37 protein-coding genes and 1 pseudogene (1 of these 38 running past the window's edge) are annotated in these 44,821 nt (G+C 64.0%); 12 read left to right on the top strand and 26 right to left on the bottom strand.

The genetic code is table 11. From position 1 onward, the window contains the following. Nucleotides 1-198: 198 nt before the first annotated feature. The 4 genes from QZ497_RS13335 to QZ497_RS13320 all read right to left on the bottom strand — a co-directional run bounded on the left by QZ497_RS13335 (nt 199) and on the right by QZ497_RS13320 (nt 5,253). On the bottom strand, nt 199-1,302 hold the full coding sequence (locus tag QZ497_RS13335; protein ID WP_295475595.1) for a polyamine ABC transporter substrate-binding protein: 1,104 nt from the start codon (nt 1,300-1,302) through the stop codon (nt 199-201). Further along, nucleotides 1,302-2,345 carry a histone deacetylase family protein gene (locus tag QZ497_RS13330; protein WP_295475581.1) on the bottom strand — a complete coding sequence of 348 codons (1,044 nt, stop codon included), beginning with the start codon at nt 2,343-2,345 and terminating at the stop codon, nt 1,302-1,304. Before QZ497_RS13330 ends, QZ497_RS13335 begins: the two co-directional genes overlap by 1 nt. A gap of 142 nt (nt 2,346-2,487) precedes the next feature. Further along, nucleotides 2,488-3,480 carry an AraC family transcriptional regulator gene (locus QZ497_RS13325; protein ID WP_295475579.1) on the bottom strand — a complete coding sequence of 331 codons (993 nt, stop codon included), beginning with the start codon at nt 3,478-3,480 and terminating at the stop codon, nt 2,488-2,490. Nucleotides 3,481-3,549: 69 nt separating this feature from the next. After that, nucleotides 3,550-5,253: an ABC transporter ATP-binding protein/permease gene (locus QZ497_RS13320; protein WP_295475576.1), complete on the bottom strand. Its 1,704-nt coding sequence runs from the start codon at nt 5,251-5,253 to the stop codon at nt 3,550-3,552. Nucleotides 5,254-5,452: 199 nt separating this feature from the next. Between QZ497_RS13320 and fhuF the strand changes: the two genes are divergently transcribed. After that, nucleotides 5,453-6,136 carry a siderophore-iron reductase FhuF gene (gene fhuF / locus QZ497_RS13315; RefSeq protein ID WP_295475593.1) on the top strand — a complete coding sequence of 228 codons (684 nt, stop codon included), beginning with the start codon at nt 5,453-5,455 and terminating at the stop codon, nt 6,134-6,136. Nucleotides 6,137-6,342: 206 nt separating this feature from the next. On the opposite strand, the gene alkB is transcribed toward fhuF, so the two are convergent. From alkB to QZ497_RS13300, 3 genes are all read right to left on the bottom strand, one after another. After that, a complete protein-coding gene (gene alkB, locus QZ497_RS13310) occupies nt 6,343-6,990 on the bottom strand; it encodes a DNA oxidative demethylase AlkB (protein ID WP_295475573.1) in 648 nt (215 codons plus the stop codon). Nucleotides 6,991-7,090: 100 nt separating this feature from the next. Further along, the gene (locus tag QZ497_RS13305) at nt 7,091-7,270 is read right to left on the bottom strand and encodes a hypothetical protein (RefSeq protein WP_295475570.1); all 180 of its coding nucleotides are present in this window, start codon (nt 7,268-7,270) and stop codon (nt 7,091-7,093) included. Nucleotides 7,271-7,294: 24 nt separating this feature from the next. Then, nucleotides 7,295-7,600, bottom strand: coding sequence for a DUF1883 domain-containing protein (locus QZ497_RS13300; protein ID WP_295475567.1), 306 nt, complete (start codon nt 7,598-7,600; stop codon nt 7,295-7,297). 169 nt (nt 7,601-7,769) lie between these two features. On the opposite strand from QZ497_RS13300, the gene QZ497_RS13295 reads away from it, so the two are divergent. Then, complete coding sequence (locus tag QZ497_RS13295; protein WP_295475564.1) at nt 7,770-8,120, top strand: hypothetical protein; 351 nt, start codon at nt 7,770-7,772, stop codon at nt 8,118-8,120. 304 nt (nt 8,121-8,424) lie between these two features. Here QZ497_RS13295 and QZ497_RS13290 read toward each other — a convergent pair whose 3' ends face one another. Next, nucleotides 8,425-8,706 (bottom strand): hypothetical protein, encoded by a 282-nt coding sequence (locus tag QZ497_RS13290; protein ID WP_295475561.1) that lies wholly within the window; start codon nt 8,704-8,706, stop codon nt 8,425-8,427. Nucleotides 8,707-8,949: 243 nt separating this feature from the next. On the opposite strand from QZ497_RS13290, the gene QZ497_RS13285 reads away from it, so the two are divergent. From QZ497_RS13285 to QZ497_RS13270, 4 genes and pseudogenes are all read left to right on the top strand, one after another. Beyond that, nucleotides 8,950-10,311 (top strand): UDP-glucose/GDP-mannose dehydrogenase family protein, encoded by a 1,362-nt coding sequence (locus QZ497_RS13285; protein ID WP_295475560.1) that lies wholly within the window; start codon nt 8,950-8,952, stop codon nt 10,309-10,311. Nucleotides 10,312-10,356: 45 nt separating this feature from the next. Next, nucleotides 10,357-11,196, top strand: a complete 840-nt coding sequence (gene galU, locus QZ497_RS13280; protein WP_295475557.1) for a UTP--glucose-1-phosphate uridylyltransferase GalU — start codon at nt 10,357-10,359, stop codon at nt 11,194-11,196. 121 nt (nt 11,197-11,317) lie between these two features. Beyond that, nucleotides 11,318-12,676, top strand: coding sequence for a glutathione-disulfide reductase (gene gorA / locus QZ497_RS13275; protein WP_295475555.1), 1,359 nt, complete (start codon nt 11,318-11,320; stop codon nt 12,674-12,676). A gap of 152 nt (nt 12,677-12,828) precedes the next feature. Continuing rightward, nucleotides 12,829-14,469 (top strand): annotated as a pseudogene (locus QZ497_RS13270) (ATP-binding protein); the annotation flags it as partial. Here QZ497_RS13270 and QZ497_RS13265 read toward each other — a convergent pair. After that, nucleotides 14,435-15,442: a DNA-binding protein gene (locus QZ497_RS13265; RefSeq protein WP_295475552.1), complete on the bottom strand. Its 1,008-nt coding sequence runs from the start codon at nt 15,440-15,442 to the stop codon at nt 14,435-14,437. The pseudogene QZ497_RS13270 and the gene QZ497_RS13265 sit on opposite strands and share 35 nt — an antisense overlap. A gap of 168 nt (nt 15,443-15,610) precedes the next feature. Between QZ497_RS13265 and QZ497_RS13260 the strand changes: the two genes are divergently transcribed. From QZ497_RS13260 to ahpF, 3 genes are all read left to right on the top strand, one after another. Continuing rightward, the gene (locus QZ497_RS13260) at nt 15,611-16,570 is read left to right on the top strand and encodes a site-specific integrase (RefSeq protein WP_295475548.1); all 960 of its coding nucleotides are present in this window, start codon (nt 15,611-15,613) and stop codon (nt 16,568-16,570) included. A 114-nt stretch (nt 16,571-16,684) separates the two neighbouring features. Further along, nucleotides 16,685-17,248: an alkyl hydroperoxide reductase subunit C gene (gene ahpC / locus QZ497_RS13255; protein ID WP_295475545.1), complete on the top strand. Its 564-nt coding sequence runs from the start codon at nt 16,685-16,687 to the stop codon at nt 17,246-17,248. Between the two features lie 173 nt (nt 17,249-17,421). Then, complete coding sequence (gene ahpF, locus QZ497_RS13250; protein WP_295475543.1) at nt 17,422-18,984, top strand: alkyl hydroperoxide reductase subunit F; 1,563 nt, start codon at nt 17,422-17,424, stop codon at nt 18,982-18,984. Between the two features lie 115 nt (nt 18,985-19,099). Here ahpF and gloA read toward each other — a convergent pair whose 3' ends face one another. Beyond that, nucleotides 19,100-19,621 (bottom strand): lactoylglutathione lyase, encoded by a 522-nt coding sequence (gene gloA / locus QZ497_RS13245; protein WP_295475541.1) that lies wholly within the window; start codon nt 19,619-19,621, stop codon nt 19,100-19,102. Between the two features lie 133 nt (nt 19,622-19,754). Between gloA and QZ497_RS13240 the strand changes: the two genes are divergently transcribed. Continuing rightward, nucleotides 19,755-20,306, top strand: a complete 552-nt coding sequence (locus tag QZ497_RS13240) for a DUF4946 domain-containing protein (protein WP_295475538.1) — start codon at nt 19,755-19,757, stop codon at nt 20,304-20,306. A gap of 581 nt (nt 20,307-20,887) precedes the next feature. On the opposite strand, the gene QZ497_RS13235 is transcribed toward QZ497_RS13240, so the two are convergent. The 8 genes from QZ497_RS13235 to QZ497_RS13200 all read right to left on the bottom strand — a co-directional run bounded on the left by QZ497_RS13235 (nt 20,888) and on the right by QZ497_RS13200 (nt 32,673). Next, nucleotides 20,888-21,253: a histone-like nucleoid-structuring protein, MvaT/MvaU family gene (locus QZ497_RS13235; protein ID WP_295475590.1), complete on the bottom strand. Its 366-nt coding sequence runs from the start codon at nt 21,251-21,253 to the stop codon at nt 20,888-20,890. Nucleotides 21,254-21,611: 358 nt separating this feature from the next. Then, nucleotides 21,612-22,703 (bottom strand): tetratricopeptide repeat protein, encoded by a 1,092-nt coding sequence (locus QZ497_RS13230; RefSeq protein WP_295475536.1) that lies wholly within the window; start codon nt 22,701-22,703, stop codon nt 21,612-21,614. Between the two features lie 161 nt (nt 22,704-22,864). After that, nucleotides 22,865-24,274: an efflux transporter outer membrane subunit gene (locus tag QZ497_RS13225; protein WP_295475534.1), complete on the bottom strand. Its 1,410-nt coding sequence runs from the start codon at nt 24,272-24,274 to the stop codon at nt 22,865-22,867. Beyond that, on the bottom strand, nt 24,274-27,465 hold the full coding sequence (locus QZ497_RS13220; protein ID WP_295475531.1) for an efflux RND transporter permease subunit: 3,192 nt from the start codon (nt 27,463-27,465) through the stop codon (nt 24,274-24,276). Before QZ497_RS13220 ends, QZ497_RS13225 begins: the two co-directional genes overlap by 1 nt. Before the next feature lie 12 nt (nt 27,466-27,477). Then, nucleotides 27,478-28,719, bottom strand: a complete 1,242-nt coding sequence (mexE, locus tag QZ497_RS13215) for a multidrug efflux RND transporter periplasmic adaptor subunit MexE (RefSeq protein WP_295475528.1) — start codon at nt 28,717-28,719, stop codon at nt 27,478-27,480. 175 nt (nt 28,720-28,894) lie between these two features. Further along, on the bottom strand, nt 28,895-30,028 hold the full coding sequence (locus QZ497_RS13210) for an MFS transporter (RefSeq protein ID WP_295475587.1): 1,134 nt from the start codon (nt 30,026-30,028) through the stop codon (nt 28,895-28,897). Between the two features lie 447 nt (nt 30,029-30,475). Then, nucleotides 30,476-32,068 (bottom strand): rhodanese-related sulfurtransferase, encoded by a 1,593-nt coding sequence (locus tag QZ497_RS13205; RefSeq protein WP_295475526.1) that lies wholly within the window; start codon nt 32,066-32,068, stop codon nt 30,476-30,478. Next, entirely contained in the window at nt 32,065-32,673 is a 609-nt protein-coding gene (locus QZ497_RS13200; RefSeq protein WP_295475523.1) for a cysteine dioxygenase, read from the bottom strand. The genes QZ497_RS13205 and QZ497_RS13200 overlap by 4 nt, the downstream gene beginning before the upstream one ends. Nucleotides 32,674-32,993: 320 nt before the next feature. Between QZ497_RS13200 and QZ497_RS13195 the strand changes: the two genes are divergently transcribed. Continuing rightward, entirely contained in the window at nt 32,994-33,953 is a 960-nt protein-coding gene (locus tag QZ497_RS13195; protein ID WP_295475520.1) for an ABC transporter substrate-binding protein, read from the top strand. 44 nt (nt 33,954-33,997) lie between these two features. After that, complete coding sequence (locus tag QZ497_RS13190; protein WP_295475518.1) at nt 33,998-35,317, top strand: LLM class flavin-dependent oxidoreductase; 1,320 nt, start codon at nt 33,998-34,000, stop codon at nt 35,315-35,317. A 364-nt stretch (nt 35,318-35,681) separates the two neighbouring features. Here the strand turns inward: QZ497_RS13190 and QZ497_RS13185 are convergent, their stop codons facing one another. The 8 genes from QZ497_RS13185 to QZ497_RS13150 form a co-directional block, all read right to left on the bottom strand. Then, nucleotides 35,682-36,788: an LLM class flavin-dependent oxidoreductase gene (locus QZ497_RS13185; protein ID WP_295475516.1), complete on the bottom strand. Its 1,107-nt coding sequence runs from the start codon at nt 36,786-36,788 to the stop codon at nt 35,682-35,684. Between the two features lie 25 nt (nt 36,789-36,813). Next, nucleotides 36,814-38,148 carry an LLM class flavin-dependent oxidoreductase gene (locus QZ497_RS13180; protein ID WP_295475514.1) on the bottom strand — a complete coding sequence of 445 codons (1,335 nt, stop codon included), beginning with the start codon at nt 38,146-38,148 and terminating at the stop codon, nt 36,814-36,816. A gap of 258 nt (nt 38,149-38,406) precedes the next feature. Then, on the bottom strand, nt 38,407-40,029 hold the full coding sequence (locus tag QZ497_RS13175) for an ABC transporter ATP-binding protein (protein ID WP_295475512.1): 1,623 nt from the start codon (nt 40,027-40,029) through the stop codon (nt 38,407-38,409). After that, nucleotides 40,026-40,922: an ABC transporter permease gene (locus tag QZ497_RS13170; RefSeq protein WP_295475508.1), complete on the bottom strand. Its 897-nt coding sequence runs from the start codon at nt 40,920-40,922 to the stop codon at nt 40,026-40,028. Before QZ497_RS13170 ends, QZ497_RS13175 begins: the two co-directional genes overlap by 4 nt. A gap of 1 nt (nt 40,923) precedes the next feature. Next, nucleotides 40,924-41,874, bottom strand: coding sequence for an ABC transporter permease (locus QZ497_RS13165; protein ID WP_295475506.1), 951 nt, complete (start codon nt 41,872-41,874; stop codon nt 40,924-40,926). Continuing rightward, a complete protein-coding gene (locus QZ497_RS13160) occupies nt 41,871-43,499 on the bottom strand; it encodes an ABC transporter substrate-binding protein (RefSeq protein ID WP_295475503.1) in 1,629 nt (542 codons plus the stop codon). The genes QZ497_RS13165 and QZ497_RS13160 overlap by 4 nt, the downstream gene beginning before the upstream one ends. A gap of 66 nt (nt 43,500-43,565) precedes the next feature. After that, entirely contained in the window at nt 43,566-44,360 is a 795-nt protein-coding gene (locus QZ497_RS13155) for a class II aldolase/adducin family protein (protein ID WP_295475500.1), read from the bottom strand. A 21-nt stretch (nt 44,361-44,381) separates the two neighbouring features. Next, nucleotides 44,382-44,821: the final stretch of a D-isomer specific 2-hydroxyacid dehydrogenase family protein gene (locus QZ497_RS13150; RefSeq protein WP_295475497.1), read on the bottom strand. It continues 505 nt past the right edge of the window; 440 of the gene's 945 nt are visible here — the last part of the coding sequence; the start codon falls outside the window, past its right edge; it ends in the stop codon at nt 44,382-44,384.

Here is a 44,821-nt window from a genome sequence, read left to right as displayed (position 1 = left end):
AACCAAAAGTAACCCGCCGTAAAGGCGGAAAGGTGACTCAAGGGCACTGATGCTGCGGCGGGTGTACCCGGTCCAGATAGCCTGCCATTCGCGAGCAAGCTCCAACGGTCTAACTGATCAGTATTGGCTTTAGCTGCGAATCAGGCCAGCCAAGCCATGGCATGGGGCTGCTTCGCCACTGAAGCCGCTGCTGGCCACTCAGGTCCCTGACTTGATCCGTGTCCAGGCCCGGGTCCGGGCGCGTTCGCCGTCGCGGTTCAGCGGTTTGAGGGTATAGAGCGTGGCCATCGCCGCTTCGGTCGGGTACAGGTCCGGGTTGTTGCGAATCGCCGGGTCGACCTTGTCGGTGGCGTCCTTGTTCGGGTTGGGATAGCCCACGAAATCACTGATCGGCGCGATCACTTCCGGGCGCAGCAAGTAGTTGATGAAGGCGTGCGCATCCTCCGGGTTGGCCGCGCTCTTCGGAATCGCCAGCATGTCGAACCAGATCGGCGCGCCTTCCTTGGGCAGGCGCATGTCGACCACTACGCCGTTCTTGGCATCTCTGGCGCGATTGGCGGCCTGCGAAAAACTACCCGAGTAGCCGACGGCCACGCAGATGTCGCCATTGGCGATGTCGGCCATGTATTTGGACGAGTGGAAGTAGGTCACGTCCGGGCGGATCTTCAGCATCAATTGTTCGGCCTTCTGGTAGTCGGCCGGTTTGCTGGAGTTGGGGTCCAGGCCCAGGTACTGCAGGGCCAGCGGCATGATTTCCGAAGGCGAGTCGAGCATCGCCACGCCGCATTGCTTGAGCTTGCTGATGTTCTCGGGCTTGAAGATCAGGTCCCAGCTGTTCACCGGTGCGTTGTCACCCAGCACGGCCTTGACCTTGGCCGGGTTGAAGCCGATCAGGATGGTGCCGTACATGTAGGGCACCGCGTACTTGTTGCCGGGGTCGTTGGCTTCCAGCAGCTTCATCAGTTTCGGGTCCAGGTGCTGCCAGTTCGGCAGCTTGCTGCGGTCCAGCGGCTGGAACACCCCGGCTTCGATCTGCTTGGCCAGGAACATGTTCGACGGCACCACCACGTCGTAGCCGGAGTGTCCGGTGAGCAGCTTGGCTTCCAGGGCCTCGTTGGTGTCGAAGATGTCGTACACCAGGTTGATTCGGGTCTGTTCCTTGAAATCGGTAAGGGTCTTCGGCGTGATGTAGTCGAACCAGTTGTAGACCTTCAGGGTGCGGGGTTCGTCGGCCTGCACCAGGCTGCTGGCCAGGCCCGCACAGAGGGCGGCGGCCAGGGTGTTCTTGAGCAACTTGACCATCATTGGCCCTCCTTGCGGGCGGTTTCATAGCCTTCGAGCACGTTCACGGCATTGATGCCGATTTCTTCCACGGCGTAACCGCCTTCCATCACGAACAGCACCGGCAGGCCCAGTGCCGCGATGCGCCTGCCCATGGCCAGGTAGTCGGGGCTGTCGAGGGTGAATTGCGAGATCGGGTCTTCCTTGAACGTGTCCACGCCCAATGACACCACCAGCACCTCGGCCTGGTAGTCGTCGATGGCCGAACAGGCGGTTTCCAGTGCCTTGCGCCATTGCGCCCAGTTGCTGCCATGGGGCAGGGGCAGGTTGAGATTGCAGCCCTCGCCGTCGCCTTCGCCGGTTTCATCGGCATAACCGAGGAAAAACGGGAATTCGTTGTTCGGGTCGCCGTGAATGGAGGTGAAGAACACATCGCTGCGAGCGTAGAAGATCGACTGGGTGCCGTTACCGTGGTGATAGTCCACGTCGAGGATGGCCACACGCTGGCGACCCTGGTCGAGGAACGCCTGGGCGGCGATGGCGGCGTTGTTCAGATAGCAGTAGCCGCCCATCAGGTCGCTGGCGGCGTGGTGCCCCGGCGGCCGGCACAGCGCGAAGGCACTGTCGGCCCCGGCCTGCACGTGGGCCTGGGCGGTCAGTGCCACCTGCGCGGCACTGTAGGCGGCCTGCCAGGTGCCGGCGGTGATGGGGGCGCCAGCATCGAAACTGTAATAGCCCAGCTCGCCATGCAGGCCCTTGGGCTTGACCCGGCGCAAGGTGCGCGCCGGCCAGGTGAAGGGCAGCAGGTCGCCGTCCTGGCCCAGCGCCTCCCAGCGTGCCCAGGCGCCTTCGAAGAACGCCAGGTAATCAGCGCTGTGCACACGGGCGATGGGTGCCAGGCCATGGTCGCGCGGCGCTTGCACCGGCCCCAGCTCACGGGCCTTGACCCGGGTGAGAACGTGATCGGCGCGTGACGGCATCTCGAAGCAGGGCATCAGTTGCCCGTTGATCAGCTCGCAGCGTCCGTGGTGCAGATGATGGTCATCCGAGTAGATGGTCAGCATGGTCGTGCTCCGTGTGGCGGGTTGCCTGGCATTGTTTCGCCAGGCGGGCCGATTGGAGAACGGTGCGAACGGCCATAAGGGGATAGATATGGCCAATCTGTTTGACCGTATTTCGCCCTTTTTCAGGGCGCGCGCGCACGCTTCAGGTGCGGTAGTGACTGGGCGCGATGCCGCTCCAGCGCACGAAGGCATGGCGAAAACTCGCGGTTTCGCTGTAGCCCAGGGCTTCGGCGACGCGCTGCACCGGCCACTGCTGTTCGGCCAACAGCATCTTGGCGCGCTCGAAACGCAGGCTGTCGAGCAGGGCCTGGTAGCTGCTGCCCATGTCGTGCAGGTGGCGGCGCAGGCTGCGCGACGAGCAGTTCATCTGCCGCGCCAGGCCTTCCAGGCCCGGCGGACTGGCCAACTGCTCGGCCAGGTGCTGGCGAATCCTCCCCAGCCAGGCCTGGCGCCCGGTGAACTCGGCATTCTGTTGTCGGCAACGTTCGGCCATGGCGCGATGGGTCAGCCGGTCGGCCAGCGGCAGCGGTCGGCGCAGCCACTCGGCAGGAAAGGCAAAGCCGTGCTCCACGGCGTCGAAGCTTACCGGGCAGGGAAAGTTGCGTCGGTAGCGCTTGCTGTAGACGGGCGCCGGGTGGGCGAAGCGGGCCTGCTGCAAGGGCAGTGGGCGGCCCAGCAGGTCGTCGCAGATCACTTTCAGCGAGCCCAGGCACAGTTCGGCATTGAACACCGCCAGTTCAGGCTCCGAACGATAGTGCGTGGCCAGCAGCCAGGCCTGCTCGCCGCGCACCTCAAGGTGCAGCTCGAACAGCGTGCCGAGCAGGGCCGGGTAGCGCAGCGCCAGCTCCAGGGCGCTGCCCAGGGTGTCGCTGAGCAGCATCGCGTAGCCCAGCACGCCATAGGACGACACGTGCATGCGCTGGCCCAGCTCCAGGCCGAAGGTCTCACGCAGGGCCAGCGCATTGGCGCACACCCGGGCTTCCTGGGCAGTGGTGATGCGCGGGTCAGGCCGCGCCAGGTCGGCTTCGTCGATACCGCTGCCGACCAGCAGCTCGCGGGCCGGCACGCCGTCTTCACGCAGGGTTTCGAGAATCAGCGAGACCGCATTGAGGGTGGTGAGGTGGGTGTGGAGCATGCTGTGGACCTGCTGGAGGCGGGGCAACCTGGCCGATGGTGCCGTGCTTGCAGGCAAAAACCAAGCCGCTCACACCACCGGCGCGACCTGCCGCTGCGACCAGTTCGCCGGGTCGTGCAGCTCCAGAACCTGCCAGTGGAAACGCTCCAGCGAGGCATTGTGGCCAACGCTGATCAGAATGCTGTCGGGCAGGTGCTGCTTGAGCAACTGGTAGCAGCGCGTTTCGTTGGCGGCGTCCAGGGCCGAGCTGCTTTCGTCGAGAAACAGCACGGCAGGGCGGGTCAGCAGGGCGCGGACGAAGGCGCAGCGCTGTTGTTCACCGACGCTCAGGGTCTGCGCCCAGTCGTGCTGCTGGTCCAGTTGCTCGGTCAGGTGCTGCAGGCCGACCTGCTGCATGGCCTGGCGAACCGCCCCATCGGCGTCAGCTTGCGGCGGCTTGGGATACCACAGGGCTTCGCGCAGGCTGCCCAAGGGCAGGTAGGGCTTCTGCGAAAGGGTCAGTGCCTGCTCACGGTCGTAGCTGGCCGTACCTTGGGCGTGTGGCCACAGGCCGGTGATGGCGCGGATGAGCGTGGACTTGCCAGACCCGGACGGTGCGCTGATCAACAGGCTGTCGCCGGGTGCCAGTGACAGGTTGAAGCCTTCGAGCAGGCGCCGGCCGCCGGGCAGCCAGATGTCCAGGTCGTGGATGGCGAGGCCGTCACGCTGTTGCCGGGCTTCGACACCCGACTTGACTTCGACGTTGTCCAGGCGCTCCTGGAAGCCGATGAGCCGGTCGACCACCGATTTCCACGCCGCCAGCTCCGGGAACACCTCGACCAGGTAGGCGATGGCCGCATGCACTTCGCCAAAGGCGGCGCTGATCTGCGTCAGGCGGCCAAGGGGAAAGGCGCCGGCGAAGAACTGCGGGGCCATGATGAACATGGGGATGACCGTGGCACTGCGCAGGTAGAAGGTCGAGTAGCCCATGATCAGTTTCTGCTTCTTCACCAAGGCCCAGAAGTTCTCCAGGGCCGCTTCAAGGCGTTGGTGGAAACGCTGGTTCTCCACTGCTTCGCCCTGGTACAGCGCCACCGAGTCGGCGTTTTCCCGTAGGCGCATCAGCGCGAAGCGAAAGTCGGCCTCGCGGCGCTGTTGCACGAAGTTCAGGCGCGGCAGGGCACGGCCCAGCCAGAACGCCAGGCCGGTGCCGGCCAGGGCATAGAGCAGGGCGATCCACACCAGCAGCCCTGGTATGACAAGCGAATCTCCGGCGAACGGCACGCTGACCAGGCTGGAGGCTTGCCAGAGGATGTGCAGGAAGGAAAACAGCGACACCACCGAGGTCAGCACGCCCAGCGACAGCTTCAGCGACTTGACGATGAACAGGTCGATGTCCTCGGCGATGCGCTGGTCGGGGTTGTCGACTTCGTTTTCCGTCAGCTTGAGCTTCTGGTAACGCTGTTGGCCCAGCCACTGTTCGAGCATGTTGTGCGTGGCCCAGCGGCGCCAGCGCAGGGTCAGCTTCTGTTGGAAGTGGAAGGCCGCCACGGTGAAGGTCGCGGTGCCGATCTGCAGCAGGATGAACTGCAGGCCACCGATCAGGAAACCGTGGTAGTCCTTCTCTTGCAGCGCATTGTAGAAGTGCAGGTTCCAGAAGTTGTTGAGAATGTTGACGCCGACCAGCCCCAGGGTCATCGCCACCGTGGCCACCAGCAACAGCAAGGCCGGGTATTTCTCTTCCGAGGTCCAGAAAGGCTTTGCGATGCGCCAGAAATTGCGAAGAGTGTGCATGAAATCCTGGTAGGTCCGGTCGCGTGCGACGTTGAGTTTGCAAGGGAGGAAAGATAGGATCGGACAATGCTAATTGTTTGCATTCATTAGGGAAAGTAACGGGGGACCTGTCATCGAATTTCCAGCGTGGCTCAACCAGGCCTGGCCGCCCATCCAACGGGTGGTGCGGAGTAACGCCGATGGCGAGCCTTCCATTCCCCTGAACCGGCTGGCCGACCCGGCTCGACTCAAGCCGCAGCTCGAACGTTTCGCGCTGCTCTATCCGGGGGTAAACCGCGCTGCCGTGGTGTCGCAGTGGTCGATGAACTACATGAGCATCACCTTGCCCGCCACCCTGGCCTGTGTGCTGACCCGTGGCGTGGCGGTGGACTTCTGGAGCGGCCAGCATGCGCTGGTTCATGAGGACGGCCAGCCCCGCGCCCTGGCCCTGGACAATCCGCCACAGCCCCTGGCTGAAGCCGAGCGTGCCGCCTACTGGTCACGACTGGTCCACGAGCATCTGGCTCCGCTGTTCACCACCCTGGCCGCTGCCGGAGGTCTGGCACCGAAGATTGTCTGGGGCAACATGGTGGCGATCTGGGACGGGGCTTTCATGCGCATGGACCCTGACCTGAGCCATGCCGGCTTCGCCGAGGCGCACGCCTGGCTGGAGCCGGTGGCGGTTAATGACGGACGTCTCAAGCTGCGCGGCCTGCAACGCATGGTCGAGTCACCGGCCCCCGAACTGTGTGCACAACTGCCGTTGCGCCGCCACTGCTGCCTGCATTACCAGCTGCACGCGCCGGTGGAAGGCGAACCCCCGGTGCTCTGCGAGTCGTGCCCCAAACTGCACCGCCTGCCGGTGGCGGAGCAGATCAGCTACCTGCATCACATCTACGATTGACCCGTCGGGTTGGTTAGCACTGATCGATTAAGCGCTGTGCGGCGTGATGGGCTCGGTGGGAGCGGCTTTAGCCGCGAAAGCGCCGGGAACTTCACTGCATCTGTCGCGAACACGTGGTCGCTTCGCGGCTGAAGCCTCTCTTACCCGGCCTGACTGGCCCGTATTGCGGCTAAGGCGGCTCCGAATCATGCCCGAATAGGAGGGGGTCAGCCGGCCTTGCGAAAGGTCAGGTTGATGCGCTGGGCGCCGAAGCGGGGGTGTTCGCCCTCGGCCAGCGGCAGGATGCCGTGGAAACGCAGCCGGTCGGCGCCGCCCCATACCAGCACGTCGCCGTGGAACAGCGGCACGCGCTGGGTCTTGTCAGTGCGCTGCAGCCCACCGAACTGGAACACCGCCGGCAGGCCGAGGGAAACCGAGACCACCGGCCATGAATGGTCGCGCTCGTCTTTGTCCTGATGCAGCGACATTTTCGCGCCCGGTACGTAGCGGTTGATCAGGCAGGCGTCCGGTTCGAATGCCTGGAAACCGGCCTGTTGCGCAGCCTCGCCCGCCAAGGCCCGCCAGGCGTCGGGCATCGGCGGCCAGGGCTGGCCGGTCAACGGGTCGGTGGCGCTGTAGCGGTAGCCACGCCTGTCAGTGATCCAGCCAAGCTCGCCGCAGCAGGTCATGGCGGCCGACATCCGGTAGCCACTTGGCGTGTACATATGGCGAAAGGGCGAGCGCGCCTCGATCTGTTCCAGCAGTGCCGGCCAGCTTTCGGCTTGCGGCAAGGCATGGCCACGCAGCAGCACAGCCGAGGGCCCCAGGGTTTCGCGGCCTTGGGGCGTGTCGTCGGAAAACAGGTCGAAGGTCATGGGGGCGGCTCTCTAAAGGCGCCGGGCGGTGGTTCCGCCCATCCGCGGCAGGTCGCGCTTGGCCGGTAACCCGCCAGACTGATCTGGCGGGCGTGGCGTCTTACAAGGCCTTGCTGACCTTGACGTCGCTGATCACGTCGTCGCCCTGGCCATGCATCTTTTCCAGTGCGGCACGGGCCTCTTCGACGCTGGCCGATTGCAGGTAGGCGAATTCGAAGCGGCGCTCACCGTTGAGTTTGTAGCTGACGGCGAACTTGGTGGTCGGGGTAGGGCTGGTCACGGTCACTCCTGGATTGTTACGGCTTCAGCCAAGCCGCGAAGGCGAGCGGCGCACGATCTTGATCGAGTGGGTGAAGGTCGGCTTGTGGCTGGGGTTCTTGTCCGGCTTGCGGCCGGTGGTGTCGATGGTGATGTTCCAGAATCCGGAGCTGGGTACGGTGATCTTGGCCGGGAACCGGTCGAAGGCGCCGCCATGGTACGTATGCCGGCCGCCGTTCTTGAAGCTGCGGAAATTCGCGTCGTTCATCAGGCGGATATTGCAGGTACGCGAGCATTCGATGACGACCAGGTCGTCTTCGTTGAGGTGCTCACGCTGGTGTACGAACTTCATGGGTGTCTCCGGAAACAGGCTGTCGCGCAAAAGCGAAACGATAACACGAGGCAATCGGGGTTTTGTGCAATGGCGCACAGTTATTTGCCCGTGATGGCAAAAAGTTAAGCGGCTGGGGATCTTATTCACCTGCCGCTGGTCCTACCGGCTTTCATATTGGAGCAACGACATGAAACTGGCCGTGGTAATCCTGGCCCTGGCGACCTTGGCCGGGTGCGCGACTGTCGAGGACATCGAGCATTCGCCGGCGACGCTGAGCGTCATTTCCGGCAAGAAACCCAACGAATACGCCGATTGCGTCATCGGCAAGCTGGGTAGCGACCGTGAGCCGCCAATGATGACGGCGCGCAATGACGGCGTGCGGCTGATCGTGGCGCAGAAACTGACCGACAGCCCTGCGGCGGTGATCGACATCGACGAGCGCTCCAGTGGCAGCTCGATCAAGGTGCATGAGCGTATGAACAACCTGCCGATCCGTGGCGACGTGAAGCGCGCTGCCGAGGCGTGCATTTCCGGCTGATCGCAATCCGGGCCGTCAGGGCCTGTAGGCGCTTTCGCGGCTAAAGCCAATACTGGTCAGTTAGGCCGGGTAGGAGCGGCTCAGCCGCGAAGCGACCGCATGTTCGCAACAGATGCAGTGAGTTTCCTGACGCTTTCGCGGCTAAAGCCGCTCCCACCGGGCCACATGCCGCTTAACCGAGCAGTATTGCGACTAAAGCCCATACTGGTCAGCTCGCTCCAGCAAAAGCCGGGAAGCGCCTGATCGGTATTCGGCCAAGGCCGTTCCCACCGAGCCTGACTGGCCCGTATGGGGTTGTGATCGCTTATTTGCACACCACCAGGACGCTGCGGTGCTTGTAGTTGCCGACATCCAGGCCCAGGGTCTTGTCTTCGGCTTCCGGTTGCGGCGTGCCATCGGTGCCGATGATCTCGTAGCCGGTACCGGCACAGGAGTCGTCCGCCTTCTCATAGCATTTCGCCCAGGAATTGGCTTCGCCCGAACAGTCGATGCTCAAGCCCTGTTGGCCGTTCTTCATATAGGTCGGGGAGGCGGTGGCGCACGCGGTGAGGCCCAGTACGGCAATCAGGGGCAGCAGTCTGATCATGGTGTTCGCTTCGGAAAATAGGCTCTAGGGTAGGCGTTTCAGGCATACCTCTGCGCAATTTGCCGGCCCTGGCGGGCTGGTGGCGCAGTGGGCGTCCTGATCGAGGTGTTGGACAGGGCGCGCATGCCATCGTTCCGCCATAAGTTACCGCATCGAGAGGGTCATGCGGCTGTCTTTCGATGGTCACGATGCTGCAATCCGCTACAGGTGCAATTGTTGCAAATCCTGTCAGGAGACACGGTCATGCGACTTTGCATCATTGGCGCCGGTTATGTCGGGTTGGTCACCGCCGCCTGCTTCGCGGAAATGGGCAACCAGGTGGTGTGTGTCGAGCGCGACCCCGACCGCCTGGCGGCGCTGCGTCGCGGTGAGTGCCCGATTCATGAGCCGGGGCTGGACGCGATGCTCGCGCAGCAGCGGCTCAGTGGCCAGCTGTTGTTCACCGGGCAGTTGCTCGAAGGATTGCGCCAGGTCGACATCGTGTTCATCGCCGTCGGTACACCGGCCCAGGAGGACGGTTCGGCGGACCTCAGCCACGTGCTGGAAGTCGCCGATCAACTGGGGCGCCACCTGAGCCGCGCCTGCCTGGTAGTGAACAAGTCCACCGTGCCGGTCGGAACCTGCGAGGCAGTGGCCCAGCGCATCAATCGCCAGCTGGCCAGCCGCAGCCTCGACTGGCGCATCAGCGTGGCCAGCAATCCGGAGTTTCTCAAGGAAGGCGCAGCCATCGAGGATTTCATGCGCCCGGACCGCGTCATCATCGGCTGCGATGAGCCGCACAGTGCCGAACTGCTGCAGCGCCTCTACAGCCCGTTCCTGCGCAATCGTGACCGGGTGCTGGTCATGGGCCTGCGTGCGGCGGAGTTCAGCAAGTATGCGGCCAACGCCTTTCTGGCGACGAAGATTTCCTTCATCAATGAAATGGCGGCGCTGTGCTCGCTTCTGGACGTGGACATCGAGCAGGTGCGTCATGGCATCGGCAGTGACCGGCGTATCGGCACCCACTTCATCTATGCCGGGTGCGGTTATGGGGGTTCGTGCTTTCCCAAGGACGTGCGTGCGCTGATCAGCACGGCCCGGCAGCAAGGCTTCGACCCGCAGATCCTGCGTGCGGTACAGGCGCGCAACACGTTGCAGAAGACCCTGCTGTTCGAGGCGCTGCACCAGCATTTCGGCGGTTACCTGCAGGGACGGGTGGTCGCGGTCTGGGGGCTGGCGTTCAAGCCGGGTACCGACGATATCCGCGAAGCCCCGAGCCTGGTGCTGATCGACGCCCTGCTGGCCGCCGGGGCGCGGGTACAGGCCACTGATCCGGCGGCCATGGCAGCAGTGGCGCGGCGTTATCCGGACGCGATCGGCAATGCTCAGCTAGTCTTGTGCGAGACCTTGTACGGCTGTGCGCAAGGCGCCGACGCCGTGGTGCTGGTGACCGAATGGAAGCAGTTTCGCCAGCCCGACTTCTTGCGGATTCGCGGCGCCATGCGCATGCCGGTGCTCTTCGATGGTCGCAATATCTATGACCGGGCGGAACTATCCGGCCATGGATTCCTCTATCACGGGATAGGACGGCCAGTGGCGGGGCATTGTAAGGTGACCGCCGCCTGATTAGACTGCGCCGACAATGCCCACAGCCCTTGACTAAGGACTTATATGATCAAGAAATGCTTGTTCCCTGCAGCCGGTTACGGCACTCGCTTTTTGCCAGCGACCAAAGCCATGCCCAAAGAGATGCTGCCAGTGGTCAACAAGCCACTGATTCAATACGGCGTTGAAGAGGCACTTCAAGCAGGCCTGCGGGAAATCTCCATCGTGACTGGCCGCGGCAAGCGCGCGCTGGAAGACCATTTCGACATCAGCTACGAACTCGAGCACCAGATCAAAGGCACCGACAAGGAAAAATACCTGGTCGGCATCCGTCGCCTGATCGACGAGTGCAGCTTCTCGTACACCCGTCAGACCGAAATGAAAGGCCTGGGCCATGCGATCCTCAGTGGTCGCCCGCTGATCGGCAACGAGCCGTTCGCCGTGGTGCTGGCGGACGACCTGTGCGTCAACCTCGACGGTGACGGCGTGCTGCAGCAGATGGTCAAGCTGTACAACCACTATCGTTGCTCGATCGTTGCCATCCAGGAAGTCGATCCAGCGGAAACCAACAAGTACGGCGTGATCGCCGGTGAAGAAATCAAACCGGGCCTGTACCGCGTCAACGACATGGTCGAGAAGCCGAAGCCCGAAGATGCACCGTCCAACCTGGCGATCATCGGTCGCTACATCCTGACCCCGGACATCTTCGAGCTGATCGAGCAGACCGAGCCGGGCAAGGGCGGTGAGATCCAGATCACCGACGCCCTGATGAAGCAGGCTGCCCAGGGCAATGTGCTGGCCTACAAGTTCAAAGGTCAGCGTTTCGACTGTGGTGGCGCCGAAGGCTACATCGAGGCCACCAACTTCTGCTTCGAGAATTTCTACAAGACCGGCAAGGCGTTCTGATTCCGCCTGCGTCGCCCCTAAAGCCATCCCGCACAGGCCGTGCGGGATGGCTTTTTAGTTTCTGTGTAATGCGCCGGGCGGTTATGCTCTGGAACATTTCTGCCAACTGAAGGAGAAGACAGTGGCTTACGACTTCGATCTGTTCGTCATCGGTGCCGGCTCCGGCGGTGTGCGCGCTGCGCGTTTCGCCGCCGGGTTCGGGGCCAGGGTCGCGGTGGCGGAAAGCCGTTACCTGGGCGGCACCTGCGTCAACGTCGGCTGCGTGCCCAAGAAGCTGCTGGTCTATGGCGCGCACTTCGCCGACGATTTCGCCAACGCCAGGGGGTTTGGCTGGAGCCTTGACGAGCCGACTTTCGACTGGCCAACCCTGATCGCCAACAAGGACAAGGAAATCCAGCGCCTGAACGGTATCTACCGCAAGTTGCTGGCCGACAGCGGCGTGACCCTGGTCGAAGGGCATGCCCGGCTCACCGGCCCGCATGGGGTGGAAGTCGACGGCAAGACCTATAGCGCCGAGCGCATTCTGATCGCCACCGGCGGCTGGCCGCAGGTGCCCGACGTTCCAGGTCGTGAGCACGCCATTACCTCCAACGAAGCCTTCCACCTGGACAACCTGCCCAAGCGCATCATCGTGGTTGGCGGTGGCTACATCGCCGTGGAGTTCGCCTCGATCTTCAATGGCCTGGGCGCGCAAACCACCCTGGCCTATCGTGGTGAACTGTTCCTGCGTGGTTTCGACGGCGGCGTGCGCACGCATCTGCACGAAGAGCTGGTCAAGCATGGCCTGGACGTGCGTTTCAACTGCGACATCAGTCGCATCGACAAGCAGGCCGATGGCAGCCTCAAGGTGAGCCTGAAGGACGGTGGCATTCTGGATACCGATTGCGTGTTCTACGCGACGGGGCGCCGACCGATGCTCGATAACCTCGGCATGGAAAATGTCGACGTGCAGCTTGACGAGCAGGGTTACATCAAGGTGGACGAGCACTATCAGACCAGCGAACCGTCGATTCTGGCGCTGGGCGACATCATCGGTGGTGTGCAGCTGACACCGGTGGCGCTGGCCGAAGGCATGGCCATCGCGCGCCGTCTGTACAAACCCGAGCAATATCGCCCGGTGGACTACAATCACATCCCGACGGCGGTTTTCAGCCTGCCGAATCTCGGCACCGTGGGGCTTACCGAAGAGCAGGCGCTCGAACAGGGCTATTCGGTGCAGGTGTTCGAAAGTCGTTTCCGGCCCATGAAGCTGACCCTCACCGATGATCAGGAACGCACTTTCATGAAGCTGGTCGTCGATGCCAAGAGCGACCGTGTGCTGGGTTGCCATATGGTCGGTCCGGATGCCGGGGAGATCGTGCAGAGCCTCGCCGTGGCGCTCAAGGCCGGTGCGACCAAGCGTGTGTTCGACGACACGCTCGGGGTGCATCCGACCGCTGCCGAAGAGTTCGTCACGATGCGCAGCCCGGTATCGCGCTGAGCAGTACCTGCCATGCCCGGGATTCAGGATGATGACCGGGCTGACCCCTTCTTCAAGGATGGATTCCACAGTTGAGAACCCCTACGCCGACGGCGGCCATGCCCGTGAACCCAGCACATCCGGATGATGACGAGCGACGACAGCTCGATACTCTGCGCGAAAGCGAGCGGCAGTTCAGGAGTCTGGCCGACAACATGAGCCAATTGGCCTGGACGGCGGATCCCGCCGGGCATATCCATTGGTACAACGAGCGCTGGTACGCCTATACCGGGGCTTCGCTGGAGGCGATGCAGGCGCTGGGCTGGCGCGCGCTTCATCATCCGGATCACCACCAGCGGGTCACGGCGCGCCTCAGGCATTGCTTCGCCACCGGCTCGGTGTGGGAAGACACCTTCCCGCTGCGCAGCAAGGACGGCGTGTTTCACTGGTTTCTGTCGCGAGCCTTGCCGATCCGCGATTGCCAGGGGCACATCACCCATTGGCTGGGTACCCACACCGATATCACCGCCCAGGTCAACGCGGAGGAGGCCCTGCGCGAACTCAACGAGAGCCTGGAGCTGCGTGTCGCCGAGCGCACCCGTGAGCTGGCCGAAGCCAATCAGCGCCTGCAGGTGGAGATCGCCGAGCGAGCGCAGGCCGAAGAAGCGCTGCGCCACGCGCAGAAGATGGATGCCATCGGGCAACTGACCGGAGGCATCGCCCATGACTTCAATAACATGCTCACCGGTGTGCTCGGTGCCCTGGATCTGATCCGTCGGCGCCTGGCGGCGGGTCGTGTGCAGGAAGTGGGCAAGTACATCGAGGCGGCAGTCACCTCGGCCAACCGCGCGGCAGCGCTGACCCAGCGTCTGCTGGCCTTCGCGCGGCGCCAGTCGCTGACTACGCGGCCCGTGCAGTTGAACGAGCTGGTCGCGTCGATGGAAGAGCTGCTGCGGCGTACCATCGGCGAGAGCATCGAGTTGTGCATCGACCTGCAGGATCAGCAGCGAGTCATTCGTACCGACGAGCACCAACTGGAAAACGCCTTGCTCAACCTGGTGATCAATGCTCGTGACGCGATGCCGGAGGGCGGGCGCCTGTGGGTGCGCAGCCAGGTGGTGCAGGTTGACGTGCGTCAGGGCGACCTGGCGCCTGGCGAGTATGTACAGCTGAGCGTCGAAGACTCCGGTTGCGGCATTCCGGCAGATGTGCTCGAACGGGTCTTCGATCCGTTCTTCACCACCAAACCCATCGGTCAGGGCACCGGACTGGGTTTGTCGATGGTCTATGGCTTCATGAAGCAGACCGGCGGGCACGTGCGTATCGACAGTGCCGAGGGGCGGGGCGCGTGTATTTCGCTGTTTCTGCCTTGTGAGTGGTGTGCCGCCGACAGTCAGGCCGTTACTGCTGACCAGCCCTTGGCGCCGCGGGCCAGTGAAGGTGAATGCGTGCTGGTGGTCGAGGACGAAGAGGCGGTGCGCATGATGGTGGTCGATGCCTTGCGCGAGCTGGGCTACACCGCACTGCAGGCGGCTGATGGTGCGGGTGCCATTACCCATCTGCAGCGCACCGAACGTATCGACCTGCTGATCAGTGATGTCGGCCTGCCAGGGCTCAACGGTCGGCAACTGGCCGAGATCGCCCGGCAGTTTCGCCCCGGGCTGCGGGTGCTGTTCATGACCGGTTATGCGCGTAACGCGCAGGTTCGCCAGGATCTGCAAGACTCGGGTATGGACATGCTGGCCAAACCTTTCAATGTCGATGAGCTGGCGGCGCGGGTCAGGCAGATGCTGGAGGCTGAGTCGCTGCGCTAGGCGCTTGCTGTGCATCGAAGCGGGCCTGGAGATTTTCCAGGGCTGCTTCCTTGCGGCTCAGCAGCAACTCCAGCATGCGACCTTGCTGCTGCGCCTCGCTCAATTGCTGCCGAGCCGTGGCGCCATCCTGCTGTGCGGCCTGCAAGCGCACCTCCAGCTGGGCACTGCGGGTTATCGCTTTGTGCTGTTCGCTGCTGGCCTTTTCGGCCTGTTTCAAGGCTTTGTCCAGCTGTAGCTGGCACTGCTGCAGGTCGCGACCGGTACTGCGCTGTTCGGCGAGCAGGCGTTCGTTGTCGCGATTGAGCAGGGTGATGGATTCCTGATGCAGCGCCAGGGTCTGGCGTGCCTGACGCAATTCCATCTGCAATTGCTGGAGCTGCCCTTCATGGCGTTGCTGGTCCTGTTCGCGCTGCTCCTTTACGGCATTGCGGTAATGCTCCAGGGCCTCGCGAGCATGTCGGTGCTTGTCTTCCAGTGAGGCGATCTGGCGGTCGCGGTCTTCCAGGCGGCCGTGCAGATCCTGGCTGGCCTGGTTCAACCGCGCATTGTCCAGCATCGCCTGACGCAGGGTTTCGCGAGTCTGTTCCAAAGCCTGGTCGCTGGCTTGCAGCGCTTGCGCTTGTGTATCGCAGCGTTCCTGCAATGCCCGCAATTGGCGAGTGAGCTGCGCCAGTTCCTCGCGCTGTTCGGCGCGATCTTCATCCATCCGCTGCTGCGCCTGATCGATGCGCTCCTGGGCCTGGCCCTGCAGGCGTGCGGCCAAGTGTGCCACCAGTTCGGCCAACTCATCGTTGATCGACGGGGCAGGGGTGTCGTGGCTTTCCAGTTCCTTCAGGTAGCGGTGAATGGTGGTTTTCGAGCCGGTATTGCCCATTTCCACCCGTACAGCGTCGATGCTCGGATGCTCGCCACGTGCGATCAGGGCCTGTCGGGCCTTTTGCACCAGTGCCTTGTTGATTCCGCCGCGCGCCATGCCTGCTCCTACGATTACGTACTGTGGTATGTACCCTGTAATTACATACTAAATATTGCTTTTTAGGTAGTGGATATTGCCGGTTATTTCACGCGGGATATTGGCGTATTATCCCGTGTCATTGCCTTTTGAGCGTGTTCAAGGGCGTTCGCCAGTACGGAATCCCCCATGAGTGACGTAGATCGCTACATCGCCGCGGCCACCCGGGACAACACCCGGCGCAGCTATCAGGCCGCTATCGAGCACTTCGAAGTGGTGTTCGGCGGCTTCCTGCCTGCCACCAGCGAGAGCGTGGCGCGTTATCTGGCTTGCTATGCCGGGGAGTTGTCAGTGAATACCTTGAAGTTGCGTCTTTCCGCGCTGGCCCAGTGGCATGCCAGCCAGGGTTTCGTTGACCCGACCCGGGCACCGGTGGTGCGCAAGGTGCTCAAGGGCATTCGTGCCTTGCATCCGGCGCAGGAAAGACAGGCCGAACCTTTGCAACTGGCAGACCTGGAACGGGTGATCGACTGGCTGGAGGAGACTGCCGCGCAGGCGCAGCGCCAGCATCGACATGCAGAGGTCTTGCGCTGTCGCCGCGATGCTGCATTGATTCTGTTGGGTTTCTGGCGTGGCTTTCGCAGCGATGAGCTGTGCCGCTTGCAGGTCGAGCACGTCAAGGCGGTGGCGGGAACGGGGATTACTCTGTATCTGCCGCGCAGCAAGAGCGACCGTGACTACGCCGGGCGCAGTTTCCAGACGCCGGCACTGCAGCGGCTGTGTCCGGTGCAGGCCTACCTGGCGTGGCTCGACTGCGCCGCCCTGGAGGATGGGCCGGTATTTCGCAGTATCGATCGCTGGGGCAACCTGGGCGAGGCGGGGTTGCATCCCAACAGTGTGATTACCCTGTTGCGCCAAGCCTTCGCGCGCGCCGGTCTGCGCGGACAGGCCTACAGCAGCCACTCACTGCGGCGAGGTTTTGCGACCTGGGCGCATCAGAACGGCTGGGACCTCAAGTCGTTGATGGCCTATGTAGGCTGGAAAGACATGAAGTCAGCCATGCGCTACATTGAGATTTCCCCGTTCGGTGCCATGGCCAGGCTGGAAGCGGGCAGCAAGATTTCTTCTATTGATAAGGAGCCTTCATAGTGAAAAGCAATCGTTGGCATCGACTTTCCCAATGAGCCATGCCCGGCGATTGTGAGTAAGCTTCTTTCCATCGAATCGCAACCCTTCAACTCACACACCCATGGAGATTCACAGATGCCTATCATCAACAGCCAAGTCAAACCGTTCAAAGCTACCGCTTTCAAAGACGGCAAGTTCGTTGACGTCTCGGATGCCGACCTGAAAGGCAAGTGGTCTGTGGTGTTCTTCTACCCAGCCGACTTCACCTTCGTCTGCCCGACCGAACTGGAAGACCTGGCTGACAACTACGCCGAGTTCCAGAAACTGGGCGTCGAGATCTACAGCGTTTCCACCGACACCCACTTCGCCCACGCTGCCTGGCACAACACCTCGCCAGCCATCGGCAAGATCAAGTACACCATGATCGGCGACCCAACCCTGGCCATTTCGCGCAACTTCGACGTGCTGATCGAAGAAGCCGGTCTGGCTGACCGCGGTACTTTCGTGATCAACCCTGAAGGCCAGATCAAGATCGTTGAAATCAACGACGGCGGTGTAGGCCGTGACGCTTCCGAGCTGCTGCGCAAGATCAAGGCTGCTCAGTACGTTGCCGCTCACCCGGGCGAAGTCTGCCCAGCCAAGTGGAAAGAAGGCGAGGCTACCCTGGCTCCTTCCCTGGACCTGGTCGGCAAGATCTGATCCGCATGAAGTTGATCGGGGCGCCGTACGCTAATCCGTAAACCTCAATCGCCCCGTCAAACGCCCGGGCGGTCATCGCCTGGGCGTTTTCATTTATAGGCATCGAAAGAACATGGCAGCGCCATCGCCGCCTGCTCGTTCGAGCCGTCAGCCTGAAGACAGGAAGCCGAAACATGTTGGACGCCAATCTTAAAGCCCAGTTGAAATCCTACCTGGAGCGGACTACTCGCCCCATCGAGATCCAGGCCTCCCTCGATGACGGCGCCAAGTCCCAGGAAATGCTCTCGCTGCTGCAAGACGTTGTCAGTGCCGGCAAGGACATCAGCCTGTCCACCGAGGGTACCGATGCGCGCAAGCCATCCTTTACCCTGAACAGCCCCGGGCAGAACATCAGCCTGCGTTTCGCCGGTATCCCGATGGGGCATGAATTCACTTCGCTGGTCCTGGCCCTGCTGCAGGTTGGTGGTTATCCACCGAAAATCAGTGAAGAAACCATCGAGCAGGTGCGCGCCTTGCAGGGCGAGTTCCGCTTCGAAACCTATTTCTCGCAGTCCTGCCAGAACTGCCCGGACGTCGTCCAGGCACTCAACCTGATGGCAGTACTGAACCCTGGCATCAAGCATGTCGCCATCGACGGCGCGCTGTTCCAGGACGAAGTCACCGATCGCAAGATCATGTCGGTGCCCAGCATCTACCTCAACGGCGAAGTGTTCGGCCAGGGCCGCATGGGCCTGGAAGAAATCCTCGCCAAGATCGACACCGGTGCCAGTGCTCGCCAGGCCGACAAGCTCAACGCCAAGCAGGCCTTCGATGTGCTGGTGATCGGCGGCGGCCCTGCCGGTGCGGCAGCGGCGGTGTACTCGGCGCGCAAGGGCATCCGTACCGGTGTTGCAGCCGAGCGTTTCGGCGGGCAGGTGCTGGACACCATGGCCATCGAGAACTTCATCTCCGTGCAGCACACCGAGGGGCCGAAGCTGGCCGTGGCGCTCGAAGAGCACGTCAAGCAGTATGAAGTCGACATCATGAACCTGCAGCGCGCCGACCAGTTGATTCCTGGCAAGGACGGCGAGCTGCATGAAGTGAAGTTCGCCAGCGGCGCAAGCCTCAAGGCCAAGACCCTGATCCTGGCCACCGGTGCGCGCTGGCGTGAAATGAACGTGCCAGGCGAAAAGGAATACCGTAACCGTGGCGTGGCCTACTGCCCGCACTGCGATGGCCCGCTGTTCAAGGGTAAGCGCGTGGCGGTGATCGGCGGCGGCAACTCGGGCGTCGAGGCGGCCATCGACCTGGCCGGTATCGTTTCACATGTGACGCTGCTGGAGTTCGACAGCAAGCTGCGCGCCGATGCGGTGTTGCAGCGCAAGCTCAACAGCCTGCCGAACGTCACGGTGCTGACCAGTGCGCAGACCACCGAAGTGACGGGGGACAGCGAGAAGGTCAACGGCCTGCGCTACAAGGATCGCGTCAGCGGCGAAGAGCAGCTCATCGAGCTGGAAGGTATCTTCGTACAGATCGGCTTGCTGCCCAACAGCGAATGGCTGAAGGGCGTCATCGAGCTGTCGCCGCGGGGCGAGATCGTCGTCGACCCGCGTGGCGAGACTTCGGTGCCAGGTGTATTCGCTGCCGGTGATGTGACGGTTGCGCCCTACAAGCAGATCATCATCGCTCTGGGAGAGGGCGCCAAGGCCTCGCTGAGCGCTTTCGATCACTTGATCCGCACCAGCGCTCCGGCCTGATCGACCCAGCGGTAAACAAAAAGCCCCGGTTGCGAAAGCAGCCGGGGCTTTTTCATGTCGGGCGCGCAGCCTGCGAACCCTTATCGGCACAGGCCACGCGGTGACGTTGCGCCACTTACAGCGGCGCAGGCTGGATGACTTCCACCCAGTAGCCGTCCGGATCCTTGATGAACGCCAGGTGATTCATGCGGCCGTCGGCCAGGCGCTTCTGGAAGGGCACGCCAAGTTGCTCGAAGCGCTCGCAGGCCGCGACCACGTCTGGCACCGATACGCAGATGTGACCGAAGCCGCGTGGGTCGCTGTTGCCATTGTGGTAAGCGAAGCCTGCGTCCTTCTCGGTGCCGTGGTTATGGGTGAGCTCCAGCACGCCGGGGATGGATTTCATCCACTGGTGGCGTGCGTCGTCGTCTTCCGGAATCTGTTGCTTGTCTACCAGGGCCAGGAAGTAAAGGCTGAATTCAGCCTCCGGGAAGTCGCGTTTGTCGACCAGGCTGAAGCCCAGTACGCGGGTGTAAAAGTCCAGCGAGGCGGTGATGTCCTTGACACGCAGCATGGTGTGGTTGAACACGAAACCCTGGGTGGCCGCTTCGGGCTGGGCGGTCACGCCTGGGAAGGTGTTGAGATCGTGCAGGCTCATGGATGTCTCCGGCTTGAGGTGTACAAAGTGCGCAATGATACGGGGCAGGGGGGCTCATGCAAACCGCTCTGCCTCTTGTTGTCGCGGTGCGACAGGCTCAGAATTTCCGCATCTCCTTTCGGTGCCTTGCCCCATGCCCAGTTTTCGCTTGCGTTCGATCTGCATCGCTTCCTTTCTTCTGGCCGGTGCCGGCCTGGCGCATGCCGAGGATGCGATGATTCTCTGGCCCGCCGGTTGGGACGTACAGTCGCTGCCGGTAAGCGAGTCGGGCACGGAGCAGCCCACCGTCCAGCTCAGACAACGGGCAATCAAGAATGATCAGCGCGGTGAGCCGAGCATGGTGGTGGAGCTGACCCGCTCGCGCCTAGTGCCGGGGCACGCGGTGAATGTCCAGGGCGTGCTGTTGGAGATGCGCAAGGCAGTACAGGTCGACTTTGCCCGAAGCGGCCTGCAAAGCGCCTGTACTCACGTACGAGAAGTCTCCCTGGGTGGCGTGCCGGGCATGGAAAGTACCTGCACCGTGACGCAGAACGGCGTGCACGTGATGACCCAGACCCTGGTGGCGGCGGCCGATGCCCAACAGGCGTGGTCGTTGTCTTATGCAGGGTCGGCGCAGGGCTACGCGCAGAACAAGGACGAGGTGCAGCGCATTCGTGACAGCTTGCGCCTGGGCGACGCCCGTTGAGCTTTTCAGCAGGCAAAATAAAGCCCGCGTGTGCGGGCATGGGGTGCTAGTCCTTTAGCTGGTTGTATCTTGGATCACCTCGCGTGAAAAAAACGTGAAGCCAGCGCCTGCAGATCGAGGGGTGCAGCTGCCGCCCATCGACATATCCGGAAATAGCCTACAGGGTTTCCGTAATTGTCTGATTGCCAATAATCTGTAGCGGCGAATTGTTTGAAGTTTTGCAACGCACTATTTTGCCGGTTGCAATGAAGGTTTATTGACGTCATAAATCTTGCGATGCCGGAGATGTGACGCTGTCGACACTTTCACATTAGCGCGTAGCACCGCCGCCTGCTCTGAGCGTGGGTGATGTATCGATCGATCCCGGCAACGGCTGTTAGCGGCGGGACTGCTACTTGTCCTTACCTTTCGTGCGGTGTTCAGGCAACAGTGAAATGGTACGGATGTGACCTTTGAAATGACGTTTTCTTCTGTTCGGCGGATAACTTCGCCAGGCGAGGGGGCGCAAGTTGTGATGCAGTTCAATAACGCATCAGCAATAAAAAAGCCCTGCTAGGCAGGGCTTTGGCAGATCGATGCGATCAGGCACGGACCCAGGAGTCGACAGTGTCTGCACCGTACTGTTCTTTCCAGGCCTTCAGGCCGCGGTGATTACCGCCTTTGGTTTCGATCAGCTCGCCGGTGTGTGGGTTCTGATACACCTTGACCACGCGGGCGCGACGGCGCTTAGGGCCTGCCGGTGCGGCAGCCAGGCTGGTGGCGCTGGCAGGATCGAGGATAGCGATGACATCGCGCAGGCTTTTGCCATAGCTCGCCATCAGCTCCTTGAGCTTCTGCTCGAATTCGATTTCTTTCTGAAGGCCGGCATCTTTCTTCAAGGCTTCCAGCTGGGCCAGCTGTTCTTGAAGGGCTTTCTCTGCGGCTCGAAACTCGGCAAGTCTGGACAAAAAACATACTCCGACAGTGTATTGGCTGTGATCAGCCGAACAAAGCGACAAGACAAAAAACTTTGACCGATTCGCTCATCTCATTTGCTGGCCGGTGGATCGATGCTGAAACTAAACGTTTCAGCTATCACTAACCGATGACAGCGCAGCCGTTAATCGGCTACGCAGTAATAATGCCCGTTTTTTCGAATTTAGCAAACCGTCTTGTGCAAACCTTAATTGTATAGACACTTTCAGCTTGCTCGGAATGTGTTAACGGCGAGGGCGGGGTGTAAGTTATTTCTGATAATAACGCCATGCGCCAGTGAGTCTTGGCAGCCCTTGACCGGGTTGCAATCAGTACGACCCGGCGTCTGTATCAAAGGCCCTGTTGCAGCGTCGGGTCATCAGGATTCTGTTGTTCAAGTTCGGCCAACAATACCTGAACATTCTGTAACTGCCCGGCCTCGCGGGCGTACTGAATCAACAATACCCGTGCTTTTCGGTTGGCCGGGTGATTCTGCACAATCTGTTGCAATTGCTTCTGCGCGGCTTCGAGTTGTTCAAGATCGTGCAGGGCCAATGCCAGGTCATAGTGATAATCGTCATTGTCCGGCGCCAGCTCCGACGCTCGGGCCAGGCTGAGTACCGCGAATTCCGCCTGTCCATGTTCGCGTAGCCACTTGCCCAGGGCGTGTTGCAACTCTGGCGCATTCGGATGCTTCTCCAGCAGGGAGCGGAATGCTTGTCGGGCCTTGTCGGCCTGGCCCAGGTCATCGAGCAGTTCGACCCGCGCCATGCCGGTGGCCAGATCGTCAGGCTGCAACTTCACCGCCTGCTCCATGCTGGCCAACGCCTGTGCGCTTTTGCCTGTCTGCTGGTAAAGGCGAGCGAGTTGCACCAGGTTCGAGGCACTGGGCGGTTGCCGGGCCAGGAAGGGTTGCAAGGATTCGGCGCTGTGCTGCAGTGCCGCGAAATACAGGCCAAGGTCGTCCGGCGACAACGGCACAAGAGCCAGCGTCGCGGCCAGGCGTACCTGCATGTCGCTGTCGGTCAGCAAGGGGCCCAGCAGCACGGCCAGGTGATTATCCGGCAGCAATCGCACTGCGCTCTGGATCGCCGCTTCGCGGACCGCCACGGACTCGTGGTCCAGGAGCGTATCGAGCAATTTCAGCGCCTGCGGGCTGGGGTAGTGGGGCAGTTCGGCGAGCAAGGCGATCAGCCGCTCATCGGGCATGTCGTCGCGGACCAGTTGCTGGTAGAGCATGCGTGCGGCACCCGGCTTGCCGAGGCGGGCCTGCTCCAGGGCCTGGGCGTAGCTCTGGCTGGGATGGCTGGCCTTGGTCTGGCCGTTGGGTTCGCTGCGCCAGATCAGCAAGGCCAGCGCCAACAGGCAGATCAACGAAGCTGACAGCAGGGCGTTCATCCAGCGACGCGGCCGCTGGGGACTGGAGAAAGAATCTTTGCGCATACCGATATCCAATGCGTGACGCCATGCAGCTTCGAAGAGACGAACACAGCTGTCAAATTCTGGATCGGGTCGCTACCTGCCTGGGCCGTCTGTCGTGCACAGCCTGGGGGCGTGCCGCAAGCAAGGGGCAAAAGCCCCTCGCTGTGGCCAGAGACGGACGGTCAGGCTTTCTGCCAGCCGCCGCCCAGCGCCTTGTAGATCGCCACGATGCCCTGGTACAGGTCAATCTGCGCTTGGGCCTGGGCATCCTCGGCGGCCAGGCGCTCGCGCTCGGCATCCAGCAGCACCAGGAAATCCGCCGTGCCTTCGCGGTATTGCACCGAAGCCAGGCGTGCCGCCTCGCGGCTGGCCTCGCTTTGACGCAACAGGGCGAGCAGGCGTTGCTGGCGCTTGTCGTAGTCGCTGAAGGCGTTTTCCGACTCTTCCAGGGCCAGCAACACGTGCTGCTCATAGTTGGCCAGCGCGCCCTCGGCGTCGGCATCGGCGCCGCGAATCCGCGCCCGCACGCTGCCCAGGTCGAAGGCCGCCCAAGTGATGCTCGGACCCAGGCTCCAGGCCTTGGCCGCCTGTGAGCCAATCTGCGAACCACGGCCTGCGGTGAAGCCCAGGAAGCCGCTGAGGCTGACGCGTGGGAACAGGTCGGCGGTGGCCACGCCAATGCGCGCAGTGGCCGAAGCCAGTTGCCGCTCGGCCGCCCAGACATCCGGACGCTGGCGCAGCACCTGAGTCGGGTCACCCACCGCCAGGGTCTTGGCGATGGCCGGCAGCCCGGCCGGGCTCAAGTCGACGCTCAAGGCCTCGGGGCGCTCACCCAGCAGGGTGGCGATGCGGTTGCGCTGGCGCACCTGTTCGGCCTGCAGCTGCGGCACGCTGGCTTCCACCGCTGCCAGACGCGCATCGGCCCGCACCACGTCCAATTCGTTGCCGACGCCCGCGTCACGCAGTTGGGTGGTCACGGCGCGCGAGTCCTGCTGGTTCTTCAGGTTGTCACGGGCAATGGCTTCGCGCAGCTGGGCACCGCGCAGTTTGCCGTAGGCGTCCACCACGTCGGCGACCAGCGTCACCTGCAGTTGGTAGAGGTCCGCCTCGGCGGCCTGCTGGTCGGCGTCGCTGGCCTCCAGCTGGCGCTGGATGCGCCCGAACAGATCAACTTCCCAGGCCATGTCCAGGCCCAGGTCGTAGCGCTCGCTGTTGACCCGTTGTTCGGTCTGGCCAGGCACCTGGCCCTTGCCGACCTGGCCGCTGGCGCGGCTGGTGATCACCGGCATCGCGTCGTTGGCCACGTCGTCACGGATCGCCCGGGCCGCCTTGAGGCGGGCAAAGGCTACGCGCAAGTCGCGGTTGCCGGTCAGCGACTGCTCGACCAGGCGGTTCAGCGTGGGGTCGTCGAACTGCTGCCACCAGTTGGCCGCGCTGCGGCTGCGGTCATAGGCGGTTTTTGCGGCCTGGGCCTGTTCCAGTGCCAGGGGCTTGGCCGCCGGGGTGTCCGGGGTCTTGTAGTCCGGGCCGACGGCACAGGCCGCCAGCGCCAGGACCAGCAGGCTCGGGGCGAAGAGTTTCACGGCACTCATCAATGCGCCTCCACGGGCTGGGTCGGTTGTTGCGCGATGCGCGCGGCCTTGCGGGCTTCACGGCGCTCGACGAAGTTACGGATCAGGACATAGAACACCGGGGTCAGCAGCAGCCCGAAGAAGGTCACCCCGAGCATGCCGGAGAACACCGCCACACCCATCGCATGACGCATTTCCGCGCCCGCGCCGCTGGACAGCACCAGGGGCACCACACCCATGATGAACGCGAAGGAGGTCATCAGGATCGGCCGCAGACGCAGGCGGCAGGCTTCCAGCACCGCGGCCAGCGGGTCCAGGCCCTCGGCCTGCTTGTCCTTGGCGAACTCGACGATCAGGATCGCGTTCTTGCATGCCAGGCCGACCAGTACGATCAGGCCGATCTGGGTGAAGATGTTGTTGTCGCTGCCGGCGATGATCACCCCGGCAATCGCCGAGAGCAGGGTCATCGGTACGATGAGGATCACGGCCAGGGGCAGGCTCCAGCTTTCGTACTGCGCGGCCAGCACCAGGAAGGCCAGCAGGACGCAGAGCGGGAAGACGAACAGCGCGGTGTTGCCGGCGAGGATCTGCTGGTAGGTCAGGTCCGTCCATTCGTAGGTCATGCCGTTGGGCAGTTCTTCCTTGAGCAGCTTGGCCATCGCCGCTTCGGCCTGGCCGGAGCTGTAGCCCGGTGCGGCGGCGCCGTTGATCTCGGCGGTGATGAAGCCGTTGTAGTGCATGACCCGGTCAGGGCCGGCGGTGTCGCTGACTTTGACGAAGGTCGCCAGTGGGATCATCTCGCCCAGGTTGTTACGCACCTTGAGCTGGCCGATCTGGTCGGCTTCCTGGCGGAACTGCTGTTCGGCCTGGACGTTGACCTGATACGTGCGGCCAAAGCGGTTGAAGTCGTTGGCGTACAACGAGCCCAGGTAGACCTGCAGGGTGTCGAAGATGTCGCTGATCGCCACGCCATGGGTCTTGGCCTTTTCGCGGTCGATGGCGGCGTCGACCTGCGGGACGTTCACCGTGTAGCTGGTGAACAGGCCGGCCAGTTCCGGCACGCTGCGGCTTTTGGCGATAACGTTCTGGGTTTCCTTGTACAGCGCTTCGTAGCCGAGGTTGCCACGGTCCTGCACCTGCAGACGGAAACCGCCGATGGTGCCCAGCCCCATGACCGGTGGTGGCGGGAAGATCGCCATGTAGGCGTCCTGGATCGACGCGAACTTGCCATTCAGTGCACCAGCAATGGCGTTGGCCGACAGGCTCGGGTCCTTGCGCTCATCGAAGGGCTTGAGCGTGACGAAGACGATGCCGTTGTTCGGGCTGTTGGTGAAGCCGTTGATCGACAGGCCGGGGAAGGCCACCGCGCTTTCCACGCCGGGTTGCTTGAGGGCGATGTCCGACATGCGCTTGATCACATCTTCGGTGCGATCCAGGCTCGCGGCGTCCGGCAACTGGGCGAAGGCCACCAGGTACTGTTTGTCCTGGCTGGGCACGAAGCCGGTCGGGGTGCTGGAGAAGCCCACCCAGGTCAGCGCCATCAACCCGGCGTAGACCAGCATGGCGATGCCGCTGCGGCGGATCACCCGTCCCACGGTGCCGACGTAAGTGTGGCTGGCCTTGACGAACATCCGGTTGAACGGTCGGAACAGCCAGCCGCCCAGCAGCCGGTCGAGCAGGCGCGAGAAGCGGTCCTTGGGCGCATCGTGCCCCTTCAGCAGCACCGCAGCCAGCGCCGGCGAGAGGGTCAGCGAGTTGAATGCGGAGATCACCGTGGAAATGGCGATGGTCAGGGCGAACTGCTTGTAGAACTGCCCGGTGAGGCCGGAAATGAACGCCGCGGGTACGAACACCGCGCACAGCACCAGGGCGGTGGCGATGATCGGTCCGGTCACTTCGCCCATGGCCTTGTGCGTTGCCGCCACCGGCTCCAGGCCCAGCTCGATGTTTCGCTCGACGTTCTCCACCACCACGATGGCATCGTCCACCACGATACCGATGGCCAGTACCAGGCCGAACAGCGACAGGGCGTTGAACGAGAAGCCGAACAGGTGCATGACGGCAAAGGTGCCGATCAACGAGACCGGTACGGCGGCCAGCGGAATGATCGAGGCGCGCCAGGTCTGCAGGAACAGGATCACCACCAGCACGACCAGAATCAGCGCTTCGAACAGGGTGTGGATCACCGCCTCGATGGAGCCGCGTACGAAGATGGTCGGGTCATAGACGATCGAGTAGTCCATGCCCTGGGGGAATTCCTTCTTCAGCTCGGCCATGCGCGCCCTGACTTCGTTGGAGATGTCGATGGCGTTGGAGCCGGGGCGCTGGAAGATCGGCAGGGCCACTGCCGGCTTGTTGTCGAGCAGCGAGCGCAGGGCGTATTGATTGGAACCCAGCTCGACCCGCGCGACGTCTTTCAGGCGCGTGATCTCGCCGTTGGCGCCGGCACGAATGACGATGTTCTCGAACTCTTCCTCTGTCACCAGGCGACCCTGGGTGTTGATCGACATCTGGAAGCTGGTGGCGTTGGGCGAGGGCGGCGCGCCCAGCTGGCCGGCGGCGACCTGGCGGTTCTGTTCGCGAATGGCGTTGACCACGTCGGTGGCGGTCAGGTTGCGCGAGGCGGTCTTGTTCGGGTCCAGCCACACGCGCAGCGAGTAGTCGCCCATGCCGAACAACTGCACGTCGCCCACACCGTTCAGGCGGGCCAGTTCATCCTTGATGTTGAGCACCGCGTAGTTCGACAGGTAGAGCATGTCGTAGCGGTCATCCGGCGAGGTCAGGTGCACGACCATGGTCAGGTCGGGCGAGGCCTTGTCCACCGTGATACCGATACGGGTGACTTCCTCGGGCAGCTTGGGCTCGGTGCGCGTCACGCGGTTCTGCACCTGCACCTGGGCGTTGTCCAGATCGGTCCCCAGGGCGAAGGTGATGGTCAGGGTCATCTTGCCGTCGGCGGTGGCCTGAGACGACATGTACAGCATGTTCTCCACGCCGGTGATCGCCTGTTCCAGCGGCGAGGCGACGGTTTCGCCGATCACCTTGGGGTTGGCGCCGGGAAAATTGGCACGCACCACCACGGTGGGCGGCACCACTTCCGGGTATTCGCTGATCGGCAGCTTGAACAGCGAGATCGACCCGGCAATGAGGATCAGCAGCGATAGCACGGCGGCGAAGATCGGCCGTGAAATGAAAAAGGTCGAAAAATTCATCGGTCGGGTCCCTTAGCCGCGCGGCGCATTGGCGCTGGCGAGCTTGACGTTGGCCTGGTTCTTGGCAGGCGTGCTGTTGCTGGCTTCGAGGGCTTCACGCTGCTGACGCAGGGCGGCGAGGGTCTTTTCGCTGGCCATCGGCATGACTTCCGGGTCAACGGGCTGGCCGGGACGTACGCGCTGCAGGCCCTTGACCACGATGGTGTCGTCCTTGGCCAGGCCACTGCGCACGATACGCAGGCCTTCAAGCTTCGGACCCAGCTCCACCGGGCGATAGGCCGGGGTGTTGTTCTTGTCCATCACCAGCACGTACTTCTTGCCCAGGTCGGTACCGACCGCGTCGTCCTGGATCAGCACGGCCGAGTAAGTGGCGCTGCCGACCAGCTTCAGGCGGGCATACAGGCCCGGGGTGAAGAAACCGTCGCGATTGTCGAACACGGCACGGCCACGGATGGTGCCGGTGCGCGGGTTGACCTGGTTGTCGACGAAGTTCATCTGCCCCTGGTGCGGGTTGTCCGGCTCATTGGTCAGGCCCAGGTAGACCGGGGTGCTCTGGCCGCGCTGGCCTTCACGTGCCAGCTGGTTGTACTTGAGGAACACGCGCTCATCGGCATCGAAATAGGCGTACACCTTGTCGGTGGACACCACGCTGGTCAGTGGCGTGACGTCGGCGGTGACGATGTTGCCGGTGGTGATCTCGGCGCGGCTGACCCGACCACTGATCGGTGCAGTGACGCGGGTGAAGCTGAGATTCAGACGCGCCAGGTCCAGTTGCGCCTGAATGGCGGCGACGCCGGCACGGGCTTCCTGGGCCGCCGTGGTGCGCGAGTCGGCCAGCTCGGCGGAAATGGCGTTGTTGGCACGCAGGCGGTCACCGCGCTGGGCTTCGTTTTCGCTGCGATTGGCGACGGCGCGGGCTTGTTGCAACTGGGCTTCGAGGCGACGGACCTCGGCCTGGAACGGGCGTGGGTCGATCTGGAACAACAGGTCGCCTTTCTTCACCAGCGCGCCGTCGGTGAAGGCCACCTGGTCGATCTGCCCCGACACGCGCGGACGCACCTCGACAGTCTCCGGGGCTTCCAGGCGGCCGGTGAACTCGTCCCATTCGTTGATCGGCTGTTCCAGCACCTTGGCCACGCTGACCTTGGGGGCCGCAGGCGCGACCGTGGCTTCCGGTGCACGACCGCAGGCGGTGAGCACCACCAGGGCCAAGGCGGTGAGGGGGTAACGTAAGTGTTGGAGGGACTGAGCCATGGAGAATCCGCCGCAGATTAGGTTTATTGATGGGCGGATTCTGTTGGTGGGCCCCACTATTAACGAATCGAATGGGACGAAGGTTATTATCGATCTGAATGATGCAAGCGGCACCCTGAGGGTGCCGTTTCATCCGAGGCCACGAAGAACGTGGCCGGCAGGGTCGAGCAGAGGCTCAGCGCACGGCTTCAGCCTGGGTCATCGCCGTGCCGCGTAGCGCTGCCACGTACACCAGCAGGCCCAGCAGCGCGGTGGCCGCACCGACATAACCGGTGGCGGTCCAGCCCCAGCCAGCGGCGATGGCCATGCCACCCAGCCACGGACCCAGGGCATTGGCCAGGTTGAAAGCCGCATGGTTGGACGCCGCCGCCAGGGTCTGCGCGCCCTTGGCGATGTCCATCAGCCGAGTCTGCAGCACCGGACCCAGGGCAATCATCGAGCCGACGCAGGCGATGCCGACCAGCAGCGAGCCGATCGACTGGGCGGCGAGCGGGAAGGCCAGCAGCACGATGATCGACCAGACCAGCACGATGCCGATGGCCCGCACGCCAAAACGGTCGAACAACCGGCCGCCGACGATGTTGCCCAATACCGCGCCGCCGCCGAAGCTGGCCAGGGCAGCAGGAATCCAGGCCTGAGACGCCCCCGTCACCTCCAACAGGGTCGGCGCCAGGTAGCTGAACACGCAGAACATGCCGGCGAAGCCTACCGAAGCGATCAGCAACAGCAGGCCGATCTGCGGCTTGCAGAAGGCCTTGAGTTCGTGACGCACACTGGTGGCTTCGGGTTTGGGGCCGCCGGGCAGCAGCAGGTAGACCAGCACGCTGGTCACCGCGGCGATCATCGCCACCAGCACGAAGGCGTAGCGCCAGTCGAGGATCTGCCCCAGCCAGGTGGCCAGCGGGTTGCCGATCAGCATCGCCAGGGTCAGGCCCATCATGACCGCACTGACGGCTGCGCCGCGCTTGTGCAGCGGGCTGATCGACGCGGCTGCCAGCGCTGCGACACCGAAATAGGCGCCGTGGGGCAGGCCGCTGACGAAACGCGCGAGCATGGCACCGTGGTAGTCGCTGACCATGGCGCTGGCCAGGTTGGCCAGGGCATAGAACAGCATCAGTGAAACCAGCAGCGCCTTGCGTGTCAGGCGGCTGCCGAGCATCGCCAGCACGGGGGCGCCGACCACGACGCCGAGGGCATAGGCGCTGATCAGATGGCCCACCTGCTGCTCGTTGACCGCCAGACCATGGGCGACCTCGGGCAACAGGCCCATGATCACGAATTCACTGGTGCCGATGGCGAAACTGCCCATCGACAGCGCCAGCAGGATCAGCAGCCGCAGGCCGGCGCTGGGTGGGTTGTCATTGCTGATTGACACGAATTGACCTCATCGGTGAAGAACGGGCAAAGGCGCATACCGGCGCCGAGGGGCGCAAACCATACGTGATCCGACCGCGCTCGTCATGCCTGAGAGCGTCCTGTCAGGATAGCGCCATGGCAGCTTCGACCGCTCTACGGCGCCGGGGTTGCGCTGCCAAGCGCATTGGCCTGGCAGCACCGGCGTCAGCGGTTTGGCCTTCGTGGGAACGAGCTTGCTCGCGATGGCGGCGTCCTGCTCGTGACAAATGCAGTGACCTTGCCGGCCCTTTCGCGAGCAAGCTCAAGCAAGGTGCGAGGGCGTCTGCAGCCGGGGAGGGGCATTGCGTAGCGGTGGCCGCTCTGCTCAGAAGCGGTCACGGTGCCGGGGAGGCAGGAAGGTTCAGGCTGCCCGGTCGGCCTTGCGCAGCACCTTGAAGCCGTGGGTGCCATCGCGGTCCAACTGGGCGATCAGGCCGAACTCCCAGTCCAGGTAGCCCTGCATGGCTTCGCGTGGGTTGTCGGTGCCCTCGTAGGGGCGCCGGTAGCGATCGGTACGTGGTACGGCCAGGTGGCTTTCACCACTTTCCAGTGCCTTGCCTGCGGCGATCCATGCCGCCGTGCCGCCGGCCAGCACGTACACCGGCACCTGGGTCAGTGCCTGCAGGTCGATGGCGGCAAAACGCGCCAGCAGGCTGCTGCCACAGGTGACCACGTAGCGCTCGGCCACTGGCAAGCGTTCCAGCGCCTGGGGCAACTGCGCACGAATCGCCCACTGTGCGCCAGGGATATGGCGCTTGACGTAGTTGGCGCTGGTGGTGAAGTCCAGCAGCACGGTGCCGGGTTCCTGCAACCAGGTTTCCAGTTGCCCGGCGCCGATCTCGGTGACCGATGGCAAGGCCGGCAAGGGGGCTTGCCAGTCGCCGCGCTCGCTGAAGTCGACCGCCGAGAGCCCGTCCAGCACCGCCACCTCCCAGCCCATCTGCGCCAGCCAGGACGCACTCATGTTGGCCCGTACGCCGTCGTCGTCGAGCAGCACGATGCGTGCCCCGCGTACGCTGGCGACGTGATCGGTCTCCTGGACCAACTGGCCGCCTGGCACCGAGCGGCTGCCCGGCAGGTGGCCGCTGGCATATTCCTCTGGCGTGCGCACATCGAACAGGTAGGTGGTGCGCCGCGTTTCGGCCTGCCAGGCGCTCAGCGTCGTGCGGTCCAGGCGTTTCACGCCGGCCTGGTCGGCCACCGTTCTGGCGCGTCGGGCGGCGTTCTCGCGGGTAGGTTCAGCCACTTCACCGAAGCGGCGTTCCTGCCCATGGGCCAGTTGCTGGCCGGCGAGGGTCCAGCCAATGGTGCCGTTGCGCAGGGCAGCGACCGGGTTGGGAATACCCGCGTTGACCAGTGACTGGGTGCCGATGATGCTGCGCGTACGCCCGGCGCAGTTGACGATCACCTGGGTCTTCGGATTCGGCGCCAGCTCGGCGACGCGCAGTACCAGCTCGGCGCCCGGCACGCTGATGCCACCGGGGATGCTCATGGTCTGGTATTCGTCGAAGCGCCGCGCATCGAGCACCACCACGTCGGCCTGCTCATCGAGCAGTGCCTGCACCTGCTCGGCGGCCAGTGACGGGGTATGGCAGGCGCTTTCGACCAGTTCGCCGAACGCCTTGCTAGGCACGTTGACGTCGCGGAACAGCTCACCGCCTGCGGCGCGCCAGCCGGCCAGGCCACCTTCGAGCAAGGCCACGTCGCTGTAGCCCAGCGCCTGCAGGCGCTGCGCTGCCAGCTCGGCCAGACCTTCGCCGTCGTCGTACAGGGTAATGGCGGTATCGCGGCGCGGCACCCGCGCGTAGATCTCCAGCTCCAGGCGCGACAGCGGAATGTTGGCGGCGAACAGCGGATGTTCCTGGGCGAAGGGGTCTTCTTCGCGCACATCGATCAGGGCCAGTTCTTCATGGGCCAGCAGAGCCTGGCGAATATCTTGGAAACGACGGGTCATGGGGCAGGATTCTCTTTGGACAGGTCCCAGATATTGGGCAGATGACGGTTGGAATAACCGGAAATGAACGGCTTCTCGCTGCCGTCGGGCAGGTACACCGCACGGCTCACGGCGCCGATGTTGGCGCCGTACACATGAATGCTGATCGACACACGGTCGTCGAAGGCGTTGCTGACCTGGTGGATGTCACCGATGCGCGGCGACACGGCTTCCACCTGGCCGGGTTCCAGGCGCACGGCGTCGCCCTGCGGCACCAGCAGGCCCTCGGTGGTGCGCGAGTAGCCCTGGGAGTGTTCGGCGCCGCGCAGCATGCCGATCAGTCCCCAGACCCGATGGTCGTGGATCGGTGTGCGTTGGCCGGGGCCCCAGACGAAACTGACCACGGAAAAGCGCTGCCGACCATCGCCGTGCAGCAGGTACTGCTGGTAGCGCTCGGGGTCGGGCCGGGCGAGTTCATCCGGCAGCCAATCGTCATGGCTGACCAGGCTGCGCAGCAGGGCCTGGCCCTGATCAAGGAGGGCGGCTTCGTCGGCTGTGCGGTCGAGCAGCTCGGACAAGGCGGCGATGAAATGACGCAGGCGCTCGAGGCGCGGCGGTGGGCTCATTGGGATGGCTCGCTGACGATTTACGCTCACCCTAACAAAGCGGATAAATATTCTACAAATTCAAAATAATTATAAGTAAATATGCATATTGCGCATTTAAAGCTGTCTTTCGCCGGGCTGCCGAGCGGGCATGAGCTTATGCCCAAAACGAATTTCACAAGCCTTTTTATGGCGTTTAGTTTGTATTTGGATGCTTGGTTAGATTTGAAATTCATATGCGCCATTAGCCGGACCTGGCAAGTATTCCATCCCCCTTAGCAATCACGAGACCGCACGCGCGGATCGCAACGGTCGTGCCCATCGGGCACCTGGAGACGAACGTGCGTTACTTCAAGCAACTGGCGGCTGGCATGCTGGCCGCCTCTTTCAGCCTGGCTGCGGCGGCGCAGCCCCTGGTGGTCGGCGACCAGAGCTACAACACCCGCGCGGTGATGGAAGCCGCCGGTGTCCTGGACGGTTTGCCCTACGAACTGGACTGGAAGCAGTTCACCGCCGGCTCGCCGGTGGCCGAGGCGTTGAATGTCGGCAGCCTGGACCTCGGCTTGCTCGGCGATGCGCCGCCGCTGTTCCTCGGCGCCCTGGGCGCGCCGATCAAGATCATCGCGGTGAGCCGGCAGAACCTCGAAGGCGTGGCCATCCTGGTGCGCAAGGATTCGAACATCCACAGCCTGGCCGACCTGCGCGGCAAGCGCGCAGCCATCTGGAAAGGCTCGTGGAGCCAGCAACTGCTGCTGACCGCGCTGGACCACGCCGCCGTGCCGCGTGACGCCGTTGAACTGCGTTACCTCAGCGCCCTGGATGCGTCCCATGCCCTGGACGGTGGCTCGGTAGACGTCATCGCCACCTGGGAGCCTTATGTCACCCAACAGCAGCGACAGGGCGCCCGGGTACTGGCCACCGCCGACGGGCTGATTCCGGCGCAGAGCTTCGTGGTCGCCAACGCCAAGGCGGTGGAGACCAAGCGAGCGCAGATCGCCGACTTCCTGCAACGCCTGAAACAGGCCCGTGAATGGGCGCTCAGTGACCCGCAACACACTGAAGCCTACGCCGATGCCTGGGCAGCACGGACCCGCGCCGACGGTGATATCGCCCGTGCCTGGTTCGCCCGCGCGCGCACCGACCTGGCGGCACTGAACCCGCAGGTGATCACCGATGCGCAAAAGACCGTGGACTTTTTCGCCAGCCTGGAGCTGATCAAGGCTTACCCGGCGGCGAGCCTGTTCGACACCTCGTTCAGTGCCGCGCTGCAGGCACCGGCCACTGCCCAGGCCACGCGCTGAATCGGCTGGCGCCCCCCACCACGAATTCCAAGGAAGTCATGCCCATGAGCAAACGACAAATCAAACTCGGCGCCCTGACCATGGGCTGCGGCGGCCCTGGCCGGCACAACCTGTGGCTCGACCCGGAGCTGCCGGCAGACGCCAGCGTCAATATCGATTGGTACATCGACATCGCCCGGCAGGCAGAAGCCGCGCTGTTCGACCTGATGTTCATCGTCGACAGCCAGTTCATCACCCCCGGCTCGCCGTCGCACTACCTCAACCGCCTGGAACCGCTGACCCTGCTTTCGGCCCTGGCGGTCAGCACCCGCCACATCGGCCTGGTCGGCACGCTCACCACCTCCTATAACGCGCCGTACAACGTCGCGCGTCGTCTGGCATCGCTGGACCTGATCAGCAAGGGCCGCGCCGGCTGGAACGTGGTAACCAGCGGCGACGCCGGTACGGCGGGCAATTATGGGCTGGATGAACACTACGACTACGACACTCGCTACAGCCGTGCCCATGAGCACGTGCAGGTGGTCCAAGGCCTGTGGCGCTCCTATGAAGACGACGCCTTTCCCCGCGACCGCCGCACCGGGCAGTTTCTCGACCCTGCCAAGTTGCACGCGCTGAACCACCAGGGGGCGCATTTCTCGGTGGTCGGCCCGCTGAACATCCAGCGTTCCCCCCAGGGCCAACCGGTGATCTTCCAGGCCGGCGATTCCGAACAGGGTCGCGACCTGGGCGCGGCCACCGCCGACGTGGTGTTCACCCACGCTGCGAGCATCGAACAGGGCCAGGCCTTCTACCGCGACATCAAGGCGCGTGCCGCGCGGCTGGGGCGCGACCCGGAGCAATTGTTGGTGCTGCCGGGGGCAGAGATCTACGTGGGCGACACCGATGAGCATGCCCGCGAGATCGAGCGGCATTACCACCAGGCCGATCACAGTTTCGAGCTGGCGCTCAAGGAGTTCGGGCGCAATTTCGGCTGGCACGACTTCAGCCAGTACGATCTGGACGCGCCGTTTCCGCAGCAGAGCCTGGAGTCGGCGCGCAGCAGTTTCTTCACCAACGCCAAACGCATCGCCGATCAGGCGCGAGACAAAGGCTTCACCTTACGCCAGGCGGTGGAGTTCGGGCGGCAGCTGCGTCCGGGTGCCTTCGTGGGGTCGGCGCAGACGGTGGCGGCGAAAATGACCGAGTGGTTCGAGGCGCGGGCGCTGGATGGCTTCAATATCTACATCGGCCACCCTGGGCAGTTCCGCCGTTTTACCGATGAGGTGGTGCCGCTGCTGCAAGAGCGCGGGGTGTATCGCCAGGCCTATGAAGGCACCACCTTGCGCGAAAGCCTGGGCCTGCAAATTCCCCGCTGGCGTAACTGAAACCAGGAAAGGGGCCGCCGAAAGCTTCCCGGCTGAAGCCGGTCCTACCCGTATCGGCCACATATCGCGGCTGAAAAGGCCGCTGTATTGGCTTTAGCCGCAATATTGATCAGTTAGGTCGGGTAGCAGTGGCTTCAGCCTCGAAGCGACCGCCTGTTCACTGAATTTCCTGGCGCTTTCGCGGCTAAAGCCAATACTGGTCAGTTAGCCCGTGGGAGCGAGCTTGCTCGCGAAGGCGGCGTCACGTTCACAGCAGATGGAGCGGCTTTGCCCGCTTTTCGCGAGCAAGCTCCCACAAGCAAAGCGCTTAACCGAACAGTGTTGCGGCTAAAGCCGTTCCCACCGAGCGCCACAAAGCCGTTTCTCAGGCCCTGCGCTGTTGCCGCTCGGCCTCGCGCTGCGCCACCAGGGCGCGGATGCGCGGGATCAGCTCCTGGCCGTATTGCACCGAGTCGGCCAGTTGATCGAAACCGCGGAACAGGAAGGTGGTCACGCCCAGGTCGTAATAGGCCAGCGCCGCTTCGGCGACCTGGTCGGGGGTGCCGACCAGCGAGGTGGAGTTGCCCGCGCCGCCACCGAGCGCGGCGATTTCGGTCCACAGCCGGGTGTCGTGGACCTTGCGCTGGCTGGCCAACTGCACCAGTCGTTCGGAGCCGACGTTGCTCTTGCCGAAGTTCTTCTCACGGCGCTTGCCCTGGCGAATGCCGATACGTTCACGGGCCTCGGCAAGAATGCGCTCGGCGCGCTCCCAGGCCTGCTCCTCGGTGGCGCCGAGGATCGGCCGCAGCGACAGACTGAAGCGGATCTGTTCCTCGCGCCCGTAACGTGCCGCCGCCTTGCGCACCTGGGCAATGCGCTCGCGTACCTGCGCCAGAGGCTCGCCCCACATCATGTACACGTCAGCGTGCCTGGCGGCGACTTCCACCGCCGCGTCGGAGGCGCCGGAGAAGTAGATCGGCAAGTGCGGCTGCTGCAGCGGCTTGACCAGGGTCAGGTTGTCTTCCACCCGGTAATGCGCTCCTTGATGGTCAAACGGCTCGTGGCGCGTCCAGGTGTTGCGCAGCACCTGCAGGTACTCGTCGGTACGGGCATAGCGGGCATCCTTGTCGAGGAAGTCGCCGTCGCGTTGCAGGTCGCCGCTGTCGCCGCCGGTGATCACGTTGATCGAGGCCCGGCCACGGCTCAGGTGATCGAGGGTCGCGAATTGCCGCGCGGCGAAGGTCGGTGCCTGAAAACCAGGCCGGTGTGCCACCAGCAGGCCGATGCGTTCGGTCAACGCAGCCACATAGGTGGCGAGGATCATCGAATCCGGGGCGCTGGTGTTGACCGCCAGCAACGCCTTGTCGAAACCACCGTACTCCTGGGCCTGGGCAAAGGCACGGATGAACGGCAGGTCGATTATCGGGCCACGCGGGGCCTGGGATTCGCTGCCTTCCTGGGGGCCGATCAGGCCGATGAACTCAAGACTCATGGACTCGCTCCTTGCATGAAAAATGTCAGGCCACCGCGCCCTGGGCGCGGCGCAGGGTGTTGCGATTGGTCGGTACGGTCAGGCCGAAATGCTCGCGCAGGGTCTGGCCCTGGTACTCGCGGCGCAGCAGCCCGCGGGCCTGCAGCAGCGGCACCACCTGTTCGGTAAAGGCTTGCAGGCCGTCGGGCAGCAGCGAGTTGATGATGAAACCGTCGGCAGCGCCGTTTTCGAACCAGTACTGCAGGGCATCGGCCACCTGTTCCGGGGTGCCCACGAAGTCGCGGCGTGGCTGCGAGAAACGCAGCGCCAGCTGGCGCAAGGTGAGGCCCTCGTCGCGGGCCAGTTGCTTGAGCTGGTCGGAGGTGCCCTTGTGGCTGTCATTGCCCAGGGTGCCAAGGTCCGGGAACGGCGCATCGAGGTCATGCCGGCTGAAGTCGTAGTCATTGAACGGCCGGCCCAGTGCAACCAGGGCATCTTCGATGCTGACCAGCTCGACGGCCTGCTGATAGCGGTCTTCCACCTCGGCGGCATCGCGACCGACGATCGGCCGGATACCCGGCAGGATCGACAACTGTTGCGGGTCGCGGCCATGCCGTGCGGCTCTTTGCTTGAGGTCCTGGTAGTAGTCGCGGGCATCGCTGAACGACTCGGGGCTGACGAAGATCGCATCGGCGTTCTGCGCCGCGAAATGGCGGCCGTCTTCCGACACCCCGGCCTGGAAGATCACCGGCTGGCCCTGGCGCGAACGCTGGATGTTCAGCGGTCCCTTGACCTTGAAGAATTCGCCCTGGTGGCCAAGTGTGTGCAGTTTGTTCGGGTCGAAGAACTGCCCGCTGTGCTTGTCGCGGGTGAAGGCGTCGTCTTCCCAGGAGTCCCACAGGCCCTTGACCACTTCCAGGTGTTCGCGGGCGATTCGGTAGCGCACCGCATGCGGTGGGTGTTCGGCCTTGCCGAAGTTGTCGGCGGTACCCGACAGCCAGGACGTCACCACGTTCCAGCCGGCGCGGCCGCCGCTGATCAGATCCAGCGAGGCGAACTGCCGGGCGACCTGGAACGGCTCGGTGTAGCTGACCGTGACCGTGGCCACCAGGCCGATGCGCTCGGTGACCGCCGCCAGCGCCGAAAGGATCGTCAGCGGTTCGAAGCGATTGAGGTAGTGGGGGCTGGAGCGGGCATGGATGTGCAGGCTGTCGGCGATGAAGGCGAAGTCGAAGCGGGCGGCTTCGGCCAACCGGGCCTGGTGCTTGTAGAAACCGAAGTTGACGCTGGCATCGGCCAGCGCATCGGGGTGGCGCCATTCGCCCCAGCCATGGCCGACGCCATGAATCATGGCGCCAAGGCGGATTTGTCGTGTGCTCATCGAAGTACCTGTGGTGAAGAGATGGGAAAGGCCTGGCGCAGGCCATCGCCAACGCGCCGCAGGGCGTGTCGAGCGTGGCGTGAGTCAGAATGGGCGTTCATGCGGTGCAGGCTCCTGGCGTGGTCGGGAAAACGGCCTCCGCCAGGAAAGGGGTCGGTCTGGATTGAACTTAGCGGTGTAAGTCAGGCTTGTGAAAGGCTTTGTGGTTCTATGCTAATAATGAGTGATATGAATCTATATTCACTCAGATTATGCGTCTTATGCATTTATTGCTCGACGCCCCGGAATGGCTGCGATCAGCTCGCGGGTGTAGTCACTGGCTGGACGCTCGAACACCTGGTTGGCCGGGCCTTGTTCCACCACATGGCCCTTACGCAGCACCAGGACGTGATCGGCCATGTTTGCCACCACGGCCAGGTCGTGGGACACCAGCACATAAGCGATACCCAGTTCGCGCTGCAATTGTTCGAGCAACGCGAGGATCTGCGCCTGGACAGACACATCCAGTGCACTCACCGGTTCGTCGAGCAGCAGCAGCTCAGGTTGCAGCGCCAACGCACGGGCGATGGCCACGCGCTGGCGCTGGCCGCCAGACAGCTCGCGGGGCAGACGGTCGAGGTATTCCACGGGCAGATGCACTCGCTTGATCAGCTCACGCGCCGCCTGTTCCAGCGCCTCGCCCTTGAGCAGGCCAAATGACACGAGCGGTTCGACGATGCTGTCGAACACCGTGAAACGTGGGTCCAGTGCCGCGAACGGGTTCTGCTGCACCAGCTGGATGCGCCGGCGCAGTGGGCGGAACTCGCGCCAGCCATAACCACTGACATCCTGCTGATCGAACAGCACCTGCCCATGGCTGGGTGTTTCAAGGCCCAGGGCGATACGCAGTGCCGTGCTCTTGCCTGACCCGGATTCGCCGACGATCGCCAGGGTACGGCCACGATGCACCTCCAGGCTGAGGTCGTGCAGGGCCGTGAAATGGCTGTTCTGCCCCTGACTTGCGGGCAAGCGAAAGCGTTTGCCGACGCCCACCAGGCGCAGGATGGGCGGAGCCTCGCTGGGTACTGAGGCGGGTCGCTGGCGGGGTATGGCGAACGCCGGTGCAGCAGCGAGCAAGGCTCGCGTGTAAGGGTGCTGGGCGTCGCCGAGAATCTGGGCTGGCGAACCCTGTTCGACCCCTTCGCCGCGCTGCATGACCAGCAGGCGGTCGGCGCGGTCGGTGGCCATGCCCAGGTCGTGGGTGATGATCAGCAGGGCAATGCCGCGCTCGGCCACCAGGCGCTGCAAATGGTCGAGGATCTTGCGTTGTACCGTGACATCCAGGGCGCTGGTTGGCTCATCGGCGATGATCAGCTGCGGGTCGCCCGCCAGAGCGATGGCGATCAGCACGCGCTGGCGCATCCCGCCAGACAGCTCATGGGGATACTGACGTGCGCGTAGCAGCGGGTCGTCGAGGCCGACCTGAGCGAGCAGTTCCAGCACGTTGGCATCCAGGCCGGCATAGCGCCGCCCGCGCGCCAGCAGCAAGGCTTCGCCGATCTGCTGGCCGATGCGCAGGGTGGGATTGAGGCTGACCATCGGGTCCTGCGGCACCAGGCCGATCATCCGCCCGCGCACCTGGCGCCAGTCGCGTTCGCTGGCCTGGGCCATTTCCCTGCCGGCGATGCGCAGCTGACCCGCGTCGATCTGTGCGTTGCCCGGCAACAGACCGAGCAGCGCATTGGCCAGGGTCGATTTGCCCGAGCCAGACTCACCGACGATGGCCAGTGTTTCCCCGGCGGCCAGGCTCAACGACAGTCGGCGCACGGCCTGCAGCCGCTGGCTGGCCACGGCATAGCTGATACTCAGGGCCTGTGCTTCGATCAAGGCTGGCGAGGTCATCGGGCCTGCTCCTCGACGCTGCGCGCCAGATGGTTGAGGCTGAACACCACGGCGACCACGAACAGCCCCGGCAACAGCGACACCCAGGGTGCGGTGATCAGGAAGTGCCGGCCATTGGCGATCAGCGTGCCCCATTCCGCTGCCGGCGGCGCGGCGCCGAAGCCGAGGAAGCTCAACCCGGCAGCGGCCAGGATCGCCGCACCGAAATCCAGCGTGGCAAGCACCGCCACCGGCCCCCAGGCGTTGGGCAGCACATGGCGCAGCAGGGTGCGGGTCCAGCTGGCGCCGCCCAGGCGCGCGGCTTCCACGTAGGGCAGGGTCTTGATGCGCAGCACCTCGGCGCGAGTGGTACGGGCGAAGCCAGGAATGATTCCGACACCGACCGCTACGGCCACCGGCACGGTACCGAAGCCGATGGCAGTGACGATGGCCAGGGCCAGAAGCAGGCCGGGCAGCGCCAGCAGCACGTCGACCAGGCGCATCAGCGCAGCATCCACACGCCCGCCGGCAAACCCGGCCAGTACGCCAAGGCTCAAGCCCCCGGCCAGGGCGATGGCCACGGCCAGCAGCGCCGCCTGCACCGAAAGCCGCGAGCCATAGACGACGCGGGTATACAGGTCGCGGCCCAGTTCATCGGTACCGAACCAATGGGTCGCACTGGGGGCGGCGAGCTTGTCCACCGGCGATGTCGCGTAGGGGTCGAAGCTGGTCAGCAGTTGCGGGGCCAGCGCTGCCAGCAAGGCAAACGCCACCACCAGCAGGGCCAGGCTGAAGCCGGGACGACGTAGCAGTGGCACGGCGGCCAGGGCCAGGCGTTGCAGGCGTGTGCGGCGTTTCCAGGTTGCGCTGGGTGGCGCCAGGGGGGCGGGGTAGGAGTGAGTTTCGGCGGTCATGTCAGGTCACCTTGGGAGTATGGGTGATACGCGGGTCCAGGCAGGGGTAGAGCAGGTCGACGATCAGGTTGACCACCACGAAGGCCGCCGCCGAGACCGCGACCACCGCCAGCACCACCGGAATGTCCTGGCGCAGCACGGCTTCCTGGGCCAGGCGACCGACGCCGTTGCGCGAGAAGATGGTTTCCACCAGTACCGCGCCGGACACCGTGTTGCCCACCTGCAGGCCGACCAGGGTCAGCACCGGCAACGCGGCATTGCGCAGCCCATGGCGCGCCTGCACCTGCGCGCGGCTGAGGCCTTTGGCAAAGGCGGTGGTGATATAGGGCTCCTGCCACACGCCCTGGAAACCGCGCTGCAGCACCTGGGCATACACGGCGGCACTGGGAATCGCCAATGTCACTGCAGGCAGCACCAGGCTTTCGACGCCTTGGCTGCCGGTGGCGGGAAACCAGCCCAGGCCGAAGGCGAAGACCTGGATCAGCAACAGGCCCATCCAGAACACCGGTACGGAAAAGCCCAGCGACGGCAGGCGCGCCAGTGCGGTCTTCAGCGGCTGCCATTGCAGGTAAGCCGTGAGGTAGGCCAGGCCGATGCCGCCCACCAGCGACAGCAGGATGGCCAGGCCGGCCAGGGCCAAGGTCTGTGGCAGGCGCTCGGCGAGCAGTTCGCTGACCGGGCGGCCCAGCGACAGCGACTGGCCGAGATCGCCCTGCACGGCGCGCCACAGCAGGTCGAAATACTGCTCGAACAGGCCCTTGTCCAGGCCGTAGTAGGCGCGGGCCTTGGCCAGCGCTTCGGGCGACAGGCCGTCGGCCTCCATGCCCGAGGCGCTGAGCATGATCGCCAGGGTGTCGCCTGGCAGCAGGTAGAGAATGAAATAGCTGATGCTGTAGGCGCCCCAGAGCACCAGCAGCGCCTGGCCGATGCGGCCGATCAGGTAGCGCCTCATGGCTGGCCCACCTGGATGTCACTGAGGAAGGCGAAGCCTTCGGCGGTCCAGTGAAAGTTCTTCACCCGCGGGGCGGTGGCTGCCTGCCAGACACGCTCGTAGATCGGAAAGGCCGAGGCTTCGTCGACCAGCAGGTCCTGCAACTGGCCGTAGGCGTCGGCGCGCTGTGCATCGGCGGTGGCGGTGATGCCCTGGTCGAACAGCGCCTGGGCGCGCACCAGGGTAGCGGGTTCATAGGTGCTGGTGGCCAGGGTGGCGCTGTTGGCGGCACGCGGGTCGAGGATGGTCTGCAGGATGATCGGGTCGGCTCGGGTCATGTAGGTGGAGGTCAGGTCGTAATTGCCCGAACTGTTGCCGGCCACCCACTCGGCGCGGGTCAGCACGTTGAGTTTCAAGTCGATGCCGACCTTGCGCAGCTGGTCCTGGATCAGCACATCGCCAGCGCTTTCGGCAGGGGTGAGGTTGTAGCGCAGGGTCAGGCGCTGGCCGTTCTTGTAGCGGTAGCCGTCGGCTGCCTTGTTCCAGCCCGCGGCATCCAGCAGACGCTCGGCGCCCTGCGGGTCGTAGGCGAGCTTGGCGCTCTGCTCCTTGAAGTACGGCGTGGTCACGTCGTACACGCCGCGCACCACCGGAAACGCAGCGTTGTAAACGGTGTGCGCGTAGCTGCTGCGGTCGATGGCTTTCTGCAGCGCCAGGCGCAGTTGCCGGTCGCCGAGCAGACGACCGTTGCGGGTGTTGGGGTAGAGGTTGAGCGCCGGACCGGGCAGGGAGCGGCTCTGGATGGTCGCGCCCTTGGACTGGAACAGCGTGGCGTCGACCTCCGAGAACGGGTTGCGTGGCCAGAGGATGTCGGCCTTGCCCTGCAGGAACAGGCCATTGCGCACGCTTTCCTCGGGAATGTAGCGGATCTCGACGCTGTCCAGGTGGGCGGCCCCCTGGTTGCGCACATTGGCCGAGGCCCAGGCGTAGTCGGCTCGCTTCACCAGCCGGGCGCCGACCTCCGGGGTGTAGTGCTCCAGCACGAAGGGGCCGGTGCCGATGATCTTGCCCAGCGAGCGTTCCTGGGCCGTGAGCTGGTAGGAGGCCGGGGCGAGGATCGCCAGGTTGGTGGTGGACGTGGCCTGCAGGAAACCGGCGTTGGGGCGTGACAGCACCAGGCGGACGGTGAAGGTGTCGAGCACCTCGGCGTGGTCGTAGCCGGCCAGGTAGGTGGCGCCGAAGGTTGCGGGCAACTGCGTGGCAAAGGCCTTGTTGCTGTCGAAGGCGGTCTTCACCGCCTGGGCGTCGAAACGCTCGCCGTTGCTGAAGGTGACGTCCTGGCGCAGGTGGAAGGTGTAGCTCAGCGCATCGGGGCTGACCTCCCAGCGCTCGGCCAACCAGGGAATGATGCGGCCCGTTTCCGGGTCCTGGTCGGTGAGCGACTCGGCGACGTTGCGCAGCAGCACGCGATGCTCCAGCCAATACACTTGGAACGGGTCGACGCTGACCAGGGTGGTGTTGTCGCCCCAGAAGGCGATGTTCAGGGTCTTGCTGGCCGTGCTGTCGGCCGTGGGCGAGCAACCGCCCAAGGCCAGGCCGAGGGCGCAGGCGGCGAACAGCTGCCTGACGAGACGCAGTGGGGGCATGGAATATTTCCTCATGGGCGCAGGGTGCCGGGGGGCGCCCCCCCAGCAGGCATTGGGTGCGATGGATCAGTGCTGGTAGTCACGGCCTTCGCGATCGAGCTGGCGGATCAACGCGTCCCAGTGGCGCTGAATGCCTTCGCCCAGACCGTCGGAAAAACGCTTGGACTGTTCGTGGACCTTGGCGATGGCCGCTGGCGCGGCGTGCAGCAACTGGTCGTTGCCGCCGGCCTGGGCGGCCACCTGGATGTTGCAGGCGCGTTCCAGACCGTGCAGTTCCCGGAACGCATGCTCGACACTGACGCCGCCGGTGAGCAGCCCGTGGTTGCGCAAGATGAGAATGTTGCTGTCCCCCAGGTTGGCCACCAGTCGCTGCTGTTCATCCAGGTCGAGGGCCACGCCTTCGTAGTCGTGGTAGGCCACACGGCTGTAGTAGGCCAGCGCATGCTGGGAAATGGGCAGCAGACCGTCGCGCTGCGCCGACACCGCCGCACCGTCACGCGTATGGGTGTGCAGCACCGCCTTGAGATCCGGACGAGCGCGGTGGATGGCACTGTGGATCACATAGCCGGCCTGGTTGATGCCCAGCCCCAGCGGGTCGTCGATGAGGGTGCCGTCGACGTCGACCTTGACCAGGTTCGACGCGGTGATTTCGTCGAACAACAGGCCGAAGGCGTTGATCAGAAAGTGCTCGTCTGGGCCGGGCACCCGTGCAGAGAAGTGCGTGTAGATGTGGTCGGTCCAGCGCAACAGCGCGGCCAGGCGGTAGGCGGCGGCGAGCTTGACGCGCACCTCCCATTCCTCGGCGCTGACGCGGTTGCGTACGTCGAGGGTGCCGATGTCGATGGCGGTCAGTGAACTCATGTCAGGTCTCCGGTGGTCGGGTCAGTAGCCGCGTCGGGTGTCGACCAGGTTGGCCAGGGGCGCCTGTTCGCGGTAGCGGTGGAAGTTGTCGATGAAGGCTTCGAGGAAGGCCGGGTAGCCGTCGGTGGAAATGGCCGAGGTATGCGGTGACAGGAACACGCGCGGGTGGTGGTAGAGCGGATGGCCGTCGGGCAGCGGTTCCGGGTCGCTGACGTCGAGGCTGGCGCGGCCGATGCGCCCGCTGTCCAGCGCTTCGAGCAACGCCTGCTGGTCGAGCAGGCCGCCACGGGCGATGTTGATCAGGTGCAGCCCGGGACGCGCATGGCTCAGCACCTGGCGATCGATCAGGCCACGGGTAGCCGGTGTCAACGGCGCCGCCAGCACCAGGTGGTCGCTACCCGCGAACAGCTGCTGCAGGGTTTCGGCGCGCGTGACCCCAGGTTGCTCGGCGATGGCCTGGC

Source organism: uncultured Pseudomonas sp., from assembly GCF_913777995.1.
Lineage (GTDB): Bacteria > Pseudomonadota > Gammaproteobacteria > Pseudomonadales > Pseudomonadaceae > Aquipseudomonas.
Note: the sequence above shows the minus strand (reverse complement) of the source record. Positions and strands in the feature narration are given on the sequence as shown.

Bases quoted from the DNA above. Each gene is read 5' to 3' on its own strand.
- QZ497_RS13335 (WP_295475595.1), bottom strand. From the start codon at position 1,302: ATGGTCAAGTTGCTCAAGAACACCCTGGCCGCCGCCCTCTGTGCGGGC.
- QZ497_RS13330 (WP_295475581.1), bottom strand. From the start codon at position 2,345: ATGCTGACCATCTACTCGGATGACCATCATCTGCACCACGGACGCTGC.
- QZ497_RS13325 (WP_295475579.1), bottom strand. From the start codon at position 3,480: ATGCTCCACACCCACCTCACCACCCTCAATGCGGTCTCGCTGATTCTC.
- QZ497_RS13320 (WP_295475576.1), bottom strand. From the start codon at position 5,253: ATGCACACTCTTCGCAATTTCTGGCGCATCGCAAAGCCTTTCTGGACC.
- alkB (WP_295475573.1), bottom strand. From the start codon at position 6,990: ATGACCTTCGACCTGTTTTCCGACGACACGCCCCAAGGCCGCGAAACC.
- QZ497_RS13300 (WP_295475567.1), bottom strand. From the start codon at position 7,600: ATGAAGTTCGTACACCAGCGTGAGCACCTCAACGAAGACGACCTGGTC.
- QZ497_RS13295 (WP_295475564.1), top strand. From the start codon at position 7,770: ATGAAACTGGCCGTGGTAATCCTGGCCCTGGCGACCTTGGCCGGGTGC.
- QZ497_RS13290 (WP_295475561.1), bottom strand. From the start codon at position 8,706: ATGATCAGACTGCTGCCCCTGATTGCCGTACTGGGCCTCACCGCGTGC.
- QZ497_RS13285 (WP_295475560.1), top strand. From the start codon at position 8,950: ATGCGACTTTGCATCATTGGCGCCGGTTATGTCGGGTTGGTCACCGCC.
- galU (WP_295475557.1), top strand. From the start codon at position 10,357: ATGATCAAGAAATGCTTGTTCCCTGCAGCCGGTTACGGCACTCGCTTT.
- QZ497_RS13265 (WP_295475552.1), bottom strand. From the start codon at position 15,442: ATGGCGCGCGGCGGAATCAACAAGGCACTGGTGCAAAAGGCCCGACAG.
- QZ497_RS13260 (WP_295475548.1), top strand. From the start codon at position 15,611: ATGAGTGACGTAGATCGCTACATCGCCGCGGCCACCCGGGACAACACC.
- ahpC (WP_295475545.1), top strand. From the start codon at position 16,685: ATGCCTATCATCAACAGCCAAGTCAAACCGTTCAAAGCTACCGCTTTC.
- ahpF (WP_295475543.1), top strand. From the start codon at position 17,422: ATGTTGGACGCCAATCTTAAAGCCCAGTTGAAATCCTACCTGGAGCGG.
- gloA (WP_295475541.1), bottom strand. From the start codon at position 19,621: ATGAGCCTGCACGATCTCAACACCTTCCCAGGCGTGACCGCCCAGCCC.
- QZ497_RS13240 (WP_295475538.1), top strand. From the start codon at position 19,755: ATGCCCAGTTTTCGCTTGCGTTCGATCTGCATCGCTTCCTTTCTTCTG.
- QZ497_RS13230 (WP_295475536.1), bottom strand. From the start codon at position 22,703: ATGCGCAAAGATTCTTTCTCCAGTCCCCAGCGGCCGCGTCGCTGGATG.
- QZ497_RS13225 (WP_295475534.1), bottom strand. From the start codon at position 24,274: ATGAGTGCCGTGAAACTCTTCGCCCCGAGCCTGCTGGTCCTGGCGCTG.
- QZ497_RS13220 (WP_295475531.1), bottom strand. From the start codon at position 27,465: ATGAATTTTTCGACCTTTTTCATTTCACGGCCGATCTTCGCCGCCGTG.
- mexE (WP_295475528.1), bottom strand. From the start codon at position 28,719: ATGGCTCAGTCCCTCCAACACTTACGTTACCCCCTCACCGCCTTGGCC.
- QZ497_RS13210 (WP_295475587.1), bottom strand. From the start codon at position 30,028: ATGGGCAGTTTCGCCATCGGCACCAGTGAATTCGTGATCATGGGCCTG.
- QZ497_RS13205 (WP_295475526.1), bottom strand. From the start codon at position 32,068: ATGACCCGTCGTTTCCAAGATATTCGCCAGGCTCTGCTGGCCCATGAA.
- QZ497_RS13200 (WP_295475523.1), bottom strand. From the start codon at position 32,673: ATGAGCCCACCGCCGCGCCTCGAGCGCCTGCGTCATTTCATCGCCGCC.
- QZ497_RS13190 (WP_295475518.1), top strand. From the start codon at position 33,998: ATGAGCAAACGACAAATCAAACTCGGCGCCCTGACCATGGGCTGCGGC.
- QZ497_RS13185 (WP_295475516.1), bottom strand. From the start codon at position 36,788: ATGAGTCTTGAGTTCATCGGCCTGATCGGCCCCCAGGAAGGCAGCGAA.
- QZ497_RS13180 (WP_295475514.1), bottom strand. From the start codon at position 38,148: ATGAGCACACGACAAATCCGCCTTGGCGCCATGATTCATGGCGTCGGC.
- QZ497_RS13175 (WP_295475512.1), bottom strand. From the start codon at position 40,029: ATGACCTCGCCAGCCTTGATCGAAGCACAGGCCCTGAGTATCAGCTAT.
- QZ497_RS13170 (WP_295475508.1), bottom strand. From the start codon at position 40,922: ATGACCGCCGAAACTCACTCCTACCCCGCCCCCCTGGCGCCACCCAGC.
- QZ497_RS13165 (WP_295475506.1), bottom strand. From the start codon at position 41,874: ATGAGGCGCTACCTGATCGGCCGCATCGGCCAGGCGCTGCTGGTGCTC.
- QZ497_RS13160 (WP_295475503.1), bottom strand. From the start codon at position 43,499: ATGCCCCCACTGCGTCTCGTCAGGCAGCTGTTCGCCGCCTGCGCCCTC.
- QZ497_RS13155 (WP_295475500.1), bottom strand. From the start codon at position 44,360: ATGAGTTCACTGACCGCCATCGACATCGGCACCCTCGACGTACGCAAC.